General features: G+C 72.4%; 49 protein-coding genes and 1 pseudogene (2 of these 50 running past the window's edge). 24 read left to right on the top strand and 26 right to left on the bottom strand.

Annotation, left to right across the window (positions count from 1 at the left end; genetic code table 11):
* The 3 genes from AC068B_RS17830 to AC068B_RS17820 all read right to left on the bottom strand — a co-directional run.
* A protein-coding gene (locus AC068B_RS17830; protein ID WP_478672478.1) for a transporter crosses the window boundary here: on the bottom strand, window positions 1–1560 show its 5' portion. Its footprint begins 51 nt before the window's first position; only the first 1560 of its 1611 coding nucleotides appear in the window; the start codon lies at window positions 1558–1560; the stop codon falls past the left edge of the window.
* Window positions 1557–2333 carry an ABC transporter ATP-binding protein gene (locus AC068B_RS17825; protein ID WP_478672477.1) on the bottom strand — a complete coding sequence of 259 codons (777 nt, stop codon included), beginning with the start codon at window positions 2331–2333 and terminating at the stop codon, window positions 1557–1559. Before AC068B_RS17825 ends, AC068B_RS17830 begins: the two co-directional genes overlap by 4 nt.
* Before the next feature lie 89 nt (window positions 2334–2422).
* Complete coding sequence (locus AC068B_RS17820; RefSeq protein WP_478672476.1) at window positions 2423–3082, bottom strand: bifunctional DNA primase/polymerase; 660 nt, start codon at window positions 3080–3082, stop codon at window positions 2423–2425.
* 379 nt (window positions 3083–3461) lie between these two features.
* On the opposite strand from AC068B_RS17820, the gene AC068B_RS17815 reads away from it, so the two are divergent.
* Complete coding sequence (locus AC068B_RS17815) at window positions 3462–4850, top strand: transcriptional regulator (protein ID WP_478672475.1); 1389 nt, start codon at window positions 3462–3464, stop codon at window positions 4848–4850.
* A gap of 171 nt (window positions 4851–5021) precedes the next feature.
* Window positions 5022–7505: a hypothetical protein gene (locus tag AC068B_RS17810; protein WP_478672474.1), complete on the top strand. Its 2484-nt coding sequence runs from the start codon at window positions 5022–5024 to the stop codon at window positions 7503–7505.
* A 4-nt stretch (window positions 7506–7509) separates the two neighbouring features.
* Here AC068B_RS17810 and AC068B_RS17805 read toward each other — a convergent pair whose 3' ends face one another.
* Window positions 7510–8784: an ABC transporter substrate-binding protein gene (locus AC068B_RS17805; protein ID WP_478672473.1), complete on the bottom strand. Its 1275-nt coding sequence runs from the start codon at window positions 8782–8784 to the stop codon at window positions 7510–7512.
* 118 nt (window positions 8785–8902) lie between these two features.
* Here AC068B_RS17805 and AC068B_RS17800 point away from each other — a divergent pair, with 118 nt between their 5' ends.
* Window positions 8903–9403: an SCO4402 family protein gene (locus AC068B_RS17800; protein WP_478672471.1), complete on the top strand. Its 501-nt coding sequence runs from the start codon at window positions 8903–8905 to the stop codon at window positions 9401–9403.
* Window positions 9404–9449: 46 nt separating this feature from the next.
* Window positions 9450–10331: a formyltetrahydrofolate deformylase gene (gene purU, locus AC068B_RS17795; protein ID WP_478672470.1), complete on the top strand. Its 882-nt coding sequence runs from the start codon at window positions 9450–9452 to the stop codon at window positions 10329–10331.
* 20 nt (window positions 10332–10351) lie between these two features.
* Here the strand turns inward: purU and AC068B_RS17790 are convergent, their stop codons facing one another.
* Window positions 10352–11671, bottom strand: a complete 1320-nt coding sequence (locus AC068B_RS17790) for a zf-HC2 domain-containing protein (RefSeq protein ID WP_478672469.1) — start codon at window positions 11669–11671, stop codon at window positions 10352–10354.
* Window positions 11668–12264: a sigma-70 family RNA polymerase sigma factor gene (locus AC068B_RS17785; RefSeq protein ID WP_478672467.1), complete on the bottom strand. Its 597-nt coding sequence runs from the start codon at window positions 12262–12264 to the stop codon at window positions 11668–11670. The genes AC068B_RS17790 and AC068B_RS17785 overlap by 4 nt, the downstream gene beginning before the upstream one ends.
* A gap of 283 nt (window positions 12265–12547) precedes the next feature.
* On the opposite strand from AC068B_RS17785, the gene AC068B_RS17780 reads away from it, so the two are divergent.
* Window positions 12548–12922 carry an STAS domain-containing protein gene (locus tag AC068B_RS17780; protein WP_478672466.1) on the top strand — a complete coding sequence of 125 codons (375 nt, stop codon included), beginning with the start codon at window positions 12548–12550 and terminating at the stop codon, window positions 12920–12922.
* Window positions 12923–12945: 23 nt separating this feature from the next.
* Here AC068B_RS17780 and AC068B_RS17775 read toward each other — a convergent pair whose 3' ends face one another.
* The gene (locus AC068B_RS17775; protein ID WP_478672465.1) at window positions 12946–13410 is read right to left on the bottom strand and encodes a hypothetical protein; all 465 of its coding nucleotides are present in this window, start codon (window positions 13408–13410) and stop codon (window positions 12946–12948) included.
* A 173-nt stretch (window positions 13411–13583) separates the two neighbouring features.
* Here AC068B_RS17775 and AC068B_RS17770 point away from each other — a divergent pair, with 173 nt between their 5' ends.
* Window positions 13584–14090 (top strand): EF-hand domain-containing protein, encoded by a 507-nt coding sequence (locus AC068B_RS17770; protein ID WP_356263548.1) that lies wholly within the window; start codon window positions 13584–13586, stop codon window positions 14088–14090.
* A 36-nt stretch (window positions 14091–14126) separates the two neighbouring features.
* Here the strand turns inward: AC068B_RS17770 and AC068B_RS17765 are convergent, their stop codons facing one another.
* Complete coding sequence (locus AC068B_RS17765; RefSeq protein WP_478672464.1) at window positions 14127–15713, bottom strand: class I adenylate-forming enzyme family protein; 1587 nt, start codon at window positions 15711–15713, stop codon at window positions 14127–14129.
* A gap of 155 nt (window positions 15714–15868) precedes the next feature.
* On the opposite strand from AC068B_RS17765, the gene AC068B_RS17760 reads away from it, so the two are divergent.
* From AC068B_RS17760 to AC068B_RS17750, 3 genes and pseudogenes are all read left to right on the top strand, one after another.
* The gene (locus tag AC068B_RS17760) at window positions 15869–17011 is read left to right on the top strand and encodes an acyl-CoA dehydrogenase family protein (protein ID WP_478672463.1); all 1143 of its coding nucleotides are present in this window, start codon (window positions 15869–15871) and stop codon (window positions 17009–17011) included.
* Between the two features lie 8 nt (window positions 17012–17019).
* Entirely contained in the window at window positions 17020–17859 is an 840-nt protein-coding gene (locus AC068B_RS17755; RefSeq protein ID WP_478672462.1) for an acyl-CoA dehydrogenase family protein, read from the top strand.
* A 442-nt stretch (window positions 17860–18301) separates the two neighbouring features.
* Window positions 18302–18706 (top strand): annotated as a pseudogene (locus AC068B_RS17750) (ATP-binding protein); the annotation flags it as partial.
* Between the two features lie 648 nt (window positions 18707–19354).
* Here the strand turns inward: AC068B_RS17750 and AC068B_RS17745 are convergent.
* A complete protein-coding gene (locus tag AC068B_RS17745) occupies window positions 19355–20341 on the bottom strand; it encodes a cyclase family protein (protein ID WP_478672461.1) in 987 nt (328 codons plus the stop codon).
* Between the two features lie 90 nt (window positions 20342–20431).
* Between AC068B_RS17745 and AC068B_RS17740 the strand changes: the two genes are divergently transcribed.
* From AC068B_RS17740 to AC068B_RS17730, 3 genes are read left to right on the top strand one after another with little or no spacing between them, the layout of a single operon-like run.
* Window positions 20432–21343, top strand: coding sequence for an SDR family NAD(P)-dependent oxidoreductase (locus tag AC068B_RS17740; RefSeq protein WP_478672459.1), 912 nt, complete (start codon window positions 20432–20434; stop codon window positions 21341–21343).
* 14 nt (window positions 21344–21357) lie between these two features.
* Window positions 21358–22662 carry an acyl-CoA dehydrogenase family protein gene (locus AC068B_RS17735; RefSeq protein WP_478672458.1) on the top strand — a complete coding sequence of 435 codons (1305 nt, stop codon included), beginning with the start codon at window positions 21358–21360 and terminating at the stop codon, window positions 22660–22662.
* A gap of 12 nt (window positions 22663–22674) precedes the next feature.
* Window positions 22675–23724: an alcohol dehydrogenase catalytic domain-containing protein gene (locus AC068B_RS17730; RefSeq protein WP_478672457.1), complete on the top strand. Its 1050-nt coding sequence runs from the start codon at window positions 22675–22677 to the stop codon at window positions 23722–23724.
* A gap of 263 nt (window positions 23725–23987) precedes the next feature.
* On the opposite strand, the gene AC068B_RS17725 is transcribed toward AC068B_RS17730, so the two are convergent.
* Window positions 23988–25007: a GlxA family transcriptional regulator gene (locus AC068B_RS17725; protein ID WP_478672455.1), complete on the bottom strand. Its 1020-nt coding sequence runs from the start codon at window positions 25005–25007 to the stop codon at window positions 23988–23990.
* 71 nt (window positions 25008–25078) lie between these two features.
* On the opposite strand from AC068B_RS17725, the gene AC068B_RS17720 reads away from it, so the two are divergent.
* Window positions 25079–26401: an MFS transporter gene (locus AC068B_RS17720; RefSeq protein ID WP_478672454.1), complete on the top strand. Its 1323-nt coding sequence runs from the start codon at window positions 25079–25081 to the stop codon at window positions 26399–26401.
* Here the strand turns inward: AC068B_RS17720 and AC068B_RS17715 are convergent.
* Complete coding sequence (locus AC068B_RS17715) at window positions 26391–27005, bottom strand: flavin reductase family protein (RefSeq protein ID WP_478672452.1); 615 nt, start codon at window positions 27003–27005, stop codon at window positions 26391–26393. The genes AC068B_RS17720 and AC068B_RS17715 overlap by 11 nt on opposite strands.
* 83 nt (window positions 27006–27088) lie before the next feature.
* Here AC068B_RS17715 and AC068B_RS17710 point away from each other — a divergent pair, with 83 nt between their 5' ends.
* Window positions 27089–27451 carry a hypothetical protein gene (locus AC068B_RS17710; RefSeq protein ID WP_478672451.1) on the top strand — a complete coding sequence of 121 codons (363 nt, stop codon included), beginning with the start codon at window positions 27089–27091 and terminating at the stop codon, window positions 27449–27451.
* Here the strand turns inward: AC068B_RS17710 and AC068B_RS17705 are convergent.
* The 3 genes from AC068B_RS17705 to AC068B_RS17695 form a co-directional block, all read right to left on the bottom strand.
* Window positions 27428–28255, bottom strand: a complete 828-nt coding sequence (locus AC068B_RS17705) for an enoyl-CoA hydratase/isomerase family protein (RefSeq protein WP_478672450.1) — start codon at window positions 28253–28255, stop codon at window positions 27428–27430. The genes AC068B_RS17710 and AC068B_RS17705 overlap by 24 nt on opposite strands.
* Window positions 28256–28616: 361 nt before the next feature.
* Complete coding sequence (locus AC068B_RS17700) at window positions 28617–30842, bottom strand: acetate--CoA ligase family protein (RefSeq protein ID WP_478672448.1); 2226 nt, start codon at window positions 30840–30842, stop codon at window positions 28617–28619.
* A 267-nt stretch (window positions 30843–31109) separates the two neighbouring features.
* On the bottom strand, window positions 31110–32273 hold the full coding sequence (locus tag AC068B_RS17695; protein WP_478672447.1) for a flavin-containing monooxygenase: 1164 nt from the start codon (window positions 32271–32273) through the stop codon (window positions 31110–31112).
* Window positions 32274–32710: 437 nt separating this feature from the next.
* Between AC068B_RS17695 and AC068B_RS17690 the strand changes: the two genes are divergently transcribed.
* Window positions 32711–33136 (top strand): Zn-ribbon domain-containing OB-fold protein, encoded by a 426-nt coding sequence (locus AC068B_RS17690; RefSeq protein WP_478672446.1) that lies wholly within the window; start codon window positions 32711–32713, stop codon window positions 33134–33136.
* Window positions 33137–33142: 6 nt separating this feature from the next.
* A complete protein-coding gene (locus AC068B_RS17685; protein WP_478672445.1) occupies window positions 33143–34030 on the top strand; it encodes a GNAT family N-acetyltransferase in 888 nt (295 codons plus the stop codon).
* Between the two features lie 49 nt (window positions 34031–34079).
* On the opposite strand, the gene AC068B_RS17680 is transcribed toward AC068B_RS17685, so the two are convergent.
* Together AC068B_RS17680 and AC068B_RS17675 are read right to left on the bottom strand one after the other, a co-directional pair.
* The gene (locus AC068B_RS17680; protein WP_478672444.1) at window positions 34080–34808 is read right to left on the bottom strand and encodes a pyridoxine/pyridoxamine 5'-phosphate oxidase; all 729 of its coding nucleotides are present in this window, start codon (window positions 34806–34808) and stop codon (window positions 34080–34082) included.
* Window positions 34809–34867: 59 nt separating this feature from the next.
* Complete coding sequence (locus tag AC068B_RS17675) at window positions 34868–36091, bottom strand: thiolase C-terminal domain-containing protein (RefSeq protein ID WP_478672443.1); 1224 nt, start codon at window positions 36089–36091, stop codon at window positions 34868–34870.
* 179 nt (window positions 36092–36270) lie between these two features.
* Here AC068B_RS17675 and AC068B_RS17670 point away from each other — a divergent pair, with 179 nt between their 5' ends.
* Both AC068B_RS17670 and AC068B_RS17665 read left to right on the top strand, forming a co-directional pair.
* Window positions 36271–37554, top strand: a complete 1284-nt coding sequence (locus AC068B_RS17670) for an acyl-CoA dehydrogenase family protein (RefSeq protein WP_478672442.1) — start codon at window positions 36271–36273, stop codon at window positions 37552–37554.
* Window positions 37554–38030 carry a nitroreductase family deazaflavin-dependent oxidoreductase gene (locus AC068B_RS17665; RefSeq protein ID WP_478672441.1) on the top strand — a complete coding sequence of 159 codons (477 nt, stop codon included), beginning with the start codon at window positions 37554–37556 and terminating at the stop codon, window positions 38028–38030. The genes AC068B_RS17670 and AC068B_RS17665 overlap by 1 nt, the downstream gene beginning before the upstream one ends.
* 147 nt (window positions 38031–38177) lie before the next feature.
* Here the strand turns inward: AC068B_RS17665 and AC068B_RS17660 are convergent, their stop codons facing one another.
* Complete coding sequence (locus AC068B_RS17660; protein ID WP_356263500.1) at window positions 38178–38825, bottom strand: TetR family transcriptional regulator; 648 nt, start codon at window positions 38823–38825, stop codon at window positions 38178–38180.
* A gap of 169 nt (window positions 38826–38994) precedes the next feature.
* Here AC068B_RS17660 and AC068B_RS17655 point away from each other — a divergent pair, with 169 nt between their 5' ends.
* Window positions 38995–39849: a VOC family protein gene (locus AC068B_RS17655; RefSeq protein WP_478672440.1), complete on the top strand. Its 855-nt coding sequence runs from the start codon at window positions 38995–38997 to the stop codon at window positions 39847–39849.
* A gap of 171 nt (window positions 39850–40020) precedes the next feature.
* Window positions 40021–42396, top strand: coding sequence for a protein serine/threonine kinase AfsK (gene afsK, locus AC068B_RS17650; RefSeq protein ID WP_478672439.1), 2376 nt, complete (start codon window positions 40021–40023; stop codon window positions 42394–42396).
* A 26-nt stretch (window positions 42397–42422) separates the two neighbouring features.
* On the opposite strand, the gene AC068B_RS17645 is transcribed toward afsK, so the two are convergent.
* The 4 genes from AC068B_RS17645 to AC068B_RS17630 all read right to left on the bottom strand — a co-directional run bounded on the left by AC068B_RS17645 (window position 42423) and on the right by AC068B_RS17630 (window position 45614).
* Window positions 42423–42977, bottom strand: coding sequence for a hypothetical protein (locus AC068B_RS17645; protein WP_478672438.1), 555 nt, complete (start codon window positions 42975–42977; stop codon window positions 42423–42425).
* 122 nt (window positions 42978–43099) lie between these two features.
* Window positions 43100–43885 (bottom strand): enoyl-CoA hydratase/isomerase family protein, encoded by a 786-nt coding sequence (locus AC068B_RS17640; protein WP_478672437.1) that lies wholly within the window; start codon window positions 43883–43885, stop codon window positions 43100–43102.
* Complete coding sequence (locus tag AC068B_RS17635; RefSeq protein ID WP_478672436.1) at window positions 43882–44343, bottom strand: Zn-ribbon domain-containing OB-fold protein; 462 nt, start codon at window positions 44341–44343, stop codon at window positions 43882–43884. Before AC068B_RS17635 ends, AC068B_RS17640 begins: the two co-directional genes overlap by 4 nt.
* A 122-nt stretch (window positions 44344–44465) precedes the next feature.
* Window positions 44466–45614 carry a lipid-transfer protein gene (locus AC068B_RS17630; protein ID WP_478672434.1) on the bottom strand — a complete coding sequence of 383 codons (1149 nt, stop codon included), beginning with the start codon at window positions 45612–45614 and terminating at the stop codon, window positions 44466–44468.
* 102 nt (window positions 45615–45716) lie between these two features.
* Here AC068B_RS17630 and AC068B_RS17625 point away from each other — a divergent pair, with 102 nt between their 5' ends.
* A complete protein-coding gene (locus tag AC068B_RS17625) occupies window positions 45717–47318 on the top strand; it encodes a FadD3 family acyl-CoA ligase (RefSeq protein ID WP_478672433.1) in 1602 nt (533 codons plus the stop codon).
* A gap of 93 nt (window positions 47319–47411) precedes the next feature.
* Here AC068B_RS17625 and AC068B_RS17620 read toward each other — a convergent pair whose 3' ends face one another.
* From AC068B_RS17620 to afsR, 5 genes are all read right to left on the bottom strand, one after another.
* Window positions 47412–47801, bottom strand: coding sequence for a VOC family protein (locus AC068B_RS17620; protein ID WP_478672432.1), 390 nt, complete (start codon window positions 47799–47801; stop codon window positions 47412–47414).
* A 74-nt stretch (window positions 47802–47875) separates the two neighbouring features.
* Window positions 47876–48268 (bottom strand): hypothetical protein, encoded by a 393-nt coding sequence (locus AC068B_RS17615; protein WP_478672431.1) that lies wholly within the window; start codon window positions 48266–48268, stop codon window positions 47876–47878.
* Window positions 48269–49157: 889 nt separating this feature from the next.
* The gene (locus AC068B_RS17610) at window positions 49158–49325 is read right to left on the bottom strand and encodes a hypothetical protein (RefSeq protein WP_478672429.1); all 168 of its coding nucleotides are present in this window, start codon (window positions 49323–49325) and stop codon (window positions 49158–49160) included.
* 197 nt (window positions 49326–49522) lie between these two features.
* Window positions 49523–49705, bottom strand: coding sequence for a sigma-like protein (locus AC068B_RS17605; RefSeq protein ID WP_478672428.1), 183 nt, complete (start codon window positions 49703–49705; stop codon window positions 49523–49525).
* Window positions 49706–49916: 211 nt separating this feature from the next.
* Complete coding sequence (afsR, locus tag AC068B_RS17600) at window positions 49917–52895, bottom strand: SARP-family global regulator AfsR (protein ID WP_478672427.1); 2979 nt, start codon at window positions 52893–52895, stop codon at window positions 49917–49919.
* A 336-nt stretch (window positions 52896–53231) separates the two neighbouring features.
* Between afsR and AC068B_RS17595 the strand changes: the two genes are divergently transcribed.
* From AC068B_RS17595 to AC068B_RS17585, 3 genes are all read left to right on the top strand, one after another.
* Window positions 53232–54461 (top strand): amidohydrolase family protein, encoded by a 1230-nt coding sequence (locus AC068B_RS17595; protein WP_478672724.1) that lies wholly within the window; start codon window positions 53232–53234, stop codon window positions 54459–54461.
* A gap of 316 nt (window positions 54462–54777) precedes the next feature.
* Window positions 54778–55686 (top strand): TIGR03619 family F420-dependent LLM class oxidoreductase, encoded by a 909-nt coding sequence (locus AC068B_RS17590; protein WP_478672425.1) that lies wholly within the window; start codon window positions 54778–54780, stop codon window positions 55684–55686.
* Window positions 55687–55766: 80 nt separating this feature from the next.
* Window positions 55767–56514 carry the 5' portion of an SDR family NAD(P)-dependent oxidoreductase gene (locus AC068B_RS17585; protein ID WP_478672424.1) on the top strand. Its footprint extends 38 nt past the window's final position, so the window shows 748 of its 786 coding nt (coding positions 1–748); it begins with the start codon at window positions 55767–55769; its stop codon lies beyond the right edge, outside the window.

Genomic DNA, 56514 nt, shown 5'->3' with positions numbered 1-56514 from the left:
CGGCGCCGCCAGGCGCATGCCCAGTTCCGTGATCGTCGCGCCGTAGACCGTGCCCAGGGGAAGCAGCAGCCAGGTCCACGAGGTCGCGCCCGAGGCGTGCAGCCAGATCGTGAGGGCCAGGACGGGGGCGCACAGCAGCGCCGCCGCGACCATGCCGCCGAAGATGGAGATCCAGGCGAGGCCCGCCTGGCCGGGGGCCACGTTCTTGTAGCCCTCCTGCGGGATGGAGTAGGGGAAGCGGGCCGATGACCAGGCGCCCGTGGCCAGCATCGCGCCGAGCAGGGCGAAGGAGAGACCCAGGACCTCGGGCAGGGCTGGCCAGTCGTCTAGCAGTGCGGTCGTCAGGATCGTGACCAGTGCGGCGTACGGGAGGGTGATCAGGAGGAGTGCCAGGGCTCGGCCGCGCAGCTCCACGTATGCGTCGCGCGTCGACGAGATCGTCATCGCCACCATCCAGAACGCCGAGGTGTCCTGGCCGAACTGGTTGTACATGAGGACCCCGAGCATCCCCGCCGCGAAGCACGCGAAGTAGACGGATCCGGTGCCCTGCAAGGCGTTGAAGAGCGGCACGATCAGGCCGATGGCGAGGGACGTGACCCAGGCCGCCTTGGTCTTCGGGTCCCGCCAGACGTAGCGCAGGCTGCGTTCCATGACCGTGCCGGTGCGGCCCGCGGGCAGCAGTCCGCCGAGGGCGCCCGACGTGCGGGAGGTGCCCTTGTCCGGTTCGGCGGCCGCGAGCGTGGAGCCGTCCGGCGTCGTCATCAGGCGGGTCAGGCTGTGCTGCCAGAGGGCGAGGAGGGAGAGGAGGGCCGCGGCGGTCAGAGTCAGTTGGGCCGCCGCCGTCGCGTACTCGCCCTCGCTGACCGAGTCCACCGCGCCGAGCGCCGCGGACGGCGGGATCCAGCGCACGACGTCCGCCGCCGGGTCGAGCGTGGAGAGGCCGGACGAACCGAGTTTCTGCGCGCCGAAGTTGACGACCTGCGCGCCGACCGCGATGACCAGGCCGCTGAGGACGGCGAGGTCGCGCCCCTTGCGGCTGGTCAGGAGGCGGATGTTGGCGGCGGCGACGGCGCGGGCCAGCGCCACGCAGACGAGGAGCGTGAGGGCGACCGCGAGGACGCCGGTGACGGCCGCCGCCGCGCCGTGGGCCAGCGCGATCGCCGCCCCGGCCGCGAGGCAGAGCGTGAACAGGGGCCCGATGCCCACCAGGGAGGCGACGAGCAGCGCCCGTACGAGCGGGCGGGGGCGCAGTGGCAGCATCACCAGGCGCGTCGGGTCGAGGGTCTCGTCGCCGCTCGGGAAGAACAGCGGCATGACCGCCCAGCCGAGGGCGAGCACCCCGACGAGCAGGACGCAGACGGTCGCGGCGTGGGTGTTGCCGCGCAGCGCGATGAGGCCGAGGAGCTGGAGCGCGGCGAAGAGGAGCGCGACGGTGACGGACGCGATGTAGGCGGTGCGGCGGCCCGTCGACTGGCGCAGGCCGTTGCGCAGGAGGGACAGCTTCAGGCGGACGATGACGGGCGTGATCGCCGGGTCTGTGGTGGTGTGCGCCGTGGTCATCGGGGGCCGCCGCCCAGCCAGTCGAGGTCGGATCCCGTGCCGCGGCCGTGCGCGCCGACGAGTTCGAGGAACGCCTGCTGCAGGGAGGGCGCCGCGCCCCGCACCTCCGCGAGGGTGCCGTGCGCGCGGATGCGGCCCGCGGCCATGACGGCGACCCAGTCGCAGAGGGATTCGACGAGCTCCATGACGTGCGAGGAGAAGACGACGGTGGCGCCGGAGGCGGTGTAGCGCTCCAGGACGCCGCGGATGGTCTGGGCGGAGACGGGGTCCACGCCCTCGAACGGCTCGTCCAGGAAGAGGACTTCCGGGTTGTGGAGCAGGGCCGCGGCCAGGCCGGTCTTCTTGCGCATGCCGGTCGAGTAGTCGACGACCAGTTTGTGCTGGGCGCCCGCGAGGTCGAGAACGTCCAGGAGCTGGGTGGCGCGCTTGTCGACCTCGGCGCCGGGCAGCCCGCGCAGCCTTCCGGTGTACGCGAGGAGTTCGCGCCCCGAGAGCCGCTCGAAGAGGCGCAGGCCCTCGGGGAGTACGCCGATGCGGGACTTGACCTCGACGGGGTCGCGCCACACGTCGTGGCCGACGACCTCGACGGTGCCCTGGTCGGGCCGGAGCAGGCCGGTGACCATGGAGAGGGTGGTCGTCTTCCCCGCGCCGTTGGGACCGACCAGGCCGATGAACTTGCCCGCGGGCAGGCTCAGGTCGATCCCGGCGACGGCGACCTGCTCACCGAACCGCTTCCAGAGCCCCTGGATCCGTACCGCCGTCGCTTCCGTCACCGTGCCGCCCTCCGCTGAGCCCGCCCTGTTCGCGGTGTACGCCGTGTCCGCACGATACGTCGGCTGCGGCCCCCGGGGAGGTCAGTGGCTCAGCGGCGGGCTTCCCTGCCGCATGCGTAGGCCAGCGGCGAGATGATCTCCTCGGCGTCCGGCAGCCAGCGGTTGGCGGCGGTGGGGCGGCAGGCCCACTGGACGGCGCCGATGGCTCCGAAGCGGGTCGGGGGCCCGGCGACGTAGGCGCCCTCGCCGAGGGCGATCAGGTCGATGGCGGCGGGCGGCCAGCCCAGCTTGCGCACGAGGTCGGGGACCTTGGCCGTGGCGCCGGGGAGCACGAAGAACTGCATGCGGCGGTCGGGCGTGCAGGTCACGGGGCCGAGGGTGAGCTCCATCCGCTCCATGCGGGCGAGCGCGAGGAAACCGGCGGTCTCGGGCACGTCGATCGCGTCGAACGTGCGTCCGGTGGGCAGCAGGATCGACGCCTTGGGCTGTTTCTGCCAGAGCCGCCGGGCCACGGTCGCGCTGCCGGTGGCCTGGGTGGCCCAGTCCTCGCGGGCGGGGTGTGCGCCGGGCGCGTCGCACGCGGTGTCCCCGCACGAGCACTGTTCGACGCCCTCGAAGGACTCAAGCCAGGTCCCGGGGAACACGTCCCAGTGACGCTCTTCCGCATACCGCACGGCCGTGTCGAGCAAGGCCTCTCCGCGCTGCTTCGGGATCTGCGCGGCTGACGTGACTCCGATGGTCTCTTCCACGGAGTTCTCAACTCCCGGTGCCACCTCGGGTTACGGGCGCACGCGAGGGCGGGGGAGGAGCATCGATCCTGCGAGTGGGGCGCATGGGTGCATGGGTGGGGGCGCGCGGGAGGATTGACTGCCGGGTGCGGGTAGCCACGTGACGGGCAATCGGAGGACGCCTGGGAGGAAGCCCGGGGATCGACAGGTCCGTACGGTTCGGACCGTAAGGACCGTCAGAACTGTCAGGATCGTACAGTTTGGCACTTGTCGTTCTTTATGGCTTCTTTTGCTTCTTTTGTGGCGCATCTTCGCCTTGGCCCAAGGGCATTGATCATCGTGAGGCGGTCCACGGCGGCCGTCCGTTCCGATGGTCCACGGTGCACACAGGGGGTACGCCATGGCCGCCAGGCCTCTCGTCGCGCGACAGCCCAATGAACGGCTGCAGGCGCTCATCCAGGAAGCCGGCTGTTCCAACGCCGGACTGGCCCGCAGGGTCAACATGTGTGGTGCGGAGCACGGCCTCGACCTGCGCTACGACAAGACGTCCGTGGCCCGCTGGCTGCGCGGGCAGCAGCCGCGCGGGCGGGCGCCAGGCATCATCGCGGAGGCGCTCGGCCGCAAGCTGGGCCGTACCGTCACCATCGACGAGATCGGCATGGCGAACGGCAAGAACCTCGCCTCCGGCGTCGGACTGCAGTTCTCGCCGACCGTGCTCGGCGCGATCGAGCAGGTGTGCGAGCTGTGGCGCAGCGACGTGGGCCGCCGTGACTTCCTCTCCGGGTCGTCCGTGGCCGCGTCCGCGCTCGTCGAGCCCAGCCGCGACTGGCTGATCTCGTCGCCGGACTCGCAGGTCGGCAGGGCCGCGGGGCCGCGCGTCGGGATGTCGGACGTGGCGGCGGTCAAGGCGATGACGGAGGCGCTGACCCAGCTCGACCACCAGTTCGGCAGCGGTCATGTGCGGCCGGTCGTCGTGCACTACCTCAACTCGGTGGTCTCCGGGCTGCTCGCGGGTTCCTACCGGGAGGCGGTTGGGCGCGAACTCTTCGCCGCGGTGGCCCGGTTGACGGAGCTGGCCGGGTACATGGCGGTCGACACGGGGCAGCCGGGCCTCGCCCAGCGCTACTACATCCAGGCGCTCCGGCTGGCCCAGGCGGCGGGCGACCGGGGGTACGGAGGGTACGTACTGGCGGCATCGATGAGTCACCTCGCCGCGCAGCTCGGGAACCCGCGCGAGATCGCGCAGTTGGCGCGGGCCGCCCAGGAGGGCACGCGCGGGAGGGTCACGCCCCGCGCGGAGGCGATGTTCTACGCCGCCGAGGCGCGCGGGCACGCGCTGCTCGGCGATGTGCGTGCCACGCAGGTCGTGGCGGGGCGTGCGGTCGAGGCGATGGACCGGGCGTCCGGAGCGGGTGATTCAGGGGACGACCCGGTGTGGATCCGGCACTTCGACCACGCGTATCTGGCCGATGAAATGGCGCATTGTCACCGGGACTTGGGGCAGGCCGACGCGGCGGCGCGCAGCGCTCAGGAGTCCTTGGACGGGCACCCGGAGACGCGGGCGCGGCGGCGGGCGATCGGCCTGGTGCTGCTGGCCACGGCGCAGGTGCAGCGGCGCGAGGTGGAACAGGCCTGCCACACGGGCCTGAAGGCCGTCGAACTCCTCGGCACGCTGCGGTCGAACCGCGGCGCGGAGTATCTGGAGGACTTCCAGGAGCGCCTCGAGCCCTACCGGGAAGAGTCGGTCGTACGGGAGTTCGGGGCGCGCCTCGACGTCCAGGCGGCGTGAGAAATGGGCCGTGCCCCCCGTGGTGTGCCCCAGAACAGCGTCTGACAGGGAGGTTTTGTTACTGCGGACACCGAGTGGAGAGCGGCGTTCTGAGCTGCGTGGCAGAGGGATGTGGCGACCCGGTAGCGTGACCCGACGGTTCCGTAGGTCCCCCCAGGTGTAGGAGTCCCGGTGACGCAGCAGAGCGGTCAGGGCGCTGCTTCTTCCGATCCGCAGCAGCAGCGGCCCGCCCACGAGGGCGTCGTGCTGCCCGCGGACGGCAGTGAGCCGCTGTTCCCCGGCACCGCGGGCCGGCACACCGCCCCGGCGGGCGGCAGCCCGTGGGGCGAGCCCTGGGGCCCCGAGTCCGCGGGCCCGCCCCCACCCGGCCAGGGCCAGGACTGGACCGCCCAGCCCCTCCCCCCGGAGGGCACCCCCTCGTACGACGCCCCACAGGGCCAGACCGCGGGCCCCCAGCCCGGCTACGGCGCCCCGCAGCCCGGTCACGGCGCCCCCCAGCCCGGCTACGGCTACCCGCAGGCGGGCCCTGGCATCCCGCAGCCCGGCGCCGACGCCTCGCAGTCCGGATACGGCTACTCGCAGCCGGGCCCTGACACCCCGCAGCCCGGCCAGGGCGTCCCGCAGCCGGGTTACGGCTTCCCGCAGCCGGGCCCCGGCATCCCGCCGCACGGCCCCGGCGCCCAGCAGCCTGGCGCCGACGCGCAGCCCGGCCTGGGCGGCCAGCAGTTCGGCCAGGGTGTCCCGCAGCAGGGCCCCGGTGGCCAGCAGCCCGGCCAGGGCGCCCCGCAGCAGGGGTACGGCTTCCCGCAGTCAGGTCCCGGCGCCCAGCAGCTCGGATACGGCGCGCAGCAGCCCGGCGCCGATGCCTCGCAGCCCGGCTACGGCGGCCAGCAGCCCGGCCAAGGTGTCCCGCAGCAGGGCCCCGGTGGCCAGCAGCCCGGCCAGGGCGCCCCGCAGCAGGGGTACGGCTTCCCGCAGTCGGGCCCCGGCGTCCCGCCGCACGGCCCCGGCGTCCAGCAGCCTGGAGCCGGTGCCTCGCAGCCCGGCTACGGCTACCCGCAGGCGGGCCCTGGCGTCCCCCAGTCCGGCCCCGGCGCCTTGCAGCCCGGCCCCGGCGCCCACCAGCCCGCTCCCGGCGCCCAGCAGCCCGCCCTCGGCGCCCCGCACCCCGGCCCCGGCTTCCCGCAGTCAGGGCCTGGCGCCCAGCAGCTCGGATCCGGCGCCCACCAGCCCACTTCCGGCGCCCACCAGCCCGCCCTAGGCGCCCCCCAGCCCGGAGCCGCCCACCAGCCCGGCGCCAGCCCCCAGCCCGACCCGTACGGCCAGCCCGCCAGTCAGGCGCAGCCTCAGCCGCAGCCCGGTCAGTCGTACGGAGCGCATGCCGCCCCGCAGGGGCAGGGCGCGTACGGGGCGCAGCAGGGGCACGGGGTCCACGCGGCGTCGCCTCGGTCGCAGGGGAGACATGGCGCGCCGCAGGCGGGGGGAGGGGCCCAGCAGATATCTTCCGCGGGGGCCGCCCAGCCGTTGCCGCCCGCCGCAGGCGCCTCGCAGGGCATGCCGTTGCCGCCCGCCGCCGCGCCGGGAGCGCCTTCTGACAGCGACGCCACCCAATACATCCCTCCCGTGCCCGCGAACCCGGGCGGGGACGAGGGAGCGACGCAGTACATACCTCCGGTGGGGCCCGGAGCCCTGCCGCCCGAGGCTCCCGCCGCCGATGCCACTCAGTTCCTGGGCCGCACGCCCGCGCCGACGTCCGACAGTGATCCCACCCAGTTCATCGCGCCCATTCCGGCAGGCCCCGTCACGCCGCCCGAACCGGCCGCCGCCCCCTACGGCATCCGCCCCGGCGCCCCCGGCGACCGGCAGCCGCCCGCTGAGTTCGACAGTCTCTTCCGCACCGAGCCGGAGGCCGAAGGCCCCGCCTCGACCCAGCAGATGCCCCTCGTGCAGGAGCAGGGCCCGGTGCCCGCACCCGCTCCCGCCCCCGAGCCCGTCGGTGGCGGGCACGGCGGGGGCCGCCGCAGCCGCACCGGCTCGAAGGTGCCGCTGATCGCCGCCGTCGGCGTCGGCATCGCCCTGCTCGGCATCGGCGCGGGCGCCCTCCTCAGCTCCGGCGGCGGTGACGACGACGAGAAGGACGACGGCAAGCCCGTCTCCGCCTCATCCGACCCCGACGAGCGGCCCTCGCCGACCGCCGACCCCGTCAAGGACCAGGCCGTCGCCCTGGACAAGCTGCTCGCCGACAGCAACAACAGCCGTGACGCGGTCATCGCCGCCGTACGCAACGTGGGCAAGTGCCAGAACCTGAGCCAGTCGGCGAAGGACCTGCGCGGCGCCGCCAAGCAGCGCAACGACCTCGTCACCCGGCTCGCCGGTCTGAAGGTCGACAAGCTGCCAGCCAACGACCAGCTGACGGCCTCCCTCAACAAGGCATGGAAGGCCTCCGCGGCGGCCGACAACCACTACGCCGCGTGGGCGGACCAGGTGGCGGGCAAGAAGGGCTGCAGGAAGGGCCATGCCCGCAACACCCCGCAGGCCGCGGCGGGCAACAAGCAGAGCAACGTGGCGACCACCGCCAAGGAGCAGGCCGCGAACCACTGGAACGCGATCGCCCGGAAGTACGGCCTGACCGAGCGCAACAGGACCCAGCTCTGACGGACTAGGTCGTCTGCTCCAGGGTCTTCTCGACGTTCACGAAGCCCTCGCGCGCCGGGACGAGCCGCCCGTCGCGCACCGTCTGGAACGTGACGCCCGAGTTGATCAGGCGCGGGAACTCGCTGGCCGCGAGCAGGTCCTCGAAGCGCCAGCTCAGCGTCGGCGTGAGGCCGCCGGTCCCGACCCGCAGGCCGCCGTCGAGGGCGCGGCGCAGGGTGCGGGACGACACCTCGCCGCCGTCGAGCGACTCGACGGCCTGCTTCAGGACGGTGTACGCGATCCACGTCGTCTGCACGCCCGCGTCCGCGGGGTCGACCCGGTTGTCGCCGAACGCCTGCTCGCGGATGACGTCCCGCATCCGGTCCCACCGGGCGTCGCCCGCCGCCGGGTACCAGCCGGTGACGTACGCGCCTTCGTAGGGGCCGTTCGCGCCGCCGGTGCGGTCTATCAGGGACTGGTCGACGCTGCCGAGCACCGAGGAGATGCGGACCGGCGGATAGTCGGCCCTGGTGCGCCGGAACGAGTCGTAGAACGTGTCCGTGCGCGCCCCGAGCGCGGCCGTCACACAGCCGTTCCCGGCGCCCGCGTCCTTCAGCGCCCGCTCCGCCTGCGGGGTGAGGTCGGTGCCGTCCTCGGGGGCGCGGATGTCGGAGACGGGCTTGTGGTGGCCGTCGGCGAGGCCCTGGTTGAGCAGCTTGGGCAGCTCGTCCCCGGCGAGGGTGTCGGGGCGGACGAGGGAGACCCGGTCGCAGCGGGCGGCGAGCTGGCGGCCGTTGCCCGCGAGGAGGGCGGGCTCGCCGCCGTTGACGGGGTAGGAGAGCGGGCTGCTGAACTCGTCGTCGGTGATGCCGTAGCCGCCGATGTAGGGGATGCCCGCGACTTCGAGCGGGCCGAGGAAGGAGCGGCCGTGCTGGCTGTACGCGCCGACGACCGCCACCACGTCGTTGTCGACCGCCTGCTGCGCGCACTCGGCGGCGCCCACCGGGTCGTTGTGGTCGTTGCAGGTGAGGACCTTCAGCTCGCGGCCGCCGAGGCCGCCGTGGGCGTTGACCCAGCGGGCGTAGGCCTGCGCCATGGCGGGGACGCCGGGCTTGTTGGTGGCCTTGGTCTTCTCGGGGGCCCAGGTCATGACGGTGATGGGGTCGTCCCCGGAACCCCCCGTGGTTCCAGGGATGACCCCGCAACCGGATATCAGCGACGCACACGCCGCCACGGCGGCCGCCGAGAGCGCTGCGGATCGGGAGGGGCGGGGGAGGAAGGTGCGTCGCCAGCCGGTCATGTCCCTGCACGATTCCGTTGCGGGGCCAACCGTGGAGTGACTCGTACTCAACGGACAGTGACATGAAGGTGAACGGGCGGGGTCCGGTTCGCGTGCGCCGGGTGGGAACGTACGATCGATGACCGTGCAAGGTTCGGAGAACTCTTCCCGTCGCGGCCGTCGCTCCAGCACCATGGGTGGCATGCCGACCAACGACATGCCGTGGTGGCGCTGGCGCAGCAACGTGCGCTCGGCGCTGCACATGCTCTCCGACCCGCACTTCCAGCGTGAGTGCTGGCTCGCGGGCCGTGAGGAGTACGGGGACGTGACCGACGCCGTGTACCGGCTCGTCGAGGACACGTGGCTGGACAACTGGTCCGCGGAGAAGTACGTGGGGACGATCTTCCGGGACCCGCAGGAGGCGGCCCTCGTCGACTCGGCCGTGCTGAGGGTGCTGCGGATCATGCACGAGGTCGGGCCCGACGCGCTGGTCTCCGTCTATCTGGAGCACCCGGGGTGGCCCGAGGCGGTCCACGCGGCGCGCGACGCGCACGTGCGGCTGGCCGCGGGCGACGGGGAGGACCCGGACGTGGAGCCGCAGACGCTGGAAGTGCTGCGGATCCTGACACGGTCCGCCTGACGGGACGATTGCCGTCGGCGGTGTCCGCTGTGGGAACCTTGGCCGCATGAACGAGCAGTCCACCGCGCCCGCCGCCCCCGCTGAGCAGTACGTCCTCACCCTCTCGTGCCCCGACAAGCAGGGCATCGTGCACGCCGTGTCGAGCTACCTCTTCATGACCGGCTGCAACATCGAGGACAGCCAGCAGTTCGGCGATCACGACACCGGGCTGTTCTTCATGCGCGTCCACTTCTCGGCCGAGTCCCCGGTGACCGTCGACAAGCTGCGGGCGAGCTTCGCCGCGATCGGCGACTCCTTCCACATGGACTGGCAGATCAACCGCGCCGAGGACCGGATGCGCGTCGTCCTGCTGGTGTCGAAGTTCGGGCACTGCCTTAACGACCTGCTGTTCCGTTCCCGGATCGGCGCGCTGCCCGTGGAGATCGCCGCGGTCGTCTCCAACCACACGGACTTCGCCGAGCTCGTCGCCTCGTACGACATCCCCTTCCACCACATCCCGGTGACCAAGGAGAACAAGCCCGAGGCCGAGGCCCGGATGCTTGAGGTCGTGCGCTCGCTCGACGTGGAGCTCGTCGTCCTCGCCCGCTACATGCAGGTCCTCTCGGACGACCTGTGCAAGGAGCTCAGCGGGCGGATCATCAACATCCACCACTCCTTCCTGCCGAGCTTCAAGGGCGCGAAGCCGTACCACCAGGCGCACGCCCGCGGTGTGAAGCTGATCGGCGCGACCGCGCACTACGTGACGGCCGACCTCGACGAGGGCCCGATCATCGAGCAGGAGGTCGAGCGCGTCGGGCACGGCGTCACCCCCGACCAGCTGGTCGCGATCGGCCGGGACGTGGAGTGCCAGGCGCTGGCGCGGGCCGTGAAGTGGCACGCGGAGCGCCGGATCCTGCTGAACGGCAGCCGCACGGTCGTCTTCCCCTGACCTGAGGGCCCCTGAAGCGGCTACATCCGGCTGAGCGAGGCCGCCGCGAACAGCACGTCGCGGATCGCCTCGCGGTCGCCGTCCTGGCCCGCGGCCGCCTCCTCCGGTGAGACGTGCCCGGCGGCGAGGCGGCAGAACTCCACGCCGTCCAGCGCCACATGGGCCACCTCGTGCTCCCGCGAACCGGTCGCCGCGGGGGAGTCGAGCGGGATGAGCCACTCGCCGCCGCCGAGCCCCTCGATCTCCAGGCGCAGGCTGCGGCCCGGCGCGCCCGCCGCGACCAGGCGGCGGGATGGGGCGGCGAGCCCGGAGCGGCGGCGCGCGGCGAGCGTGCCGGGGAGCATCCTGGCGGCGAGGTCGATCATGCGGTGGAGGTGCCGGGGCGACGGCGGCGCGTACGGATAGTCGACCGCGTCGGCGATGTCGCCCGCGTGGATCCAGCACTCGAAGGCGCGGTCCAGCATCGAGTCCCGCAGCGGCAGCTCGATGGTCTGCCGCTGTCCGGGGTCGCCGGGGACGGCCACCGTGCCGTACGACACCGGGAGGCGGCCGGAGCCTCCGCCGGAGCCCGCGGCCCCTGAGGTGTCCCCGGCCGTGAACGACACCGTGCGGATCAGCTCGTGCGTCTGCTCGCGCCAGGGGGCGCGCACCGCGCGCGTGGGCGGGAAGTGGGAGGCGCGCCAGTACGCCTCGGTGCGGTGGGCCGGGTCCTGGGGGACCCGGACGTCCGGGCCGAGCGGGTCGTCGAGGCCGAGGGCGAGCCCGACCATCCCGTCGACCGCGAGGAGGTGGGAGATGACCCCGGCCACCGTCGTCTTCCTGCTGACCTGTCCCTCGTCGTCGAACCAGCGCAGCCGCACCGGGGCGTGCCACTCCGCGTCGCCGATGTCCTGGAGGAGGGCGTCGAGGCGGGCGGTCTCCGCGTCGTAGGGCACGGCCCACTCGGGCACCGGGATGCGCGGCGGGCGGCGGCCGAGGCAGCTCTCCAGGACGCGGGTGCGCAGACCGGGGTCGAGGTCGAGGCTCTCCTCGGGGTGCAGCAGGCCGACGGCGTCGCGCAGCCTGAGGGCTTCCTCCGCGCACGGGCCGCAGTCGCCGAGGTGTTCCTCGACGGCCATGGCCTCCTCCGCGGAGCAGGCGGCGAGCGCCCAGGCGCCGAGCAGGGACTTGAGGACGCGGTGCTCCAGGACGAGGGGCGCGGGCGCCGGCGGCGGGTCGGGCAGGGACTGTCCGGTGTCCTCGACGGAGGAGCGCGGCAGCGGTATGCGCGGCGCGGTGCCGCCCGGGTGGTCGGGGTGCTCCGGCTCGTCGTGCGGCTCGGGGCGGTCGGCGCCGGTCACAGCGCCGCTCCGGGGCCGGGCGACGTGTCGTGGGCGTGGCCCGGGGACGGGGTGCCGGTGTCGTTGGCCGTGGACAGGAGCTGCAGGCCGAGGCGGAGTCTGCGGCGGGCCTCGTCCTCGGTGACGCCGAGGTCGGCGGCCGTCTGGCGGTAGTCGCGCCGCTGGAAGTAGGCCAGCTCCAGGGCGGCGCGCAGCGGGGTGGGCATGGCCGTGACGATGTAGTCCGCGCGGGCGGCGGCGGAGGCGCGGCGGACCTTGCGCTCCAGGTCCTCCGTGGTGCCCTCGCCGCCGAGGGCGAGGGCGGCGGACTCGGTCTGGCGGAGCCTGCGGACGGCCCGCTGGTGGGTGAGGGTGGCGATCCAGGAGCGGAGCGGGCCCTGCCGTGGGTCGTACGCGTCGGGGTTCTCCCAGACGTGGCTGAAGACCTCGCGGGTGATGCGGTCGGCGGCGCTCTCGTCGCCCAGGACGCGGTGGGCCAGGCCGTGCACGAGTGAGGCGAAGCGGTCGTACAGCTCTCCCAGCGCGGCGGCCTCTCCGTGCGCGAGGCGCTGTTGCATGCGGCGGTCCCAGCGCCGCGGTGCGTCCTTCGGCATGCGGCCCCCTCGTGCGCTTGCCTTGTCCTGCTTCTGCCCGTGCTGCCTACTCGAACGGTACTTCGGGTTCCCTCCCTCCCTCGAATGTAGTCGGCGCCGCTGATGGAGCACTCCTGTTTGGGGCAAACCCCGCTCTTCGGCGGAGGCCGGATGATATTGACGGTGGCCTGCTGGTGTTTCATGGGAGACAGGTGGGGCAGCCGAAGCTGAACGAAACGTAAGGACTGCTTCCGGATCACCCCGCAGGCGCGGGGCAGGCAACGGCGAGCGAGAGGCGTGACGCGTGACGCTCAAGGTGACCGTGGGTGAGCAGGAAGGCTGGGCCGTCCTGTGCGTCTCGGGAGAGATGGATCTGCTGACCTCACCCGTGCTGCGCCAGCGCGTGCACGACGCCGTCGCCGACGGCCGCCGCCGCATCGTGCTCGACCTCTCCGAAGTTCTGTTCTGCGACTCCAGCGGTGTCGGCGTGCTGATCGCCACGCGCCGCCTCATCCGCTCCTTCCAGGGCCGTTTGCGGCTGATACTGCCCGCCAAGGGCGCCGAGGACGGCTCGCACGTGAACCGGGTCCTCGCGGCGCTCGGCGTGCGCCGCCTCTTCGAGGTCTTCCCGGACGTGCATGCGGCGCTGGACGACGAGGCGGTACCGCTCTCCGCCTAGAGACCGCTCCGGCTCGCTGCTCTCTAGCCCACATGACGCTTCGCCGTGGCCACGAAGGAGTTGATGGCCTCGCGCGAGACGCGGCGCCGCTCGGCGAGCTCGTCGCGGTCGTCGGCCCTGCGCAGATCGGCGACGTGGTCGAGGGTCTCCCACGCGAGCCGCACCAGTTCCTCGTCGTTCGAGAGCAACTGCACGCGGAACAGCGCCTCCTGGGCCTCGGACCGCATCTCGTACGAACGGAAGCGCGACTCCTCGCTCTCCTCGTGCCGGTTCGCCGCGCTGCTGAACCAGCGGTCGACCAGTATCCGCCGGTAGTTGACCAGCGCCCCGGCATACGTGATGTACGCGTCGATCCGCTCCTGCCGCAGCTTCTCGCCGCGCGTGAACCGCTCCGCGCGCTCGATCGCCCTCCGCTGGAAGGAGTGGGTGAGCCCCGCACCCAGGAGAGTTCCCAGCACCGCTATGACGCTCGCCGCTACCGCTTCCACGCAGCACAGTGGAGCACATCACACCTGTGGAACACCCTCGTCCCGGAATTCCGGCGGTCTTGACACAAGCGCCGCTTTCCCGCCTCCGGGAGGCCATCACCACGTACGCTCGCAGCTGGGGAAACACCCCCGGAGCATGCACCCAACCGCGGAAGTGAGGCGGCCCGAAGATCATGGACAGTGCCGAGTACGAGCGTAGGATCGCGGCCCGGTTCGCCACCTTCGACCAGGACGGCAACGGCTACATCTCCCGTGAGGACTTCAGCACGGCGGCGGCCGCCCTGTGCACGGAGTTCGGCGCCACGGCGCGGTCCGAGAAGGGCCAGGCCCTCTACATCGGGGCCGAGGCGTTCTGGCAGGGCATGGCGGGGATCGCGGACCGGGACGGGGACCAGCGGATCACCCGCGACGAGTTCGTGGGCGGCGCGGTGAAGCGGCTGCGGGACAACCCCGAGCGGTTCGCCGAGATCGCGCGGCCGTTCCTGCACGCGGTGATCGGCGTCGCCGGTGCCGACGCCACGGTGTCCCCGGCCGACGCCGGGCGCGCGCTCAAGGCGCTCGGCGTGCCCGAGGACATCGCGGCAGGGGTGGCCGCCGCGCTGGACGCGGACGGCGACGGCCGCGTCTCGGAGCAGGAGATCGTGACGGCCTTCGCGCAGTACTTCACCGTTCCCGAGTAGCGGCAGGCGCTCGCGCGCGGTCCCGGGTGCGGCGGGTCAGCTTCCTGAGAAGCGCTCCCGCAGCTTGTACTTGAGGACCTTGCGCAGTGTCTCGTTGCGGGGAAGCGCCTCGACCAGTTCGAGCTGTTCCGGCAGCTTGTAGGTGGCGAGGCCTTCCCCGCGCAGGTACGAGGTGACCGCCGCCAGCGTCAACTCGCCGGTTCCCGCCCGCTGTTCGACGACCGCGCAGACGCGTTCGCCGCGTTCGGGGTCGGGCAGGCCGACGACCGCCGCCTCGCCCACGGCCGGGTGCTGGTGGAGCAGGTCCTCGATCTCCTTGGCGGAGATGTTCTCGCCCTTGCGGATGATGATGTCCTTCGCGCGCCCGGTGAGGACCAGATGGCCGGTCTTCCTGAGGTGGCCGAGGTCCCCGGTGATCAGGAACCCGTCGGCGTCGAAGACGTCCGCGCTCTGCGCCGGGTCCAGATAGCCCCGGCAGACGGCCTCCCCGCGCAGCCGCACCTCGCCGTCCGTGTCGGGCGGCAGCTCGTTGCCGTCCGCGTCCGTGATGCGGATCTCCATGCCCTCCGGAGGCAGGCCCTCCGTCGTCGCGAGGTTCTCCGCGGTGTCGTCGGGGGCGCCCATGGTGATCATCGGCACCTCGGTCATGCCGTACCCGTGGGTGAGCTGGCAGCCCATCTCGCGCACCACCGCGTGGTAGACCTCCGGCGGCTTGGGCGCCCCGCCGCCCGCGAGGAGGCGCAGGGTCGGGATGACCCGCTGTCCCTCGGGCAGCTGGCGCTGCTCGGTGAGGAACATCGAGTAGAAGGCCGTCGACCCGCCCGCCACGGTCACGCCGTGCCGCCGGTAGCCGTCGAGCGAGGCGGGCAGCGCGAAGTGCTCGAACAGCACGGCGGGGAAGCCGTAGAGCAGCAGCATCACGGTGTAGTCGGGCCCGGCGATGTGGGCGAAGGGGAACGCCATCGAGCCGACGTCCGACTCCTTCAGGTGCAGGGCGTGGGCCAGGCAGGAGCCGCCCGCGATCAGTGAACGGTCCGTGTGCAGGACGCCCTTGGGGTCGGAGGTGGTGCCCGAGGTCCAGTAGATCCACCGCACCGCCGTGCCGTCGGTGGGCGGCGGGGGCAGCACGGCCGGGTCGGCCTCGGGCAGCGCCGCGTACGCCTCGAAGACCTCGACCGGAGCGCCCTCGCGCTCCGTGCCCAGCCGCTGTGCCATCTCCGTGTGGTCGAAGCCGCGCCAGACGCCCGGCACGGCGAAGAACTCCGCCTTCGACTCCCGCAGCGCGAAGCCGACTTCGCGGTCGCGGTGGAAGGGGATCAGGGGCGACTGGACGGCGCCGATGCGGGCGAGCGCGAAGGAGAGCAGGGCCGTCTCGATGCGGGTGGGCAGCTGCCAGGCGACGACCGTGCCGGGCCGCACCCCGCGCTCGTACAGCCCGGCGGCGACCCGCTCGGCGCGGTCCCGCAGCTGGCCGAAGGTGAGCGTGCGGTCGGCGGAGGGTTCGGGGGCGGCCTGGACGAGGACGGGCCTGTCGGGGGTGAGGTCGGCGCGGCGCGCGATCAGTTCCCAGAGGGTGCGGGACTCGCCCAGTTCGTACGCGGTCTCGTTCACCGAGGTCCTCATGCGATCCCCTCCCGGCCCCGAAGGCTGAACTGACGGTCAGTCAGATCGTGCCGAGAGCGTAAGCCCCGGCGCCTTGTCGGTCCAGGGGTGCGGGGCTAGCCTGCCGCCTGACGGGTCATCAGATATGACGACCGAGGCCGGAGGGGACGCACCGCATGGACCTCACGTACACCGACGAGGAGGAAGCCTTCCGGGCCGGGCTGCGCGACTGGCTCTCGGACGTGCTCCCGAAGCTCCCCGCCAAGCCCTCGCCCCGGGACTGGCCCGGACGGCGCGCCTACGACACCGCGTGGCAGCGCCTGCTGTACGACGCGGGCTACGGCGAGGTGCACTGGGACGCCTCCCCGACGCAGCGGCTCATCTTCCTGGAGGAGACCGAGAAGGCGGGTGCGCCCTACGTAGGGGCCAACTTCGTGGGTCTGCTGCACGCGGGCCCGACCATCGCCTCCGAAGGCACACCGGAGCAGCGGGAGCGGTGGCTGCCGCCCGTCCTGCGCGGCGACGAGGTGTGGTGCCAGGGGTTCAGCGAGCCCGACGCCGGATCCGACCTCGCGTCGCTGCGCACGCGCGCGTGGCGGGACGGCGACGACTACGTGGTGAGCGGTTCCAAGATCTGGACGTCCCACGCGGAGGTCGCCGACTGGTGCGAGCTCCTGGTGCGCACGACACCGGTCAGCGAGGCCGTGCCCAAGCACCGGGGCATCACCTGGCTCGCGATGCCGATGGACGCCCCCGGGATCACCGTGCGTCCGCTGCGCACGCTCGCGGGGTCCACGGAGTTCGCGGAGATGTTCCTGGACGAGGTGCGCATCCCGGTCGCGAACCGGGTCGGCGAGGAGAACGACGGCTGGCGCGTGACGATGGTGACCCTGTCGTACGAGCGGGGCACCGCCTTCGTGGGGGAGGTGGTGGCCTGCCGCCGGGTCCTCGGCGAGCTGGCCCGCGAGGCCCGCGGGAACGGCCGCTGGGGCGACCCGGCGCTGCGGCGCAGGCTCGGGCGGCTGAGCGCCGAGTTCTCCGCGCTGTGGCGGCTCACGCAGTGGAACGTGAGCGAGGCGCAGCGCACGGGCGGCGTCCCCGGAGTGGGCGGCTCGGTCTTCAAGCTGCGCTACTCGCACGCGCGGCAGGAGCTGTACGACGCCGCCGCCGATGTCCTCGGCGCGGGCTCCCTCGACCTCGCCCACGAGTGGACCCTCGACCGCCTCTCCTCGCTCTCGTACACGATCGCCGCGGGGACCTCGCAGATCCAGCAGAACATCGTGGCCGAGCGCATCCTCGGCCTCCCGAAGGGGCGGTGAGGGGTCCGATGGATTTCCAACTCGACGAGGACCAGGTGGCTTTGAAGGCCGCGATGCGGCAACTCCTGGAGGGTCGTTTCACGCTGAGTGACGCCACGGACCGCGTCGACAGGGCCCTGTGGCGGGAATTGGGGGACGCGGGGTTCTTCTCGCTCGTGCTGCCCGAGGCGGCGGGCGGGGTCGGGCTGGGGCTGCCGGAGGCCGTGTTGGTCTTCGAGGAGGCGGGGCGCGTGCTGCTGCCGGGGCCCGCCGTGGCGTCGTTCCTCGCGGCGGGCGTGGTCCCGGGCGCCGCGACCGGGGAGACCGTGGTGACCGCCGTGGACGGCTCCCTGGTGCCCTGGCTGGCGGAGGCGGACGTGGTGCAGGGCGACGTGTCCGGCGCGGTCCCCCTGCGCTCCGTGGACCCGCTGACGCCGCTGCACCGGGTGCCGGACGCCGGCAGCCTCGACCGGGGCGCCCTCCTCTACGCCGCGGAACAGCTCGGCAGCGCCGCGCGCACCTGCGAGTCGGCCGTCCAATACGCACACCGCCGCGAGCAGTTCGGGCAGCCGATCGGCGCGTTCCAGGCGGTGAAGCACCTCTGCGCACAGATGCTCGTCCGTGCCGAGCTGGCCCGCAGTGCCGTGTACGCGGCGGCCGTCACCGGGGACCGGCTCGACGCCTCGGCCGCGAAGCTGCTGGCCGACGACGCGGCCGTGCGCAACGCCAGGGACTGCCTCCAGGTGCACGGCGGCATGGGGTTCACCTGGGAGTCCGATGTGCATCTGCACCTCAAACGGGCCTGGGTGCGGGCCGAGCTCGGGCGGTCGCCGCGGGCCGCGGAGGACGAGCTCGCCGAGGCGCTCTGAAAAATTGGTCTGTCCGATATCGTGCGCTTTGCCCCTTGTTTCGTGGGCCTCACCCCACCCAGGTGGAGACTACTCAGCGTCGATATCGGGTTGTGTCCTACGCGTGACTCGTCACGGCACGGAGTCGGTGTCCGGCTCGGGTACCTTGTGTGAGATGCGAGTGGTTCTGAGGCCGAGCCATGCCGGTGTTGCCCATGTGGTGGCGCCGGGCGCGGCGATGCGTGCCGCTGGCAGCGCAGGGCGGGGCTCCGCCGCCGCCTGTTCGACCCCCCACAGTGTGCGTCGCACAGTATGCAGCACGCGTACTCCTTCGCGCTGGAATATGCCCGAAGCGCTTGTTGGGGTGACTGAACGTCAATCATGCTGTCTCCCAAGGGGATCACGTTCGGTGACCCTGTGGAGTCGCGAGGCGATGTGTCCGCCGGTTCGGATGGTGTGAGCGGTGCAGGTGCTTCAAGTTCAGCTGGAGGTCGGGGCCGACCCCGCAGAGGTGGGGCGGGCCAGGCGATGGGCTCGTTCCAGGCTCGCGGGCTCGGGGATAGAGGCCGATGAGCCGGTGGCCGAGACGCTGATCCTGCTGATCTCGGAACTCGTCACCAACGCCGTTGTGCACACGGGCTGTCCGGCCGTGCTGCGCATGCTGCTCCCCGGCGTCCCAGCCGACGCCCCGGGGCCGGGGACGGTCCGGGTCGAGGTGGCAGACCGCAGCGCCCGCCCGCCCGCGCAGCGGCACGCCGACGGTGACGACACCAACGGCCGCGGCCTGGAGCTCGTCGACGGCCTCGCGGACCGCTGGGGCTGGCAGCCCGAGGGTGCGGGCAAGAGCATCTGGTGCGAGGTCGACCGATGCGAGTCCGGCGTCGCGGCGGTGGAGTTCGAGGGCACGACCCACGACGGGAAGACCTTCGACGCGGCCTGCGCCCCGATGCGCCACAGTCCGGGCTACGGGGCGGCACACGACTTCACGTACGGGCCGACGGCCTGCGACGCGACGCCCCACGGCGTGACGGCGTGCGACGGGGCCGCGTACGACAGGGCGGTCCGCAACCGGGCGGCCTTCGGCGACGTCGACCGCGCCTACGAAACGGTGTGACCGCACATACCGTACGACGTTCCCTGAGCCCGCGTGCGCCGTCTCGTGCCGCGGTGCGCGCACCCGTGCGCGGGTGAGGCAAAAGGGGTGTACTTCGCTTATCTCCGACGCGGTGTTGACGTGACGTGTCCGAATGATCACGCTTGTGTGCAGCGATTCGCCGCGAGGGGACGCCGAGGGCTCGTTGTTGTCAGGACGGAATGGTCGTCATGACGTCAGGACGGAATGACGGAGTCCTTGACGAAGTGTGGGTCGTGCTCACGGCAGCACCCCCTTCGTGGCGGCATGGCGCGGGGCGGGGTGGGTGCCGGGCCGGATGGCGGCGTGTGCGGTGGCGCGCTCGGGGCGGAAGCCGACGCGCCGCCTTCCGCGTGGGGGTCACGTCATCGCAGTGTCACGGCGTCACAGCACGGCGACCGGCGCCACAGGGGTGCCCGTCCCGCCGATGAACGGTTCCGGCATGGCGGACAGCAGGAACGCGTGGCGGGAAACTTCTGCACAGGCTGTGGACAACTCTTCCAGATTCCAGTTCTGGCCCTGGATCATCCCCATTTCGACCAGATGCAGCGCGTGCACGGGCAGCCACAGGTTCTCGATCTCCGGCGGGAAGATCTCGAAGGTCAGGGTGTCGTTCGCGACCGCCGCGACGTCCCGCGCGTGGAACCACTCGGGCGTACGCACCGAGAGGCCGGGCGACGGATAGCCGTACGCGTGCTTGTCGCCCGCGAGATAGACCTGGATCTGCCCCGTGCGCACCAGCACGATGTCGCCCGCGCGCACCGTGACACGCCCGAACTCCGCCGCCTCGTCCAGGTCTTCGGGCGTGACGGCGTGGTCGCCCGGCAGCCGGTCGAGCCCCTTGGCGCGCGCCACGTCCAGGAGGACGCCGCGCGAGATGACGTGCCGCGCCTTGTCGATGCCGCTGAACCGTGCGCCCGTGTGGGCCGTGATGCTGTCCGCGGGGCGGCCGTTGTAGATCATTCCCGAGTGTGACGCGTGCGTGAGGGCGTCCCAGTGGGTCGCCGTCTGCAGTCCCATCGTCACCGCGTCGTCGCTGGTGGCGACCGTGCCGGGGCCGAAAAGCTCCTGGTTGATCTGCACCATCGTGTGCAGCGGGTTGATGCGGCCCGGGATCATCCCCGTCTGGACGCCGTCCTCCTTGAGGGGCAGCGCGAGCGGGATGCGGTGGCCGGAGCGGATCTCGGTGGCGGCGGCGCGGACGGTCGCGTCGGTGATGAGGTTGAGGGTGCCGGTTTCGTCGTCCGGTCCCCAACGGCCCCAGTTTCGGACGCGTTTGGCTATGTCGTGGAACTCGGGGGGGAGGGGCGGGGGTGAGGTCGGTGTGGGGTTCGGGGGCGGGATCGAGGGGGTTGCGTCGGAGAGTGACATGGGTCTGGGGCCTCCGCGGGGGTTGTCTTCCGGTATCTGACGGGTCATAGAATCTAACGGTCCGTCAGAAACCGCGGGAAGGGGCCGGACGTGGGGAACTTCTTGGCAGGCAAGGTGGTGGCCGTGACCGGCGCCGGGCGCGGCATCGGCAGGGCCGTCGCGCTCGCCGCGGCGGCCGAGGGGGCGAAGGTCGTCGTCAACGACTACGGCGTCTCCATGGAGGGCGGTGAGCCCGCCAGCGAGATAGCCGACGCCGTGGTGAAGGAGATCCGGGCCGCGGGCGGCGAGGCCGTCGCCGTCGCGGACGACATCTCGACCATGGCGGGCGGCCAGCGCATCGTCGACGTCGCGCTCGCCGAGTACGGGCGGGTGGACGGGGTGGTGTGCGTCGCCGGGATCCTGCGCGAGCGGATGCTGTTCAACATGTCCGAGGAGGAGTGGGACCCGGTGGTCGCCACCCATCTGAAGGGCACCTTCACCGTCTTCCGTGCCGCGTCGGCGGTGATGCGGAAGCAGGGGTCGGGCACCCTGATCGGGTTCACCAGCGGCAACCACCAGGGGTCCGTGGCGCAGGCCAACTACAGCGCGGCGAAGGGCGGGATCATCTCGCTGGTGCGGAGCGCGGCGCTGGGCCTGAACAAGTACGGGGTGACCGCCAACGCGGTGGCGCCCGTCGCGCGGACGAGGATGTCGGCGAACGTGCCCATGGAGCTGAAGGAGATCGGGGAGCCGGAGGACGTCGCCGCGCTCGTCGTCTATCTGCTGAGCGACCGGGCCCGCGAGGAGAAGATCACCGGGCAGGTCTACACGATCGCCGGGCCCAAGATCGCCGTCTGGGCCCAGCCGCGCGAGCTGCGTGCGGGGTACGCGGACGGGGCCTGGACCCCCGAGAAGATCGCCGACTTCCTGCCGGGGACGGTGGGGACCGATCCGATGCCGTTGCTGGCGCAGCTGGAGGCGATGGCCAAGGCGGCGGCCGACAAAGAACGTCCGAACGCGTAGGCGGGGGCGGGGCGGTGGAGTTCGGCTTCGGACCCGAGGACGAGGAGTTCCGCGCCGAGGCGCGGGGCTGGCTCGCCGAGCACCGCACCGGTGAGTTCGCCGGTGCGGTGGGGCGGGGTGGGCCCGGCAGTGAGCATGAGGGCGGGGCTCAGCGGCGGGCCTGGGAGCGGGAGTTGGGGCGGGGGGGATGGATTGGGCTTGGGTGGGGTGCGGGTGCGGGTGCGGGTGCGGGTGCGGGGCCGGGGTCGGGGTCGGGGTCGGGCTTGGGCTTGGGCTTGGGCTTGGGTGTGTATGGCAATCGGCAGGCCACGTTGACCCAGCAGGTTGTCTGGGCCGAGGAGTACGCGCGCGTGCGGGCGCCCGGGCGCTATGGGCACATCGGGGAGAACCTGCTCGCGCCGACCCTCCTCGCATACGGGAGTCAGGAGCAGCGGGACGAGTTCCTGCCCGCGATCGCCCGCGGGGAGGCCCTGTGGTGCCAGGGATACAGCGAGCCCGGGGCCGGGTCCGATCTGGCGGGGGTGCGGACGCGGGCCGAGCGGGACGGTCGGGACGGCGCGGGGGACTTCCGTGTGACCGGGCAGAAGATCTGGACCTCGTTGGCACATGAAGCCGATTGGTGTTTCGTGCTGGCGCGTACGGGGGGTGGGACGCGGCCGCATGAGGGATTGTCGTTCCTGCTCGTGGACATGGATCAGCCGGGGTGCATCGAGGTCAGGCCCATTCGGCAGCTGACCGGGACCAGCGAGTTCAACGAGGTCTTCTTCGACGGTGCACGCGCGCGTGCGGCCCATGTCGTGGGTGGCGTCGGGAACGGGTGGCGGGTCGCCATGGGGCTCCTCGGCTTCGAGCGGGGCGTGTCCACGCTGGTGCAGCAGATCGGCTTCGCGGAGGAGCTGGGCGAGGTCGTACGGGAGGCCGTGGCGGGTGGGGCGGTCGATGACCCTGTGGTGCGGGAGCGGTTGGTGCGGCAGTGGAGTGAGTTGCGGGTGATGCGGTGGAACGCGTTGCGGACGTTGGGGGGAGGGGGTGGGAGTGGGGGTGCGTCTGCTGGGGGTGGGGAGCCCAGCGTGGCCAAGTTGCTTTGGGGGCGGTGGCATCAGCGGCTTGGGGAGTTGGCGATGGCGGTGCGGGGGGCTTCTGCCGCCGTGGGGCCGGGGGACTGGCGTGCCGATGCGCCGTATGAACTCGATGCTTTCCAGCGGCTGTTCCTGTTCAGCCGTGCCGACACGATCTACGGCGGTTCGGACGAAGTGCAGCGGAACATCATCGCCGAGCGGGTGCTCGGTCTGCCTAGAGAGGCCAAGGGGTCTCGGTGAGGGGTGTGCGTGATGAGGGGCGTTGTCTTCGACGGGGCGCGGGTCGAGGTCGTCGACGATCTGGAGATACGTGATCCGGGGCCAGGGGAGGTCCTCGTCGCGGTGGCGGCGGCGGGTCTGTGTCACAGCGACCTGTCGGTGATCGACGGGACCATTCCGTTTCCGCCGCCGGTGGTGCTCGGGCACGAGGGGGCGGGGGTCGTCGAGGCGGTGGGGGCCGGGGTGGTGCATGTGGCGCCCGGGGATCATGTGGCGCTCTCCACCATTGCCAACTGCGGTGCCTGCGGTGAGTGTCACCGGGGGCGGCCGACCATGTGCCGGAAGGCGATCGGGACGCCGGACCAGCCGTTCTCGCGGGGCGGCAAGCCGGTGTACCAGTTCGCGGCGAACTCTTCCTTCGCGGAGCGCACGATCGTCAAGGGCGTGCAGGCCGTGCGGATCCCGGACGACATTCCGCTGACGTCCGCGGCGCTGATCGGGTGCGCGGTGGTGACGGGGGTGGGTGCCGCTCTCAACCGGGCCAAGGTCGACCGGGGCGACTCGGTGGTGGTGATCGGTACGGGTGGGATCGGGCTCAACGTGCTGCAGGGGGCGCGGATCGCGGGGGCGGGGGTGGTGGTCGCGGTCGACGCGAATCCGGAGAAGGAGGCGGTGGCGCGGCGGTTCGGGGCGACGCACTTCTTCCGGTCCACGGAGGGGGTGCGGGACGTGCTGCCCCAGGGGGCGGACCACGCCTTCGAGTGTGTGGGGCGGGTCGAGCTGGTGCGGGAGGCGGTGGAGCTGCTTGACCGGCATGGGCAGGCCGTGCTGCTGGGGATGCCGGGGGCTTCGGCGGAGGCGTCGTTCGTGGTCGCGTCGATGTTCCTGGACAAGTCGATTCTCGGTTGCAGGTACGGGAGTTCGCGGCCTCAGCGGGATTTCGCGCTGTACGCGGAGCTGTACCGGAGCGGGCGCCTGCTGCTGGACGAGCTGGTGACGGCTACGTATCCGGTGGAGGACTTCGGGGTGGCGGTGGCGGACGCGGAGGCGGGGAGGGTGGCGCGGGGGGTTCTGACGTTCTGAGGGGTCTGGCGGGGGCGCCTTGGGCGGTGTGCGCTGGGGGTTCGGCTGGGGGCGCGGGGCGGTGGGGCTCGGTGCGCTTGGGGTTCGTCTGTGGGTGCGGGGCCGCGGGGGTATGTGCGTACTCGCTATCCCTGCGCCGCGCCCGATGTGTCCGCAGGGCAGCGTGTGCTCGGTGCTCCGTGCGCACATACCCCCACGTCCCCTCCCGTCTCGTACGCGGCTGCGGCCCGGCGGGGGTGATCCCCTCGGCTGAGGGGGCGCGCTCAGGCCGTGGTGACGTTGCGGAACGTGCGGCGGTAGGCCGTGGGGGTGACGCCGAGCGCGGCCTGTAGGTGCTGTCGCATCGACTGGGCCGTGCCGAAGCCCGCGTCCCCGGCCACCTGGTCGACGGAGAGGTCGGTGGATTCGAGGAGGTGGCGTGCCCGTTCCACGCGCTGCTGCGTCAGCCACTGGCCTGGGCTGATGCCGACCTCCTCGCGGAACCGCCGGGTGAAGGTGCGGACCGACATCGACTCCTGCGCGGCCATGTCGCGCAGTTGCAGCGGCTGGTCCAGGCGGCCCAGGGCCCAGGCGCGGGCCGTCCTCGTGGTCGCAAGTTGCGGTTCGGGCAGGGGGCGTTGGATGTACTGGGCCTGGCCGCCGTCGCGGTGGGGCGGTACGACGGTGCGGCGGGCCACCTCGTTGGCGACGGCGGTGCCGTGGTCGCGACGTACGACATGGAGGCAGAGGTCGATGCCCGCGGCCACGCCCGCCGACGTGAGGACGTCGCCGTCGTCGATGAACAGCACGTCCGCGTCCACCTCGACCCGGGGGAAGAGCTGCTGGAAGTGCTCGGCGGACGACCAGTGCGTGGTGGCGGGGCGGCCGTCCAAGAGGCCCGCGGCGGCCAGGACGTAACCGCCCGTGCAGATGGCCACGAGTCGCGTGCCCGGCTTGATGTGGGCCAGGGCGGCGGCCAGTTCGCCGGTGAGGCGGCCCTCCTCGTACACCGGGCCCAGTTCGTACGACGCCGGGATCACGACCGTGTCCGCGGTGGCCAGCACCTCGGGGCCGTGCTCGACCAGGATCGCGAAGTCGGCGTCCGTGCGGACGGGGCCCGGCGGGCGGATCGAGCAGGTCACCACCTCGTACAGGTGCCGCATCTCCGGTGTGCGGGCGCCCTTGAAGATGCGTTGCGGGATGCCCAGCTCGAAGGGGATCACGCCGTCCAGGGCCAGGACGACGATGCGGTGGCGTCGGGTGGGTGCAGTGGCGGTGGCGGAGGGCTTGGCCGGAGTGGGCATGGCCCGATCCTAGCGAATGCTGTCCCTCGGGCCACTCGTCCGGGGCGGACCATTTTTCGATCCTTTATGACGTGACCCAGACAACCGAGACGCCCACGCGGAGCTCCTCCCCGCCGGGCGCGACCAGGCGCCGTACTCCTCGTATCCACCGCGCGTGGTTCGTCGCCGCCGTCACCTTCGTGACGATCATCGGCGCGGCCGCGTTCCGCTCTCTCCCCGGTCTGCTCTTCGACCCGCTGAAGGAGGACTTCGGCTGGTCGCGCGGCACCGTCGGGCTCGCGGTCTCCGTCAATCTCGCGTTGTACGGCCTGACCGCGCCGTTCGCCGCCGCGCTCATGGACCGCTTCGGCATCCGCAGGATCGTCGCGGTCGCGCTGGTCGTGATCGCCTGCGGCTCCGGTCTGACCGTGTTCATGAACTCGGCGTGGCAGTTGTTGCTGTGCTGGGGGCTGCTCGTCGGGCTCGGGTCGGGGTCGATGGCCCTTGCCTTCGCCGCCACCGTCACCAATCGGTGGTTCACCGAGCGGCGCGGGCTCGTCAGCGGCATCCTCACCGCGGCCTCCGCGTCGGGGCAGTTGGTCTTCCTGCCGCTGCTCTCCTGGATCGTCGAGACGTACAAGTGGCGGCCCGCCGCCGTCACGGTCGCCCTCGCGGCCCTCGCCGTCGTCCCCTTCGTGTGGCTGCTGCTGCGGGACCACCCGGCCGACGTCGGTCTGAAGCCCTACGGGTCGAAGGAGTTCGTGCCGAAGCCGCCGCCCGTCCCTGGCGCGGCACGGCGTGCGATCACCGTGCTCCTGAAGGCCGTACGCACCGGTCCCTTCTGGCTGCTCGCGGGGTCCTTCGCCATCTGCGGCGCCTCGACGAACGGGCTCATCCAGACCCACTTCGTGCCCGCCGCGCACGATCACGGCATGGGCGTGCGGGCCGCCGCCTCGCTGCTCGCCGTCATCGGGATCTTCGACATCGTCGGGACCGTCGCGTCGGGCTGGTTCACGGACCGCTTCGACTCGCGCCGCCTGCTCGCCGTGTACTACGCGCTGCGCGGCGTCTCGCTGCTCTTCCTGCCGATGCTGCTCGCGCCGGACGTCCGGCCACCGATGATCTTCTTCATCGTCTTCTACGGTCTGGACTGGGTGGCGACCGTCCCGCCCACCCTGGCCCTCTGCCGCGAGCAGTACGGCGACGACAGCGCCATCGTCTTCGGCTGGGTGCTGGCCTCGCACCAGGTGGGCGCCGGGCTGGTCGCGTTCCTCGGCGGTGTGGTGCGGGACGCCTTCGGGTCGTACGACGTGATCTGGTACGCCTCGGGCGCGCTCTGCGCGGCGGCCGCGCTGATGGTGCTGGTGATCCGGCGGAGCGGCCAGGCGCCAGCGGCGGTCGCCGTCAGCGGGTGAAGCGGCCGAACGTGCCCCGGTGGAACAGGAGCGGATCGGCGTCGTCCGCGGTCGCGCCGAGGGCGTCCACCCGGCCGACCACGATGAGGTGGTCGCCGCCGGTGTGCACGGCCTGGACCGTGCAGTCGACCCAGGCCGGGGCCCCGGCCAGGCGCGGTGATCCGGACACCGGCGCCGCGTCGTACACCACCCCGGCGAACTTGTCGGCGCCGCTCACCGCGAAGCCGCGGCACAGCTCGCCCTGGTCGGCGCCCAGAATGTTGACGCAGAAGACGCCCGCGCGCGCGATGCGCGGCCACGTCGTCGACGTACGCGCGACCATGAACGACACCAGGGGCGGGTCCAGGGAGAGCGACGCGAAGGACTGGCAGGCGAAGCCCGCGGGGCCGCCGTCCTCGTCGGGCGGGGAAGTGATCACGGTGACGCCCGTCGCGAAGTTGCCGAGCACGCGCCGGAACTCGCCCCGGTCGAGCGGCGCCCGCTCGTCGTCGCCGACGGCCCGCAACTGAGGGCGCGGTAGAGCTACGACGGGTGCCGTGGTGGTGCGGGCCCCGACCGACCTGAGGTATCGAACGGCGGTGGCCGCCATCCCTGCGTGTCCCATCACATCGACCATTGAAGCTGACGGGGCGTCAGATGTGAAGGGCGTGGCCGAAACGCTACTGACTCACACGGATCTGCAGCCCCATGAGGTACGGGGAGACGCAGCGGACCTGGGGTGATGGGACGGCACGGGCCGCGGCATCGGCCTGCGCCGCGCAGGTGCCGGTGGCCGGGCTCTTGGCGTTTCTGCTGACGGGTGGCCACGCCGACGGTGGCTCGGGCGGGGGGGGCTTCGCCGTGTGGGGCGTTCCGTTCGGCGGGGCCGCGCCGTGGTGTGCGGCGAGCGGCGTCGTGCCCGTGCTGAACGTCGCGTACGGCCGACGGCGTGAGCAGCGCCTCGCCAGGCCCCTGCGCAAGGTGTGGCTCGTGTCGGGGCTCGTGTCGTTCGGTCTGTGTGTGGCGGTCGGCCTCGGTGCGGTGGTCTCAGCGGCCGCGGTACGAGGGTGAGCGGCGCTCGACGAAACTGGCGACGCCCTCGTTCGCGTCCGCCGTGGTCATGTTGATCTCCTGCGCCGCGGCCTCGGCTGCGAAGGCCGTCGCACGGTCCGACTCCAGGGACGCGTTGACCAGTTGCTTCGTCATGGCGAGGGCGCGGGTCGGCCCGGCCGCGAGGCGTTCCGCCCACTCGCGTGCCGTCTTCTCCAGCTCGTCGGCCGGTACGACACGGTTGACGAGCCCCATGTTCGCGGCATCGGCGGCGGGCACGGAGTCGCCGAAGAACATCAGCTCCTTGGCCCGTTGCGGCCCGATGAGACGGGGCAGCAGATAGGCGCCGCCGCCGTCCGGCACGAGGCCGCGACGTACGAACACCTCGATGAACCTGGCCTGTTCGGCGGCGATGACCAGGTCGCAGGCGAACGCGAGATGGGCGCCGATACCCGCCGCGGTGCCGTTCACCGCGGCGATCACCGGCTTCTCGCAGTCGAGGACCGCCGCGACGAGCCGCTGCGCGCCCTGCCTGATGGTGCGGGCGACGTCGCCCGGCACGCGCTCGGCCGTGGTGGTGGCGCCGCGCAGGTCGGCGCCCGCGCAGAACCCCTTGCCGGTCGCGGTGATCACGACGGCCCGTACGGCGGGGTCGGCCGAGGCCTCGCCGAGCAGCGTGATGACGCGCTCTCGCTGGTCCCAGGTGAGGGCGTTCATGGCCTCGGGCCGGTTGAGGGTGATCCACGAGACGGCGTTGTCAGTGGTGTGCAGTATCAATGAGGTGAGGGGGGCTTGCTGGCTTTCGGGGGCGGGGGAGGCGGTCATGGGGGAGTGGCTCCGATTCGTACGGGGGTGGAAGTGGGCTCGGGTGCGGGGGCGGGCTCGGGTGCGGGGGCGTGGCGGGGCCCGGTCCCGGGGGTTCTGCGCGGCGTGGCGCCGCGCGTTGTGGTTCCGGGGCCGGGCGTGGATCGCCGGGGGCGGGCTAGGGCCCTTCTGACGGATCTCCGTGGGAGGAGGAGCGGCGTCCGGTGCGTGCGATCGGCGTGCGGTGGAAAGGGTCATGTGGCGGAGCCACCTGTCCCTTTCCACCGTGCGGCATGGGGGTCCCCCCTGCTCGAGCGCAGCCGAGAGCTAGGGGGAGTGCGTGCCGGGCGTCGCGACCCCGCGGAGATCCATCAGAAGGGCCCTAGCGGCAGACGGCGAACGCGTCGAGTGCGACGGCCCCCTGCCCCCGCGGCAGCACCATCAGCGGGTTGATGTCCAACTCCGCGAGCTCGTCCCCGAGTTCCAGCGCCATCCGCTGCACCCGGAGGACGACTTCGACGAGCGCGTCGATGTCGGCGGGCGCCGCACCCCTGACCCCGTCAAGTAGGGCGCGCCCGCGCAGCTCGGACAGCATCGTCTTCGCCTGGTCCTCCCCGAAGGGCGGCACCCGCACGGCCGCGTCCCGCAGGACCTCCACGAGTACGCCGCCGAGACCGACCGTCACCGTCGGTCCGAACAGCGAGTCGTGCGTGACGCCGACGACCATCTCGACGCCCCGCTCGACCATCTGGCAGACCAGGATGCCGTCCAGCGCGACGCCCTCGTAGCGGGCGATGTCCGTGAGCTCCCGATAGGCGTCCCGCACCTGGCTCGCCGAGGTCAGCCCGATCTTCACCAGGCCCAGCTCGGTCTTGTGCGCGAGCTGCGCCCCCGAGGCCTTCATCACGACCGGGTAGCCGACGAGCCCGGCCGCCCGGACGGCCGCCGCCGCGCTGGTCACCAACTGCTCCCGCGGCACCCGGATCCCGTACGCGCGCAGCAGCTGCTTCGCCGCGTGCTCGCTGAGCTGCTGGCCGGGCCGCATCAGGGCCTGGGCCTTGCGGAAGGACGGGGAAGGGGTGCGCGGCGCCTCGTCGAAGGGGGAGCGGTAGCCGGTCGTGAAGCGGTGGTGGTCCAGATAGGCGCGCACCGCCGTGATGCAGTTGGCGAAGGTGCGGAAGGTCGCGACGCGCGAGGAGCCGAGGAGCGTCTCGCGGTAGGCGTCCTCGGTGCCGACCGGCGAGCCCCACACCACGCACACCAGCTTGTCCGTCTGCTCCGCCGCGTCCACCAGGTCCTGCGCGAGCTTGTCGCTCATCGGCGGGAAGGGGCCGGTGATCGGACAGATCAGCACCCCCACCTCAGGGTCGTCGAGGATCGCGTCGATGATCTTGCGGCCGCGCCAGTCGCCGACGGGGTGCCCGCCGTTGTCGACGGGGTTGGCGACGTTCAGGTACTCGGGTATCCACTGGTGCAGCTCCGCCTGCTTGGCGTCGGAGAGCGTGGGCAGACCGAGCCCGGCCTCGGTCGCCAGGTCCGAGAAGTGCGCGCCCGTGCCGCCCGAGATCGAATAGACGACGACGCCGTCGGCCTGCGGCGGACGGGCCCGCGCCAACAGCGCGGAGGTGTCCTGGAGTTCGTCGAGCCCGTCGACGCGGATCACGCCGAACTGCCGCATCGCGGCGTCCACCACCGTGTCCGCTCCGGTCAGCTTGCCGGTGTGTGAGGCGGCCATGCGGGCGCCGGTCTCGGTGCGGCCGACCTTCACGGCGACGACGGGCACCCCGCGGCGGGCCGCCCGGTCGGCGGCGAGCAGGAAGGCGCGGCCGTCCTTGAGGCCCTCGACGTAGCAGGCGATGGCGCCGACCTCGGGACGCTCGGCGAAGTAGGAGATGAAGTCGGAGGTCTCCAGGTCGGCCTCGTTGCCGGTGGGTGCCCAGTGGGAGAGGCGGACGCCCAGTTCCTGCATGGTGAAGACGGGGCGGCCCTGGTGGCCGGACTGGGTGATCAGCGCGATGGCGGGTCCTTCGAGGTCCTCGCGGAACTCCTCGAAGGCGTTGAGGTTGGTGTTCGGCCCGAGCAGCCTGAGGCCGGAGCGCCGGACGGCGGCGGCGAGGCGTTCCTGGGCGGCCGCGCCCTCCTCGCCGGTCTCGGCGAACCCGGAGGCGAAGGCGACGGCGAACCGCACCTTCTCCTCGGCGAGCTGCTCGATGACGGGCAGCGGGTCGCCGACCAGGAGCACGGCCAGATCGACCTGTTCGGGCAGGTCGGCGACGGAAGGGAAGCAGGGGATGCCGAAGACCGACTGACGGGTGGGGTGCACGGGGTGCAGACGTGCGCCGACGCGTTCGGCCCAGGCGATGAGCTGTCGGGTGATGCCGGTGTTGGGGCGCCCCTCGGCGTCCGAAGCGCCGATGACGGCGACGGAGGCGGGGCGGAAGAAGCGGTCGAGGTCGGGTACGCCGGCGTACAACGGCCGACCGCTGACGTCGAGGTCGTCCGCCGTGACGGCCCTGCCGTGGACGGCGTTGGGAGGGAGTTCGCCGCAGGCCACAACATGGGCGCGGCGGGGGTCGGTGGTGAAGGTGCCGTGAGTCGATCCAAGCATCGGTCCGCCCGCTCCTGTGTGACAGCACTTAACTGACGCATAGTCAGATTACTGAACTGACGCTGTGTCAGGAATGGGGCTGCACGCAAAGCCTTGCGCCGCGGGCGGCGTCGTGGAGTGGGAACGGGTGTGGATCGATCGTCCTGCCTCTCCACGGAAGCGCAGAATCCGCTCGCTGCCTAGGTGGGAATCGGCCGGGGTTGATCGGTAGAAGGGGGTTGGTAGAGGGGGTGGTCGGGAGGGGGCGGTTCTGTTCGTCGACGGCTGTCAGTGCGTGGCTATGGCCTTGGCGATCTTCTCGGCGTCCCGGGCCAGTTCGCGGAGCATGCCGCTGATCGGGTTCGTGTAGCCGGTGAAGTACAGGCCGGGGGCCCGCTTCGGGGCGCGGGGGCCGTGGGAGGTCGGGCGGCCGCGGGCGTCGAGGACGTCGAGGTCGCCGACGAGTCCTTCGAGGGCGCGCCGGTAGCCGGTCGCCGCGATGACGACGTCCGGGCCGATCCTGGTGCCGTCGGCGAGGGCGACCTTCCCGTCCTCGAACGACTCCACGGCCGCGACCGGCTCGACCTGCCCCTTGCGCACGGCGTCGATCAGTCCGACGTCCTGCACCGGGATCGCGCCCTGCCTGGCGCGCGAGTACAGGCCGGTGTCGGGGCGCGGCAGCCCCTGCGCCGTGAGGTCGGGGACGCCGACCTTCGCGATCGGCCGCGCGAGCCGGTCCACCAGGGCGACGGGCAGCCTCCGGCACAGGATGCCGGTGCGCTGCGCGGGCCAGCCCGCCGTGGAGCGGCGCACGATGTGCGGGGTGGTGCGGACCGCGAGGCGGACCCGGGCTGCGCCGCCCTCGGCGAGGTCGACGGCGATCTCGGCGCCGGTGTTGCCGACGCCGACGACCAGGATGTCCTTGCCGGTGTAGGGGGCGGGGTTGCGGTAGTCGGCGGCGTGCAGGAGCTCGCCGGTGTAGGTGTCGCGGCCGGGCCAGTCCGGGAGGTGGGGCGTGTGGTTGTAGCCGGTGGCGATCACCACCGCGCTGCCCGTGAGCTCGCGCCCGCCGGTGGCGCGCAGCAGCCAGCCGGTGCCGTCGTCGGTGCGTTCAAGGCCGGTCACCTCGACCCCGGTGACGACGTCGAGCTGGTGGTGCTCGGCGTACTTCTCCAGGTAGCGGACCACGTTGTCGCGCGACACCCAGCGGCCGAACGACCGCGGGATGGACAGCCCCGGCAGGGCGGAGAGGCGGCGGGTCGTGTGCAGGTGGAGGCGGTCGTAGTGGCCGCGCCAGGAGGCGCCGACGTGGTCGGCCTTCTCCAGGACGACCGCGCGGACACCGCGTGCGCGCAGGGCCGCCGCGGCGGCGAGACCGCCGGGGCCGCCGCCGATGACGTACACGGGGCGGTCCTGCACGAGCGTAAGCGGAGGGGTCGAGTCGGCAGCCATGCCTGGAGAGTAATCGCGCGATTACTTGATGGGTGACGGTCAAGTCCGAAAGCGATTGCGAATTGATCACGGGTGTACGGGATGTACGGGGCGTACGACTCTTGCGCATCCGGCGCCCCATGAGTTGAACTGACGTACCGTCAGGAGTGTGTCACCGCCGGAAACGTGTGATCCCCGGTCCGGGGCGGAGGGGCTGCGGGAAGGGTCTCCCGGGTCCGTAGGCCGCGGGCGGGGCGGTCGTTGCGTGGAGGGAGTCGGTGGCGGGAGGGCCGATGGCGGACGGGGGCGCGGGGCGGCTTTGGCCGGTTCTCTTTCCCTCCCTTCCCCTTGCTCCCGCTGTCTTGTCTGCTCTGCCTTCCCTTCCCTCCTCCCCTCCCTGGCCCCGGTCGCTTCTGTTCCTGCGTCCCGGCCCCCGACAACGCGATCGGACTCCTCTTATGAGCACGGAACAGCGCACCGAGCCGCGCTTCGACCTTCCCGAGGCCGATGCCTTCACCCGGCCCTACTGGGACGCGGCCGCCGAAGGGCGGTTGCTGGTGCGCCGCTGCGGGGCGTGCGGGGTCGCCCATCACTACCCGCGCGAGTTCTGCCCGCGCTGCTGGAGCGAGGACGTCACCTGGGAGCAGGCGAGCGGCAGGGCCACGCTCTACACGTGGTCGGTCGTGCACCGCAACGACCTGCCGCCGTTCGGCAGCCGCGTCCCCTACGTCGCCGCGGTCGTCGACCTCGCCGAGGGCCCGCGCATGATGACGGAGGTCGTCGACTGCGAGGAAGGCGCACTGCGGGTCGGGATGCCGGTGGAGGTGACGTTCCGGGAGGCGGCGGAAGGGGTGGCGGTCGCGGTGTTCCGGCCCGGGGGATGATGGTCCATGCCCAACGCGCCCACGGAACACCCCGCCTGGCAGCTGACCGCCGACCTCGACGGGTTCCTCGCCCGCGCCGAGGAGTTCCTGCGCTCCGAGCCCGCCCCGCACACCGTTCTGCTCAGCGTCCTGGAGAACCTGCGGGTGCGCGGGCTTCAGACGTACGGCGACGGGGTGCCCCTCTTCGGGACGTACGACGGCGCCGACGGCGCCGACGGCGCCGTACGGGGAATCTTCGTCCAGACCCCTCCGCGCCGGGTCGTCGTCGGCCCCGTCGCGCCCGAGGCCGCCGAAGCCCTCGCCCGGCAGCTCGCCGAGGTCGCCCCGGACCTGCCCGGGGTCGTCTCCGAGCGCGCCACCGCGGAAGCGTTCGCCCGCGCTTGGGGGGAGCGCACCGGAGCCGGTGCCACCCTCGGCACCCGCCAACGCCTGTACCGGCTCGGCACCCTCACCCCGCCGGGGCCCGCACCGGCCGGTCGCGCCCGCGTGGCCACCGCGGCGGACCGGGGCCTGTTGGCCCGCTGGCACGACGAGTTCGGCGAGGCCGTCGGTGAGCGCTCCGGGATGGAGCCGGGCGCGTGGGCCGACTCCCGTATCGCCTACGGAGGGGTCACCCTGTGGGAGGCCCCCGACGGCACGCCGGTCGCGATGGCGGGCGTCACCCGCCGCATCGCGGGCCAGGTCCGCGTCACCCCCGTCTACACCCCTGCCGCCTACCGCGGCCGCGGATACGGAGGCGCCGCCACCGCCGCGGTCACCCGCGCCGCGCTCGACGCGGGCGCGTCGGAGGTCCTGCTCTTCACGGACCTGGCCAACCCGACGAGCAACGGGCTCTACCAGCGCATCGGGTACCGGCCTGTCGGGGACTACGCGCAGTGGGAGTTCGGGCAGTAGGGCTTCAGCTTCAGGTAGGAGGGCTCCACGGTCGTCCGTCCCGTGACCGTCACGGCCACAGCAGCTCCCTGGTCCAGTTGCCGTCGTCCGCCCTGCGGTATCGCAGCCGTACGTGGCGGCGCAGGGCGTCGCCCTGGAAGAACTCCACCTCCGCCGGGTCCAGGACGTACAGCGTCCACGTCGGGGAGTCCGCGTCCGGCTCCGCCTGCGCGCGCTCCCAGGCCGCCGCGGACGAGCGCTCCAACTCCTCGTACGTGTCGAGGACTTCGCTCTGGCGGCCGACCAGCGCCGCGGCCAGGGCGCCGGTCGAGCGGGCGTGCAGGTCGGCGAGGCTCTCGGTGTGCGGTGCCGTGGTGACCCGGCCCTTGAGCCGGATCTGGCGGCCCTGTGTCGGCCAGTAGAAGTGCAGGGCGGCTTCCGGGCGGGCCGCGAGCTGGCGGCCCTTCCTGCTGCTCGCGTGCGAGGCGAAGTGCCAGCCGTGGCCGTCCGCGTCGTGCAGCATCACGGTCCGCACGTCGGGCCCGCCGTCCTCCGCGACCGTCGCCAGGCCCATGGTGTGCGGCTCGGGCTGCCCGGCCGCCACCGCCGACGCGAACCATTCGTGGAACAGGGGGAGCGGTGCGGAGGGCGCGTCGGCCGTCGGGTCGAAGGCGGGCAGGTCGACGTCCCAGACCCGCTGGGCCCTCAGCAGTTTCTGGAACTCGGTCGGAGTGGAGGACGCTGAGGACGCTGAGGACGTGGAGGACGCCGTGGCGGGGCGCGGGTCTGGTGTCGTCATGCGGTGATTGTCGCTGGTCCGCCTGCGGTGATTGTCGCCGGTCCGCGGTGCCGGGGCCCTTACCCCCGCCCCAGCACCACCGTCCCCGAAGAGCAGAACCAGCCGCCCGTCCCTGAAGCCACCGCCAGCTCCGGCAGCGTGCCGTCGGGGCGTCTGACCTGGCCCTCGCCCGCCGCGCCCCGCAGCTGTCGTACCGCCTCCACCAGCAGGAACAGGCCCCGCATCCCGGGGTGCTGGGCCGACAGGCCGCCGCCGTCCGTGTTGGTCGGCAGTTCGCCGTCCCGCAGCAGGCGGCCCTTCTCCACGAAGGCACCGCCCTCCCCCTTCGCGCAGAAGCCGAGGTCCTCCAGGGTCACCAGGGTCATGTAAGTGAAGGCGTCGTAGATCTCCGCGATGTCGATGTCCGCGGGCCGCACCCCCGCGCGCTCGAAGGCCAGGCGGCCGCTGACCGCCGCCGGGGAGACCGTGAAGTCGTCCCACTCGGACATCGTCGTGTGCGAGACGTGCTCGCCCGCGCCGAGCACCCAGACCGGGGCGGAGGCGCAGTCCTGCACGTACTCCTCCGCGGCGAGCAGGACCGCGCAGCCGCCGTCGGAACGTATGCAGCAGTGCAGCTTGGTGAAGGGGTCCGCGATCATCGGTCCTTCGAGCACCTCGTCGACCGTGATCGGGTCGCGGAACATCGCGTCGGGATTGGTCGCGGCGTTGGCCCGCGCCTGCACGGCGACGGAGGCGAGCTGCTCCAGCGTCGTGCCGTACTCGTGCATGTGGCGGCGCGCGGCCATCGCGTACTTGGCGATCAGGGAGTGCCCGTACGGGACCTCGAACTGCAGTGGGCCCCGCGCGCCGAACGAGAGGTTCGAGGTGCGGCGCCTGGCCTTGATGTCGGCGCGGGCGGTGGAGCCGTAGACCAGGAGCACGGCGTTCGCCCGCCCCGCGGCTATCGCGTCCGCCGCGTGCGCGGCCATGACCTCCCAGGTGGCGCCGCCGACCGAGGTCGAGTCCACCCAGCGGGGCTTGAGGCCGAGGTACTCGGCGACCTCCACCGGCGCCAGCGTGCCGAGGCCCGCCGACGCGATGCCGTCGATGACGTCGCGGCCGAGCCCGGAGTCGGCGAGCGCGCGGCGCGCGGCCTGGGCGTGCAGCGCGTGGGGCGTGGCCTCGTCGACCCGGCCGCAGTCCGAGAGCGCCACACCGACGACGGCGACCTTGCGGGGCGCGGCGGGCACGGTGGGCGTGGCGGTTCGGGTACGGATCGTGTTGCTGGGGACGGCAGTTGGCATGAATCTGACGGTACATCAGATGCCGGTTCCCGGGAGAGGGTGTGCGCCGCCTTCGCGTGACGTCGCTGCGTGAGGTCGTCGCGTCACGTCACCGCTCTGTGCATATCGCCGCCGCCGCCCTAGCATGACGGCCCGTCAGATTTGGGCCGGGTCTCCGTGCCCGGGGGAGGAGCCTGCCGATGGACGCCGCCTTCAGCGCGGAGCAGGGCGAGATCCGCCGCACTCTTCGCGAAGTGATCACCAAGCGGTGCGGGCCCGACGAGGTCAAGGCGGCCGTGCGCACGCCGGACGGCCACGACACCGCCCTGTGGACCGCCCTCGCCGAACAGCTCGGGCTGCCCGGACTCGCACTTCCGGAGAGCTACGGCGGCGCGGGCTGCACGGCCGCGGAACTCGCCCTCGGCGTGGAGGAGCTGGGCCGCGCCCTCGCGCCCACCCCGCTCCTCGCCACCGCCGTGCTCGCCGCCCCGCTCATCCTCGCCCTCGGCACCGAGGAACAGCGCGCCGCCCATCTGCCCCGCATCGCCGCGGGTGAGCTGAGCGCCGCCCTCGCCGTCCCCGGCACCGGGCTCGCCACGGCGCTCGGGCTCGTCGGGGACAACCGGGGCGACTGGGCGGGCGGCGGCCGCGCGGGCGGTGTGCAGGCGCGGCTCTCCGACGGGGTGTGGCGGCTGTACGGGCAGGCCGAGCAGGTCATCGACGGGCACAGCGCGGGGCTGCTCGTGGTCGCCGCGCACGCGGGCGGGTTCGCCCGGTCCCGCACGCTCCTCTTCCTCGTACGGGAGGGGGCGCCCGGCATGGTGCGGGCCCGGCAGACCGCCCTGGACGAGACCCGCACACAGGCCCGCGTCGAGCTGCGCGACGTGGCGGCGGAGCTGCTGGGCGCCGACGACGCCGATGTGCCCGCCGCGCTCGGCGCCGTGGGGGACGTCGTGGCCACCGTCGTCGCCGCGGAGGCGGTCGGTGCCGCGGAGCGCGCTCTGGAGCGGACGGTCGAGTACGTGCAGCAGCGCGAGCAGTTCGGCCGCGCGATCGGCTCCTTCCAGGCGGTGAAGCACCGCCTGGCCGACGTGTACGTACAGGTGCAGGCGGCGCGGTCGGCCGCCTACTACGCGGCGTGGGCCGCGGGCGCGAAGGCCGCCGGGTTCGGCGGGCAGGGCGCCGAGCGGGCCGGTGGGCTCGCGCTCGCGCAGGGGCTCGACGCGCTGCGGACCGCCGCGTCCGAAGCGGTGCAGCTGCACGGCGGCATCGGCTTCACCTGGGAGCACGAGGCGCACCTGTACTTCAAGCGGGCGTCCGGCGACGACCTCCTGTTCGGTCCTGTGCACCGGCTGCGGGCGCGGGCGGCGGAGCGGGCGGGGCTGTTCGAGGAGGCGCCGGTCGAGGAAACACCGCCCGAGAAGGAGTCCGAGAAGGAGGCCGAGACGGAGTCCGAGGCGGCGTCGGTCGGGAAGGTCCGCTGATGGCGGTCGGGCTGCGGCTGGTGCAGAAGGTGTCGTCCACCCGCGCCTTCGCCAGGGTCGCGCCGCACTTCATCCCCGCCATGGACCGGACCGTGCACCGGCTGACCCGGGGCAAGGTGCTGCCCAGCGCGCGGATGCTGCCCGGCGTCATCCTGACCGTGCGGGGCGCGAAGAGCGGGGTGCCGAGGCGGACGCCGCTGGCCTGCATGCCGGAGGAGGGTGGCGAGAGCTGGGTGCTCGTCGGGTCGAACTTCGGGCGTCCCGGCCACCCCGCGTGGACCGCCAACCTGATCGCGGGGCCCGAGGCCGAGGTGAACTGGCGGGGCGCCGACATCCCGGTGCGGGCACGGCTCCTGTCGGGGGCCGAGCGGGCCGAGGTCTGGGCGGCGGCGCTGAGGTTCTGGCCGCCGTATGCCGCGTACCAGGCCCGTGTGGAGCGGGAGATACGGTTGTTCCGCCTGGAGCGCAGGCGCTGAGTGTCCGGACCGCGCTGAGTGTCCGGACCGCGCCGGGTGTCCGGACCGCGCCGGGTGTCCCACCGGGCCGGGTGTCCCGACCACAACGGCGGATCACCGAGGTGATCCGCCGTCGGGCTGACAGGACCGGGAGAAAAGAGCCGGAAACTACTTTGTCGGCTTCTTTCCGGTTACTCCCAGATGTACCAACATCGCCAGGTTCGGCTTCAGTTCGGCCTGCTTCACGCCCCACGTCTGGAAGCCCCGCTGGTGGGAGGCGACCGCCGCGAGCATCGCGACCAGGGAGCCCGCCATCGCCGCCGGGCTGACGTCCTTGTCGACCTTGCCCTTGGCCTGGAGCTCCTTGACGGTGTCCGTAAGGGAGTTGTTGACCGAGTTGAGGATCTTCATCCTGATTTTGTAGAAGCGCTTGTCGCCCTCCGCGGCGCCCAGATCGACGACCCGGAGGATCGCGTCGTTCTTGCGCCAGAAGTCGAGGAAGCCGTCCACCAGGTCCTGGGAGGTCTGCCACCCCGCCTTGCCGACCCACGAGCGCCCGTCGAGCAGCTGGGTCAACTCGGCGCCCTCTGCGGCCATTTGCTCCGCGATTTCCAGGACGGCGCCTTCGACATCCGGGAAGTACTGGTAGAAGGTCGCGGGTGAAGTCCCCGCCTTCCGGGCGACGTCGATGACTTTGACGTCCCGGTAGGGCGAGGAGCTGAGCATCTCGCTGAGGCAGTCGAGCAGCTTCTGACGCGTCGCCTGACCGCGCCGACCGGCCACGCGGCCGTCGACGGTACGTACCTGTCCTGTCATGCCGTCAGCTTACCGAGGGGTGATCGGAGCGCGATTCGGCCGAGTGCAAATGGGGTTGAGGCGCATGAGAGCGGCGGACGGCGCACCCCGTCGCACACCCCATGAAAATCAGCCAGACGTTCGAATCTTTGCGCTGCGGGGACCGGGGCGGGCGGCTAGCTTGACTGGCATGGACTACGCGCAGCGGGACTCAGGGGGCGGATACGCGGAGGGCGTGCCCTGCTGGGTCGACGCCATGCTGCCCGACGTCGAGGGCGGCAAGCGGTTCTACGGTGAGCTCTTCGGGTGGACTTTCGACGCCGGTACGGGCACTGGCGTCGGCTCGGAGTACGGGCGCTACGCCCAGGCCTACAGCGACGGCCTCCCCGTCGCCGCGCTCGCCCCCAAGGCCGACGGCCGCATGCCCACCGTATGGACGGTGTATCTGGCGAGTCCGGACGCCGCCGCGCTGGCCGAGCGCGTCAGGGGCGCGGGCGGCTCCATGATCACGGAGGTCATGCCGGTGGGGCCCTTCGGGTCGATGGGGCTCGCCGCCGACCCCGAGGGCGCCGTCTTCGGGCTCTGGCAGGGCGGCACGCACCGGGGCTTCGGGAAGCAGCGGAAGCCAGGGTCGTACTGCTGGACCGAGGTGTACTCACGGGACAAGGCGCTGGTCGACCCGTTCTACGAGCGCGTCTTCGGATACGGCGGCCTCGACCTCGACCTCGACGGCGAGGACTTCCGGATCTGGTCCCCCGCGGGCACCGAGCCGGGACCGGACACGGCGATCGGCGGCCGCAGCCTGCTGCCGGGGCCCGACCCGGCCGCCCCCGCCTCGGCCGCCCCCCTCTCCGGCCGGTACGTTCCCGCGCGCATGCCCGCGCACTTCCTCGTCTACTTCAACGTCACCGACACCGACGCGAGCGCCGCCACGGTGACCCGGCTCGGCGGCCGCGTACAGGCCCCGCCGACCGACACCCCGTACGGCCGGATCGCGGTGTTCACGGACAATCAAGGGGCTACGTTCGCGGTCCTCCAGGGCTGAGCGGCCCAGGGGGCGGTGTTTTGTCCGTAGACACCCCGATCCCGCCCCGGGTTCGCAACCGTCGCCTCGGACAGGAAGAATCAGGGTGCGTGCCGCCGTAGCGGCTCGGTGGTGAGACGCTGCACGGGGCTGTCTTCTTCGGCGGCCGCGTACGGGGAGGTGGCAGGGCAAGTGGTGGATCAGCTGACGCAGCACGATCCGAGGCGGATCGGCCCGTTCGAGGTCCTCGGCAGGCTGGGCGCCGGTGGCATGGGCCTGGTCTATCTCGCGCGCTCCGCGTCGGGACGGCGCGTGGCGATCAAGACGGTGCGGACCGAGCTCGCCGAGGACCAGCTGTTCCGTGTCCGCTTCACGCGCGAGGTCGAGGCGGCCCGCGCCGTGTCCGGTTTCTACACGGCCGCTGTGGTGGACGCCGATCCGCGGGCCGCCGTGCCCTGGCTCGCCACGGCGTACGTCCCCGCGCCCTCCCTCGAAGAAATAGTGAATGAACACGGGCCGCTGCCCACCCAGGCGGTGCGCTGGCTGGCGGCAGGCGTGGCCGAGGCCCTGGAGTCCATCCACGGCGCGGGCCTGGTCCACCGTGACCTCAAGCCGTCCAACGTCCTCGTCGTCGAGGACGGGCCGCGCGTGATCGACTTCGGCATCGCGTCCGGCGTCTCCAACACCCGGCTGACCATGACGAACGTCGCCGTGGGCACGCCCGCGTACATGTCGCCCGAGCAGGCCAAGGACTCGCGCAGCGTGACCGGCGCGAGCGACGTCTTCTCGCTCGGCTCCACCCTCGTCTTCGCCGCCACCGGGCACGCGCCGTTCCACGGCGCCAACCCCGTCGAGACGGTCTTCATGCTGCTCAGGGAGGGCCCCGACCTCGAAGGGCTGCCTGCCGAGCTGCGCCCGCTCATCGAGTCCTGCATGCAGATGGACGCCACCATGCGGCCCACCCCCGGCGACCTCCAGGCCCAGCTCGCCCCGCACCTCTTCGCCTCCGAGAGCGCCGACAACGACGACAGCGGCACGGCGTCCGCCTGGCTGCCGGAGCGCGCCGTCGCGCTCATCGAGGCCCGCAGGGGCGGCCGCCCGCCCGCCAGGGTCCCCGCCGCAGCGGGCCGCAGCGGCGGCCGGGCCGCCGCCCCCGCCGCGCCCGTCACCGCGCCGCCGCCCCCGCCGCAGCCGCCGCACCAGCCGTCCCAGCCCTTCTCGGTCACGCCCGACGCCGGGCCCGTGCGGCTCGCCGGAGCGAAGGTGCCGATCGGTCCCGGGCCGCGGGTGGCAGGACAGCGCTCCGCCGCCGTGCCCGCCGATCCCGGGCTCGCCGGTTCCTGGTCCCGGTCGTCGGCCCACCGCGCCGCGGGCAACGGAGTCGACCCGGCCGCCGCCGCGGTGCCCGCGCCCGCCCCGGCACCCGACGCGGGAGCCTCCTCCTGGCGGCCCTGGCGGTTCCGCATGTCCAACGACGTCTGGGGCACCCCCGCCGTCGCGGGAAACCTGGTCTACGTCACGTCCTTCGAGGTCCACGCCCTGGACGTCGGCACGGGCCGCCGCAGCTTCAAGACCCGGGACGTCGCCTGGTCCATGGCGGTGGCCGACGGCCGCATCCACGCCTCCGACGGGCCCACGATCTACGCCCTGGACGGCGCCGAGGGCTCCGACCTCTGGCGGCTGCCGACGGACGCCTGGGTGTACTCCCTCCAGGCCGACCGGGGCACGGTCGTCACGGGCACCCGTGGCGGTGGCGTCCAGGCGTGGGAGGCCGCCAACGGCGAGAAGCTCTGGGAGATCACCGGCGCGCAGACCGACTTCGAGACGCCGGAGGCCGGGCCCGCCGTGTTCGACGGCACGGTCTACGTCTGGAAGGACGCCAGGCTGCGCGCCCTGGAGGCCCGCACCGGCGAGGAACGCTGGTCGTACCCCGTGGGCGACGCGGCCTCCTGCGGGGGCGTGCCGGTCCGGCTCACCCAGGCGCAGGACGGGTACGTGTACGTGGCCGCGGGCAGCCGGGTCCTCGCGATCGACGTGGCGGGCGGGCACGTCCGCTGGCACTTCGAGGCGCCCGCCGCCTTCCTCTGCCCGCCCGCCTTCGCCCCCGGGCCCGCGGTGACGGGCGGCGGCGTGTACCTCGCCGACTACCTCGGCACGGTGTACGCCCTCGACGCGACCGACGGCCGCGACCGCTGGCGCATCGCCACCGAGTCCCGCTCTTCCATCGAGCCGGTCCTCGTCGCCGACGGCCACGTCCACGTGGGCAGTGGCAAGGGCCTCTACACCCTGGACGCGGTCACGGGCACGCCGAAGTGGCGGTTCCAGGCGGGCGGCGAGGTCGTCGGCGCACCCGTCGTCGCCGACCGGCGCATCCACTTCGGCTCCACGGACCACCTCCTGTACACCCTGAAGGCGGACGACGGCCGCCTCCGCTGGAAGCTCGCGACGGGCGGCGAGATCACGGGGGCGCCCGTGGTGCGCGACGGCGTCGTGTACGCGTGCAGCAAGGACCGCTGTGTGTACGCGCTGGACGCGGAGCGGGGTACGGGGACGTCGCCGAGGCCGTAGCCGGGGGCTGCGGGCTGTGGGGGGCTTCAGCGCTCCGGTGGCTGCTGCCAGGCCGGGGGGTCGGAGGTGTCCGCCGGGTGTGCGCCGCCGTAGGCGGGGTCTGCGTCGTAGGGTGCGGGGTCTGCCGGAGCCGGATTCCGTTCTGCCGCCGCACGGCGTCCGCGCGCCCGTCCCGTCATGAGCGCCGCGCCGAGCAGCAGCGCCACCCCGCCCCCGAGGCTGCTCAGCAGCCCCTGGCCGAGTCCCGAGCCGTCGCCTGCGACGGCGAGGCTGCCCTCCGCCTGGCCCTGGCGGACCATCCACAGCACCGTGAAGCCGAGCACGAGTACGCCCGCGAACGCCACGAGCAGGCGCGATCTCAGGGCCACGGCGACCAGTGTCAGGAGCGCCGCGAAGACGAAGGGCAGGAAGAGCGAGCCGAAGAGTTCCGCCTCGGTGTCGGTGACCCCGGCGCCGGAGAACAGCTCGCCGATGCGGAAGTCACGCCCGAGACGGCCGTCGTACCAGGCTTGGAAGGGGCTCCGGACGGCGGCCGTCGCTCCGGCGAGAGCGAGGATCGACCCGAGGACGTTGCGGACCATCCAGAGGCCTCCTCGTGTGCGCGCGACTCGCTGAGCGCATCCGTACGCGTCTCTCAAGATCGACGCTACGCCGAGTGCGTGACGCCCGCCATGCGACCGCCTCCTGCCCCCCCGGGCCCCGTTCACCTCGTACGGAAGTCGCCGCTCCTGCGGTGCATGAACAGCTCCGCCTGCCGGTCCGGCGGCAGGTTGCCCAGGGCGATCAGATGGGGCGCGTGTGCCAGGGCCTGCGTGCGGGCCGCCTCCTTCGCCGACCAGACCGCCCGCACCGTGCCCTGCACCGCCTCCGTGGGGTACGAGGCGATGGTCTCGGCGGCGCGCACGGCCGCCGCCAACGCGCCGCCGGGCTCGGTCAGTTCGGACACCAGGCCCGTCTCGTACGCGCGCCGGGCGGAGACCCGCTCGGCCGTGCCCATCAGCGCCATCCTCGCGACCTCGCCGAACGGCATGCGCTGCGCCATGTGGATGGTTTCGTACGCGCTGACCATCCCGTACGTGGTGTGCGGGTCGAAGAACGTGGCGTGCTCGTCCGCCACGACGAACTCGGCCTCCCCGAGAAGATAGAAGGCCCCGCCGCACGCCATGCCGTTGACCGCGGCGATCACCGGCTTCCAGAGGTCGTTGGCCTTCGGGCCGATCGCGATCAGCGGATCGTCGATCATGTACGGGGAGCCGGGCTGGGGGACGTCCGCGTCCCGGTCGATGCCGGTGCAGAACGCCCGCTCGCCCGCGCCCGTCACCACCACGGCCCGGACCGTGTCGTCGAAGCGGAACTGCCGCCAGGTCTCCGCGAGCCGCTCGGCCGTCCGCACGTCGATCGCGTTGTGCCGCTCGGGCCGGTCCAGGGTCAGGACCGCGACGCCCGTGTCCTTGTCGACCGCCGTGCGCAGGGCGGCCGCGGACGTCACGGGCGCTCCAGGATCCACCGCGGGACCACGACACCGCCGACGTCCGCGAAGACGACCTGCACCTTCGCGCCGATGCGCAGCCGCTCGGGGGCGACGGAGTTCAGCGGGGCGTCGGGCGCCGCGACGAGGTTGCCGACGAGACGGATCCGCGGGGCGTCGGCCAGCTCGACGACGATCGCGTTGTACGGGGCCTGCTCGGCGTAGGCGGGCAGGAGCGGGGGGTGCGGGAAGACGTAGGACCAGATGCGGCCTCGTCCGCTCATCTTGCGCCAGGTGCTGTCGAAGGACTGGCAGTGGGGGCAGCAGGGCCTCGGCGGAAAGCGGAGCTCTGCGCAGTTTGGCCGCGCGCATGCCTGTATGCGGAGTTCGCCCTCCGCGGTGTACTTCCAGAAGGGGGCGCCGTCTTCGTCCGGGGTGGGGGTCAGGAGGGGTTCTGAATGTGCCGTCGCGTCTGCCATGTGGGTGTCCTTTGGCGGGTGCGGGTCGGATGTGGTTGCTCGCGCTCACGCGGCGGAGCCGCATATCGACACAGCCCCGCGCCCCTTACGGAGCGCTGCCCCCGTTGAAGGGGCGCGGGCCGTCATGACCTCAGCAGGATCGCTGACGTCGGGACTCCCTCTCCCGCCGTCACCAGGCACGTCCCCGCGTCCGGGACCTGGGCCGTGCTGGTGCCCCGGAGTTGCTTCACGCCCTCGTTGATGAGGTTGAAGCCGTGGACGTATGCCTCGCTGAGGCCGCCGCCGCCCGTGTTGATGGGGAGGCGACCGCCGCTCTCCAGGGCGCCGCCCTCCGTGAACGCGCCGCCCTCGCCGCGGCCGCAGAAGCCGTAGCCCTCCAGGGAGAGCGGGATGAGCGGGGTGAACGCGTCGTAGATCTGGGCGACGTCCACGTCCTGCGGGCCGAAGTCCGCCTGCTTCCACAGGTGTCGGGCCGCCGTCCAGGCGGGGCCCGAGAGCGGGTCGTCGTTCCAGTAGTTGACCATGCCGTGGTGCTGGGAGGGCAGGCCCTGCGCGACGGAGTGGACGTACACCGGCTTCTGTCGGCAGTCGCGTGCCCGCTCGGCGGAGACGATCACGCACGCCAACGCGCCGTCCGTCTCCAGGCAGTTGTCGAAGAGGCAGAGGGGTTCGCTGATCCAGCGCGACGTCATATACATGTCGCGGGTCAGCGGGCGCTCGTACATCATCGCGGCCGGGTTCTGGTTGGCGCGGTTGCGGCAGGCGAGGGCGACGTTGAAGAGGTGGTCGCGGGTCGTGCCGTACTCGTGCATGTGGCGGCGCGCGAGCATCGCGATCTCGTCGGCGGGGCGGAGCAGGCCGTAGGGGCGCGTCCACTGGGCGGGCGTGGGGAGTTGGACCGCGGTGTTCTTCCAGGGGCGGGGGCCGCTGCCGCGTTTGCGGGAGCGCCAGGCGATGCCGACGCTCGCCTGGCCGGTCGCGATGGCCGAGGCGAGGTGCGCGACGGTGGCGCAGGAGCCTCCGCCGCCGTAGCCGACCTTGCTGAAGAAGGTCACGTCGCCCGCGCCGACGGCCTTGGCGACCTCGACCTCGTCGGTCTCCTCCATCGTGTACGAGGCGAAGGCGTCGACCTCGGACGGCGCGATGCCTGCGTCGTCGAGGGCGGCGACGATCGCCCTGCACGCCAACTCCTTCTCGCTCTTGGGGAGTTGTTTGGCGAACGGGGTCTGGCCGATCCCGACTATCGCTGTAGCGTCCTTGAGTGAAGCCATGGGCAACGGCACCTCCGCCTGTCGCGAGCGTGTCACCACTGCTGACAGCGCGTCAGGCTACAGCTAATCTGACGGATAGTCAGCTAGTGGGAAGGGCTTGCGATGCGCGGCGACCTGGAGTGGGGCAGCATCCCGGGACTGGTGCGGGCGGCCGCCGGGCGGTACGGCTCGCGGGAGGCGGTCGTCGAGGGCCGCACCCGCATCACGTATGCGGAACTGGGCGAGCGCGTGGAGCACGCCGCGGCCGCCTGTGTGGCCAACGGAGTCGAGCCGGGCGACCGCGTCGCCGTCTGGGCGCCGAACACCCTCGACTGGATCGTCTCCGCGCTCGGCGCCGTCAGCGCCGGAGCGGTCCTCGTCCCCCTCAACACCCGTTTCAAGGGCACGGAGGCGGCGTACGTCCTGGCCCGCAGCCGCGCCAGGATCCTCTTCGTCACGGGGACGTTCCTCGGCACCTCGTACGTCGCCTCGCTGCGCCGCGCCGCGGCCGAGGGGCCGGGGGACGGGCCGCTGCCGGGGCTGCCGCACCTGGACCAGGTGGTCGTGCTCGCCGACGACGCCCCGCAGGACTTCCGCACCTGGAAGGACTTCCTGGCCAGCGGCGACACGGTGGACCCGGCCGTGGTCCGCACGCGCGCGGCCTCCGTCGACGGCTCCGCGCCCTCCGACATCATCTACACCTCGGGCACGACGGGCCGCCCCAAGGGCGCCGTCATCACCCACGCGCAGACCCTGCGCTGCTACGACGTGTGGTCCGACCTGGCCGGGCTGCGCGAGGGCGACCGCTATCTGATCGTGAACCCGTTCTTCCACACCTTCGGCTACAAGGCCGGGATCATCGCGTGCCTGATGCGGGGCGCGACGATGGTGCCGCAGCCCGTCTTCAACGTGGACACGGTCCTCGCCAACGTCGCGTCGGAGCGCATCTCGGTCCTGCCGGGCCCGCCCACCCTGCACCAGTCGCTCCTGGACCACCCCTCCCGCGACCAGTACGACCTCTCCGCGCTGCGCCTGGTGGTGACCGGCGCCGCGGTGGTGCCGCTGCAACTGGTGGAGCGGCTGCGGGCGGAGCTGCGCATCGCCACCGTCCTCACGGCGTACGGACTTTCGGAGGCGAGCGGCATCGTCACGATGTGCCGCCGCGGCGACCCGGCCGACGTGATCGCGTCGACGTCGGGCCGCGCCATCCCCGACACGGAGGTGCGGGTGGTGACCCCCGCCGGTGAGCCGCTCGCGCCGGGCCACCCGGGCGAGGTGCTCGTCCGCGGCCATCACGTCATGCAGGGCTACTTCGAGGATCCGGCGGGAACGAAGCGGTGCGTGACCCCGGACGGCTGGCTGCGGACGGGTGACGTCGGCGTCCTCGACACGGAGGGCAACCTCCGCATCACGGACCGGATCAAGGACATGTTCATCGTCGGCGGCTTCAACGCCTACCCCGCCGAGATAGAGCAGCTCCTCGGCGTCCATCCCGACGTGGCCGACGTCGCGGTGATCGGCGTACCCGATCCGCGGCTCGGCGAGGTCGGCAGGGCGTACGTGGTGCGGCGCCGCGGGGCCGTGGTCACCGCGGACGACCTGATCGCGTGGGCGCGGCGGGAGATGGCGAACTACAAGGTGCCGAGGAGCGTCGAGTTCGTGGCGGAGCTGCCGCGGAACGCGAGCGGGAAGGTGGTCAAGGGGGAGCTGCGGGGCCGCGGTTAGCAGCCCCCGGCCAGGTCCCTCTTCCGTGCTTCCCTGCCGGGCTCCGCTCCCTGCTGGGGGCCGCTCCCTGCTGGGGGCCGCTCCCTGCCGGGCTCAGGTCTGCTGGGTCAGGGCGGTCCGCTCGGCTCCGCTGAGCTCCACGCAGAACTCGTTGCCCTCCAGGTCGGTGAGGGTGACCCAGCCCCGGCCGTTCGGCCGCCGGTGGTCCTCGTGCAGCTTCGCGCCGACGCCGAGGAGCCGCTCGACCTCCTCGTCGCGGGTGCGGTCCTGCGGCTGGAGGTCGATGTGCAGCCGGTTCTTGACGGACTTGGCGTCCGGCACGGTCACGAAGAGCAGGGCGATGCCGTCGGCCGTCACCAGGGCCTCCGGGTCACCGGGGAAGTCGTCGTCGGCGAGCTTCCCGTCGAGGACCTCGGCCCAGAAGGTGGCCTGGCGGTAGGCGTCGTGGGCGTCGAACGTGAGATGGCGTACGAGAGAAGTCATGGGCGGCACTATTCGCTGCGCGGTGCGTCGTTGTCCACGGAAATACGCCTGGGGCCCGGGCAGTTCGGTGCGGCTCAGTGTCCGGTGGGCGGGCGGATGCAGCCGGTCTCCGGGAAGCGGCCGTTCGCCTCGGCGCCGTATCCGGCCCGGTCGACGTGGCCGGTCACGCAGGCGTCCTCGCCCACGTGGAGCCCGATCATCGCCCCTTCCGGCGTGCGGCCCTCGCTGACGTCCTCGGCGGTCGAGTACATCTCCTGGACCCTCAGCTTCAGGTCCTCGTACCCGAGCTTGCCGGTGAGCTCGGCGCGCACGCTCTCCGGGTCCCACTTCTTCGCCTTCCAGAGCCGCTTCAGGACCGGCTCCATGCGGGCGACCTCGCTGTGCGCGTCCCTCTCGCCGGACACGGACATCTCGCCGGGGCGGCGGTAGGCGTTGTTCTCGCGGTTGTGGGGCGCGCCGTCGATCACTCCGGGCTCCACGTAGGGGGAGGCGCCGGGGGCCGGGGACTCGGATGCGGATGTAGACGCAGATGCGGACGCGGACGTGGACACGGAGGGCGGCGCGGAGGGCGGCGCGGAGGTGGGCGCGGACGCCGATGCCGTGCCGGGGCGTTCGTCGCCGCAGCCGGTCAGGGCGGTGGCGGCGCACAGGAGGACGGCGGCGGCGAGGGGCCTTCGGTACTTCCAATGCGTTCCGTACGTCGACGTGTTCGTCGGCATGTGCGGCGGCGTGTTCGTCGATATGTCCGTCGGGCTGGCCATGCGCATGACTCTGCCACGACTGCGTGATGTGTACCGCATGGTCCGCGGGGCCTGTCCGGGGAGCCTCGTGCCGAACGTCCGGGGGAGCCTCGTCCCGAACGTCCGTTCGCCCTACGGGGTCTGCCCCAGGACCGCTGGTGCAGCACCCAGGGTTCCGCCGGGCGCGTGTCGGGCCTAGCCTCACAAGGGAGGAGAGCCCGTGACGGCACTCCTCCCGAGCGCCAACCGCTCTCCGGTCCCAGGACCCCGGACCCCGGATCCGCAGTTCACCCCTTCTCGACAGGGGAGTGATACCGATTCGGGCTCCCACCCCGGTCCATGGTGGCGCCCCGATCCACTCGACATCCCGGGTCGTCCCAGCGGCCCGTGGGTGGCCGGAGCCGTAGCGCCGACCTCGCACAGCTCCGGCCCATGCCCTTTCGGCCCGTCCAACCGGGGTGCACTCCCGCGTGCCCCGGTGCCGTGAGGGCGCGTGTGCGCCGGTACGTGGAGGGGAGCCGCTGCGCCGGCGCGCACACGCGGCCGCCGCCGATACCGGCGCCCCACGCCTCGGCGGCGGCCGCCCGTCGCGCGGACCGCGGGCGGCCCGGACGCGTCAGTCCGTGGGCGGAGCCGGGATGTGGCTGTCACCCAGGATGGAGGCGGTGTGGCCGTCCTGCGGCGGAGCCGGTATATGGCTGTCGGCAAGTGCCGGTGACGCCGTGGCGCCTGCGGTCGCGGCTGCTATGGCCAAGGCGACGAAGATCTTCTTGGTGCGTGTCATTCCAGCTCCTCTGAAGAGGCGGACATCCAACGCCGTATGACCCTAGCGAGGGGTGCGGTTGAATGTTCGATTCCGCTGATCGCTCGGGCGCGGCACCATATGCTGCACCTTTTGCCCTTTTCCAGCCCGGACATGCGTCGGCCGCGACGGCTCCCCCTCCGCGCCGCCGCGGCCGACCCCCGTCGGGAAGAAAGTTCTTAGGCGTCCTTGGCCGGCGGCGCGGGGATGTGCCCATCGCTCTGGGTGGTGGCGCCGCCGTCCTTCGGAGGGGCGGGAATGTGCCCGTCGTGCTTGGGGGCGACCTTTCCGTCCTTCGGCGGGGCGGGAATGTGGCCGTCGCCCATGGTGGTGATGTTCTCGTTCGACGTGGCGTCGCTCATGGCGGACAACCTCCTGAGGTTGACGGTTCGCTGGGGCAGAACGCCCGTTCGGCAACTCCCCCGAGGGTCGCCGAACGGGCGTTCCAGGGCCGCTCACCCTATCTGTGGGGCCCAGTGCGACCCGTCTGCCCCCCGACGCGACGGATCGTTGAGTAGAGAGTGGCAGTCGGCCATAAACGTTCGATGAACGCCTCGGGCGGGCGCGGAAGCCTCAGGCGGCGGCCACCGGCGACAGGAGTGCCCTGACTTCTTCGGCTTCGGGCGCACGGGCACTGTCGTGAATGGTCAGGGCCTCGCGCCAGCAGGCTCGTGCCCGGTCGACCTGCCCGATGGTGTCGAGAGACCTGCCCAAAAGTGTCAGAACATTGGCACGCATCCAGTCCCCGCCGACACAGCCGGTGCTGAGCGCTTGCTCCGCGTGCTGGGCAGCCTGGGCCGGGCGCCGGGCCGAGAGATGGACCTGGGCGATCCGGAAGTGCGTCGTCCCCTCCCACAGGCGCTGACGGACTTCGGCGAACACCCGCAAGGCTTCGTTGAGCTCCACGAGTGCTTCGGTGTGATGCCCGGCGTCACTGAGGGCGATACCCAGCGCGCTCCGCGCGTTGGCGAGCCGGAAGTTGTAGCCCAGGTCGTCGTAGATCGACATGCCCTGACGGGCGAGCTCGATGGCCTTCGACGTCCGGCCGTTCGCGGCGAGCACGCGCGACAGATTGCACAGGGCACTGGCTTCGCCGGCCCGGTTGGCGTCCGCGCGGAACTCTTCGATGGCCTTGAGCAGATAGGCCTCGCTCGCGGCCTGCTGGTTGACGCAGTACGCGATGATCCCCTGCTCGTTCAACGCGTTGCCCGTGGTCCACGGGTCCTTGGAGACGGAGCCGAGCTCCACACCGCGAGCCAGTTCCTCCGACGCCTTCTCGAAGTGACCCACCTTGCTGAGCACTTGGGCGAGCGCGACCCTGGACTGGCCCTCGGCGAGGGAGTCCCCCAGCGCGGCGGCCGCGTCGCGCGCGGCGCAGGTGGCCAACTCGTACCGCAGCGAGCTGGCGCCGGACTCGGCCAGGTCTTTGGAGGCCAGCAGCAGCGAGACGGCCCGCCGCAACATCCCCGCCCCCAAAGACTGCTGCACGCACGCCAAGATGCACGCCGCCTCGGAGTGCAGCCAGTCCAGCGCCTTCGTGTCGTCGCTGAAGTCCTGGCCCGCGTGTTCCGTGCGCTCCAGGTGGTCCACCGTGCGGTCGCCGGGGCGTTCGATCGCGTAGACCCGGGCCGCGGAGGCCAGGTAGAAGTCCAGGAGGCGGGAGAGCGCCGCGTCCCGTTCGCCGGGGGGCTGCTCGTCGCGTTCGGCGCAGGCACGCGCGTAGAGGCGGACGAGGTCGTGGTAGCGGTAGCGGCCGGGGGCCGCGGATTCGACCAGGGACGTGTCGACCAGGGACTCCAGGACGTCTTCCGTCTCGTCCAGGGAGAGGTCGAGGACCGCCGCGGCTGCCGCGAGGGACAGGTCGGGGCCGTCCGCGAGGCCGAGGAGGCGGAACGCGCGGGCCTGGGCGGGCTCCAACTGGCCGTACCCCAGCTCGAACGTCGCCTTGACCGCGAGGTCGCCCGCCTGGAGCTCGTCGAGGCGGCGCCGCTCGTCCGCCAGCTTCGCCGCGAGCGTGGAGACCGTCCAGGTGCGGCGGGCCGCCAGCCGGGAGGCCGCGATGCGGATGGCGAGCGGCAGGAAACCGCACGCCGCCACCACGTCGAGGGCGGCCTCGCGCTCCGAGGTGACCCGCTCCTCGCCGACGATGCGGGTGAAGAGGAGAAGGGCCTCCTCGGGGGACATCACGTCCAGGTCCACCAGGTGCGCGCCCGCCAGGTCGACCATGCGGACGCGGCTGGTGACCAGGGCCGCGCAGCCCTCCATGCCGGGCAGCAGCGGACGGACCTGGGCCGCGTCGCGCGCGTTGTCCAGGAGGACGAGGACCCGCCGCCCGTCGAGGACCGAGCGGTACAGGGCCGCCCGCTCCTCCAGGGAGTCCGGGATCGCCGAGTCGGCCGTGCCGAGGGCACGCAGGAAGGCGCCGAGGACCGTCTCCGGCTCGGCCACCCGCGCGCCAGCGCCTTGCAGGTCCACGTACAGCTGGCCGTCAGGGAAGTGGGCGCGCGCGACATGGGCGACGTGGACGGCCAGGGTCGTCTTGCCGACGCCGCCGATGCCTGCCAGCGCCGAGACCGCCATCACGCGGCCTTCAGCGGTCGACAGGATGTCGCCCAGCTCGTCCACGAAGGACGCGCGGCCCGTGAAGTCGGGGACCGTCGCGGGGAGCTGCGCCGGGCGCACCACCGTCGTGGCCGGTTCCTGCGAGGGCACCGAGGGCTCCGCGAGGCCGGGGTCGGCCTGGAGGATGCGCTGCTGGAGCTCCTTGAGGCCGGGCCTCGGGTCGACGCCGAGCTCGTCGGCGAGCAGGCGGCGGGTGTCCGCGTAGACGGCCAGGGCCTCCGCCTGGCGTCCGCTGCGGTACAGCGCCAGCATCAGCAGCTCCCGCAGGCGCTCCCGCAGCGGGTGCGCCGCGGTCAGCGCGGTCAGCTCGGAGACCGCCTCCGCGTGGCAGCCCTGCTCCAGGTCCATGTCGAGGCGGGTCTCGACGAGCTGCAGGCGCCATTCGCCGAGGCGGGTGCGCTGCGTGTCCGCGTAGGGCCCCGGGACGTTGGCGAGGGGTTCGCCGTCCCACAGGCCGAGCGCCTTGTTCACCAGCGTCCGCGCCTGGCAGAGGTCGCCCGTGCTGCGGGCCTTCTCCGCCGCCGACCAGAGATCCTCCGCCAGGGCCAGGTCCAGCGCGCCGTCCGCGACCTGGACCGCATAGCCCCCGGACTCGCTGACCAGGACACCGGGCGGCAGCACCTTGCGGAGCCGGGACGCGTACGTACGTACCGCTGCCAGTGCCTGGGACGGCGGCTCTTCGCCCCAGAGGGCGTCGATCAGCTCCGAGGCCGTGGCCGTGCGGCCGTCGCGCAGCAGGAGGGCCGCGAGCAGCGCCCTCTGCTGCGGGGAGCCGGTGTTGAGCTGATCCGGGCCGTGCCACGCGCGCACCGGTCCGAGCACGCTGAAGCGCGACGTCGGGACCTCGGGGGGGTGCCCCTCGGTCCGCTCCCCGGGGGTGTTCCCCGAGGCCGGACGCCGCTGCTCCGGTACTCGCGGTACATCGACCATCGCTCCCCCTGCCGCCCTGCCGTTCCCAATCCTGCCGGTCGCGGGTCTGCCCGCCCGCGGTGGTGCGTAAGCCGCCGTGCGGCCCCTTCGGTCCTGCCGGGTTCTTGCTCCCCGCCAGTTTGCCTTGTTGATGGGGGATGCGTCAGCCGTGCGAGACGGCTCTCACAGGGTCCTCGCACGACCTTCCGCATCGCTTTCCCGCCACGACCGGCGCACGCAGCCCCCGCGTCACACCTCCGGCCGCCCCTCCGCCGCCCGGCATTCGCCCGCCATTCGTCCGCGCACGACTAGCTGACGGGTCGTCAGATCGGCGCTACCGTGGGCTCCATGGAGACCATGGAGAGCCCGGAGACCTTCCCGAAGATCATCTCGGTGGACGACCACACGGTCGAACCCCCCAACGTCTGGACGGACCGGCTCCCGTCCAAGTACCAGGACCGCGGCCCCAGGATCGTCCGCGCACCCCTGAGGGAAATGTCCTTCCTGGGGGGCAAGTTCGCCCCGGTAATGGGGGAAAAGGGCGAAGACGGACCCATTGGGGACTGGTGGATCTACGAGGATCTGCACCGCCCGCTCACCCGCCTCGACACGTCAGTCGGCTACGACAGGGACGAGATCAAACTGGAGGTGATCACGTACGAGCAGATGCGGCCGGGATCGTTCAGCGTGCCCGACCGGCTCGCCGACATGGACGTGAACCACGTCCAGTCCGCCCTCTGCTTCCCCACCTTCCCGCGCTTCTGCGGGCAGACGTTCACGGAGGCCAAGGACCGGGACCTCGGGCTCCTCTCGGTACGTGCGTACAACGACTGGATGGTGGAGGAATGGTGTGGGCCCGAGGCGGGCGGCCGCCTCATACCGCTCACCCTCATCCCGCTCTGGGATCCCGAGCTCGCCGCCGCGGAGGTGCGGCGCAATGCCGCGCGCGGGGTGCGCGCGGTCGCCTTCTCGGAGATTCCGCCCCACCTCGGCCTGCCGTCCGTCCACACCGACGCGTGGGACCCCTTCCTGCGCGCCTGCGACGAGACCGGCACGGTCGTCGCCATGCACATCGGCTCGTCCAGCAAGATGCCGTCGACCTCGGCGGACGCGCCGCCCGCCGTCGGCTCCACCATCACCTTCGCCAACTGCTGCTTCTCGATGGTCGACTGGCTGATGAGCGGCAAGTTCGAGCGCTTCCCGAATCTGAAGGTCATGTACGCGGAGGGCCAGATCGGCTGGATCCCGTACATCCTGGAGCGCGCGGACGTCGTGTGGGAGGAGAACCGCGGCTGGGGCGGCGTCGCCGACAAGGTCACGCGCCCGCCGTCCGAGCTCTTCGCCGAGCACGTCTTCGGCTGCTTCTTCGACGACGCGTTCGGCCTGCGGAACCTCGAATCCATCGGGGTCGGGAACGTCCTGTACGAGACGGACTACCCGCACTCCGACTCCACGTGGCCCAAGTCGCGGGAGGTCGGCGAGGCGCAGATGGGGCATCTGGCACCCGATGTCGTGGACCGCATCGTGCGGGGCAATGCGATTGAGCTGCTGGGTCTGACGAAGGCTGGCCTCTGGCCCGGCGTGTAGCCCGCCCGGCGCCCGGGCGTGGGCGGGGGCTTCTCCCTGTCGCCCTCCTTCGGCTCGAACAGGGCCGCCGCTTCGCGGCGGATGTCTCCCACCCGCCCGCCCGTTTGCCCCGCGACGTCCAGCGCAGGCAGGGGCGGGCGGTTTCCCCGGGCTCTCCTCCCTCCCTGCCCCTTGTCTGACGGGGCGTCAGCTACGACTATGTGTCCGTCCGTAGATGTGACGTTCCGTCAGATGTAGATGTACGTCGGAGAGAGGTGGGTGGGCCGTGAGTGGTGGTCCGGGGGTGGCGTTTCCCATAGGGCGGGTCGTCTATGGGATGCAGCTGCCCGTTCAGTCTCAGAGTTCCCTCTACGCCGAGCCCTGGGAGGCGGCCGCGGGCCCCGACGACCTCGTCGAGATCGCCCGCACCGCCGACCGCACCGGCTTCGCCTACATCGCGAGCTGCGACCACGTCGCCATCCCGCGCCGCCTCGCCGACGCCATGAGCACGGTCTGGTACGACCCCGTGGCCACTCTCGCCCACCTCGCCGCCGTCACCGAGAACGTCCGGCTGATGAGCCACGTCGCCATCGTGGGCCTGCGCCACCCTCTCCTCTCTGCCAAGCAGTACGCGACCCTCGACCGGCTCAGCGGCGGCCGGTTGATCCTCGGGGTCGGGGCGGGGCACGTGGAGGAGGAGTTCGAGGTGCTCGGCGTGGACTTCGCGCGGCGCGGGCCGATCCTCGACGAGACCGTCGACGCGCTGAAGGCGGCCCTCGGCCCCGAGGAGTATCCCGAACACCGGGGCGAGCGCTTCGACTTCAAGGACCTGGGGCAGCTGCCCCGCCCGGCCCAGCGTCACGTCCCCCTCTGGGTCGGCGGCTCCTCGCCCGCCGCCGTGCGCCGCGCCGCGACCCGCGCCGACGGCTGGCTGCCGCAGGGCGACCCGCGCCACAAGCTGCCCGCGCAGATCGCGCGGCTGGGGCGGTTGCGGGAGGAGGCGGGGATCGAGGAGCGCCTCGTCGTCGGCGCGATCACCGAGGCGCTGTACGTCGGTCAGCCCGGCTGGTCCGTGGGGCGCCGCACGATCACCGGGAAGCCGGACGCCGTCGCCGAGTCCCTGCGCGCGTACGGGGCGATGGGCGTCGACCAGATCCAGGTGCGCTTCCGCAGCCGGAGCCGCAGCGAACTCACCGACCAGATGGCGGCGTTCGCGGCGGACGTGGCCCCGCACCTCAACGAGTAGCGAGTAGCGAGCAGCGAGCAGAGGTCAGAGGTCAGTGACCAGATACCAGTGCCGATCGTGCCGAGAGCAGGGAGTACGCCATGGGCAAGCTGGACGGCCGCGTCGTCATCGTGACCGGCGGCGCACGCGGACAGGGCGAGCAGGAGGCGCGCCTCTTCGTGGCGGAGGGCGCCCGCGTCGTCGTCGCCGACGTGCTCGACGAGCAGGGCGAGGCGCTCGCCGCGGAGCTGGGGGAGGAGTCGGCGAAGTACGTCCACCTCGACGTCGGCGTGGAAGCCGACTGGCAGGTCGCGACGGCCGCCGCCAAGGACGCCTTCGGGAAGGTCGACGGGCTCGTCAACAATGCGGGGATCCTGCGGTTCAACGAGCTGTGCAGCACGCCGTTGGAGGAGTTCGAGCAGATCATCCGGGTCAACCAGATCGGCTGCTTCCTGGGTATCCGCACCGTCGCCCCCGAGATAGGCGCGGCTGGCGGCGGCACGATCGTGAACACCGCCTCCTACACGGCCCTGACGGGCATGGCGTACGTGGGTGCGTACGCCGCGACCAAGCACGCCATCCTCGGCCTCACCCGGGTCGCCGCCCTGGAGCTCGCGGGGCGGAACGTCCGCGTGAACGCCGTGTGCCCGGGGGCGGTCGACACCCCGATGACCAACCCCGCGCTGCTCGACCCGGACGCCGACCCGGTGGCGGCGAAGGAGGCGGTCGCGGAGCTGTACAAGAAGCTCGTGCCGCTCGGGCGGATCGGGCAGCCGCAGGAGGTGGCGGCCCTGGCGCTGTTCCTGACCGGGGACGACTCGGCGTACATCACGGGGCAGCCGTTCGTCA

The sequence above is a fragment of the Streptomyces sp. NPDC042371 genome (assembly GCF_056437465.1).
The sequence above is the reverse complement of the archived record's forward strand: the minus strand, read 5'-3'. Positions and strand labels throughout refer to the sequence as shown.

Coding starts and splice junctions, on each gene's coding strand:
- AC068B_RS17815 (WP_478672475.1), top strand. CDS start 3,462: ATGGCCGCCAGGCCTCTCGTCGCGCGACAGCCCAATGAACGGCTGCAG.
- AC068B_RS17805 (WP_478672473.1), bottom strand. CDS start 8,784: ATGACCGGCTGGCGACGCACCTTCCTCCCCCGCCCCTCCCGATCCGCA.
- AC068B_RS17800 (WP_478672471.1), top strand. CDS start 8,903: ATGACCGTGCAAGGTTCGGAGAACTCTTCCCGTCGCGGCCGTCGCTCC.
- purU (WP_478672470.1), top strand. CDS start 9,450: ATGAACGAGCAGTCCACCGCGCCCGCCGCCCCCGCTGAGCAGTACGTC.
- AC068B_RS17785 (WP_478672467.1), bottom strand. CDS start 12,264: ATGCCGAAGGACGCACCGCGGCGCTGGGACCGCCGCATGCAACAGCGC.
- AC068B_RS17770 (WP_356263548.1), top strand. CDS start 13,584: ATGGACAGTGCCGAGTACGAGCGTAGGATCGCGGCCCGGTTCGCCACC.
- AC068B_RS17765 (WP_478672464.1), bottom strand. CDS start 15,713: ATGAGGACCTCGGTGAACGAGACCGCGTACGAACTGGGCGAGTCCCGC.
- AC068B_RS17760 (WP_478672463.1), top strand. CDS start 15,869: ATGGACCTCACGTACACCGACGAGGAGGAAGCCTTCCGGGCCGGGCTG.
- AC068B_RS17755 (WP_478672462.1), top strand. CDS start 17,020: ATGGATTTCCAACTCGACGAGGACCAGGTGGCTTTGAAGGCCGCGATG.
- AC068B_RS17745 (WP_478672461.1), bottom strand. CDS start 20,341: ATGTCACTCTCCGACGCAACCCCCTCGATCCCGCCCCCGAACCCCACA.
- AC068B_RS17730 (WP_478672457.1), top strand. CDS start 22,675: ATGAGGGGCGTTGTCTTCGACGGGGCGCGGGTCGAGGTCGTCGACGAT.
- AC068B_RS17725 (WP_478672455.1), bottom strand. CDS start 25,007: ATGCCCACTCCGGCCAAGCCCTCCGCCACCGCCACTGCACCCACCCGA.
- AC068B_RS17715 (WP_478672452.1), bottom strand. CDS start 27,005: ATGGGACACGCAGGGATGGCGGCCACCGCCGTTCGATACCTCAGGTCG.
- AC068B_RS17710 (WP_478672451.1), top strand. CDS start 27,089: ATGAGGTACGGGGAGACGCAGCGGACCTGGGGTGATGGGACGGCACGG.
- AC068B_RS17705 (WP_478672450.1), bottom strand. CDS start 28,255: ATGACCGCCTCCCCCGCCCCCGAAAGCCAGCAAGCCCCCCTCACCTCA.
- AC068B_RS17700 (WP_478672448.1), bottom strand. CDS start 30,842: ATGCTTGGATCGACTCACGGCACCTTCACCACCGACCCCCGCCGCGCC.
- AC068B_RS17695 (WP_478672447.1), bottom strand. CDS start 32,273: ATGGCTGCCGACTCGACCCCTCCGCTTACGCTCGTGCAGGACCGCCCC.
- AC068B_RS17690 (WP_478672446.1), top strand. CDS start 32,711: ATGAGCACGGAACAGCGCACCGAGCCGCGCTTCGACCTTCCCGAGGCC.
- AC068B_RS17685 (WP_478672445.1), top strand. CDS start 33,143: ATGCCCAACGCGCCCACGGAACACCCCGCCTGGCAGCTGACCGCCGAC.
- AC068B_RS17680 (WP_478672444.1), bottom strand. CDS start 34,808: ATGACGACACCAGACCCGCGCCCCGCCACGGCGTCCTCCACGTCCTCA.
- AC068B_RS17675 (WP_478672443.1), bottom strand. CDS start 36,091: ATGCCAACTGCCGTCCCCAGCAACACGATCCGTACCCGAACCGCCACG.
- AC068B_RS17670 (WP_478672442.1), top strand. CDS start 36,271: ATGGACGCCGCCTTCAGCGCGGAGCAGGGCGAGATCCGCCGCACTCTT.
- AC068B_RS17665 (WP_478672441.1), top strand. CDS start 37,554: ATGGCGGTCGGGCTGCGGCTGGTGCAGAAGGTGTCGTCCACCCGCGCC.
- AC068B_RS17660 (WP_356263500.1), bottom strand. CDS start 38,825: ATGACAGGACAGGTACGTACCGTCGACGGCCGCGTGGCCGGTCGGCGC.
- AC068B_RS17655 (WP_478672440.1), top strand. CDS start 38,995: ATGGACTACGCGCAGCGGGACTCAGGGGGCGGATACGCGGAGGGCGTG.
- AC068B_RS17645 (WP_478672438.1), bottom strand. CDS start 42,977: ATGGTCCGCAACGTCCTCGGGTCGATCCTCGCTCTCGCCGGAGCGACG.
- AC068B_RS17635 (WP_478672436.1), bottom strand. CDS start 44,343: ATGGCAGACGCGACGGCACATTCAGAACCCCTCCTGACCCCCACCCCG.
- AC068B_RS17630 (WP_478672434.1), bottom strand. CDS start 45,614: ATGGCTTCACTCAAGGACGCTACAGCGATAGTCGGGATCGGCCAGACC.
- AC068B_RS17625 (WP_478672433.1), top strand. CDS start 45,717: ATGCGCGGCGACCTGGAGTGGGGCAGCATCCCGGGACTGGTGCGGGCG.
- AC068B_RS17620 (WP_478672432.1), bottom strand. CDS start 47,801: ATGACTTCTCTCGTACGCCATCTCACGTTCGACGCCCACGACGCCTAC.
- AC068B_RS17610 (WP_478672429.1), bottom strand. CDS start 49,325: ATGACACGCACCAAGAAGATCTTCGTCGCCTTGGCCATAGCAGCCGCG.
- AC068B_RS17605 (WP_478672428.1), bottom strand. CDS start 49,705: ATGAGCGACGCCACGTCGAACGAGAACATCACCACCATGGGCGACGGC.
- afsR (WP_478672427.1), bottom strand. CDS start 52,895: ATGGTCGATGTACCGCGAGTACCGGAGCAGCGGCGTCCGGCCTCGGGG.
- AC068B_RS17595 (WP_478672724.1), top strand. CDS start 53,232: ATGGAGAGCCCGGAGACCTTCCCGAAGATCATCTCGGTGGACGACCAC.
- AC068B_RS17590 (WP_478672425.1), top strand. CDS start 54,778: ATGCAGCTGCCCGTTCAGTCTCAGAGTTCCCTCTACGCCGAGCCCTGG.